At 73.7% G+C, this 56,378-nt stretch carries 53 protein-coding genes (2 of these 53 running past the window's edge); 25 read left to right on the top strand and 28 right to left on the bottom strand.

Translation table 11 applies throughout. The annotated features are described in order from the left end of the window. From H9624_RS06755 to H9624_RS06770, 4 genes are all read left to right on the top strand, one after another. Window positions 1–282, top strand: partial view of a Jag family protein gene (locus H9624_RS06755; protein WP_504740246.1) — the 3' portion only. The gene continues 273 nt to the left of window position 1, outside the view; only the last 282 of its 555 coding nucleotides appear in the window; its start codon lies off the left edge, out of view; its stop codon occupies window positions 280–282. 13 nt (window positions 283–295) lie between these two features. Next, window positions 296–946 carry a 16S rRNA (guanine(527)-N(7))-methyltransferase RsmG gene (gene rsmG, locus H9624_RS06760; RefSeq protein WP_251839126.1) on the top strand — a complete coding sequence of 217 codons (651 nt, stop codon included), beginning with the start codon at window positions 296–298 and terminating at the stop codon, window positions 944–946. A 2,204-nt stretch (window positions 947–3,150) separates the two neighbouring features. Then, complete coding sequence (locus tag H9624_RS06765) at window positions 3,151–4,188, top strand: ParA family protein (protein WP_307784937.1); 1,038 nt, start codon at window positions 3,151–3,153, stop codon at window positions 4,186–4,188. Then, the gene (locus tag H9624_RS06770; protein WP_251839127.1) at window positions 4,181–5,440 is read left to right on the top strand and encodes a ParB/RepB/Spo0J family partition protein; all 1,260 of its coding nucleotides are present in this window, start codon (window positions 4,181–4,183) and stop codon (window positions 5,438–5,440) included. Before H9624_RS06765 ends, H9624_RS06770 begins: the two co-directional genes overlap by 8 nt. A 45-nt stretch (window positions 5,441–5,485) precedes the next feature. Here the strand turns inward: H9624_RS06770 and H9624_RS06775 are convergent, their stop codons facing one another. From H9624_RS06775 to H9624_RS06805, 7 genes are all read right to left on the bottom strand, one after another. Then, window positions 5,486–6,463: a D-alanine--D-alanine ligase family protein gene (locus H9624_RS06775; protein WP_251839128.1), complete on the bottom strand. Its 978-nt coding sequence runs from the start codon at window positions 6,461–6,463 to the stop codon at window positions 5,486–5,488. Window positions 6,464–6,480: 17 nt separating this feature from the next. Beyond that, entirely contained in the window at window positions 6,481–7,815 is a 1,335-nt protein-coding gene (locus H9624_RS06780) for an aminotransferase-like domain-containing protein (protein ID WP_251839129.1), read from the bottom strand. 76 nt (window positions 7,816–7,891) lie between these two features. Continuing rightward, window positions 7,892–8,209, bottom strand: coding sequence for a thioredoxin (gene trxA / locus H9624_RS06785; RefSeq protein WP_251839283.1), 318 nt, complete (start codon window positions 8,207–8,209; stop codon window positions 7,892–7,894). A 17-nt stretch (window positions 8,210–8,226) separates the two neighbouring features. Next, window positions 8,227–9,231, bottom strand: a complete 1,005-nt coding sequence (trxB, locus tag H9624_RS06790) for a thioredoxin-disulfide reductase (protein WP_251839130.1) — start codon at window positions 9,229–9,231, stop codon at window positions 8,227–8,229. 66 nt (window positions 9,232–9,297) lie between these two features. Next, the gene (murJ, locus tag H9624_RS06795) at window positions 9,298–13,338 is read right to left on the bottom strand and encodes a murein biosynthesis integral membrane protein MurJ (protein WP_251839131.1); all 4,041 of its coding nucleotides are present in this window, start codon (window positions 13,336–13,338) and stop codon (window positions 9,298–9,300) included. Further along, complete coding sequence (locus tag H9624_RS06800; RefSeq protein ID WP_251839132.1) at window positions 13,335–15,521, bottom strand: DUF6049 family protein; 2,187 nt, start codon at window positions 15,519–15,521, stop codon at window positions 13,335–13,337. The genes murJ and H9624_RS06800 overlap by 4 nt, the downstream gene beginning before the upstream one ends. Beyond that, complete coding sequence (locus H9624_RS06805) at window positions 15,518–16,039, bottom strand: NUDIX hydrolase (RefSeq protein ID WP_110853897.1); 522 nt, start codon at window positions 16,037–16,039, stop codon at window positions 15,518–15,520. The genes H9624_RS06800 and H9624_RS06805 overlap by 4 nt, the downstream gene beginning before the upstream one ends. Before the next feature lie 138 nt (window positions 16,040–16,177). On the opposite strand from H9624_RS06805, the gene H9624_RS06810 reads away from it, so the two are divergent. Further along, window positions 16,178–17,629, top strand: a complete 1,452-nt coding sequence (locus tag H9624_RS06810) for a CCA tRNA nucleotidyltransferase (protein ID WP_251839133.1) — start codon at window positions 16,178–16,180, stop codon at window positions 17,627–17,629. A 213-nt stretch (window positions 17,630–17,842) separates the two neighbouring features. On the opposite strand, the gene H9624_RS06815 is transcribed toward H9624_RS06810, so the two are convergent. Beyond that, complete coding sequence (locus H9624_RS06815) at window positions 17,843–18,346, bottom strand: beta-class carbonic anhydrase (RefSeq protein ID WP_251839134.1); 504 nt, start codon at window positions 18,344–18,346, stop codon at window positions 17,843–17,845. Between the two features lie 44 nt (window positions 18,347–18,390). Next, window positions 18,391–19,710 carry an MFS transporter gene (locus H9624_RS06820; RefSeq protein WP_251839135.1) on the bottom strand — a complete coding sequence of 440 codons (1,320 nt, stop codon included), beginning with the start codon at window positions 19,708–19,710 and terminating at the stop codon, window positions 18,391–18,393. A 106-nt stretch (window positions 19,711–19,816) separates the two neighbouring features. Between H9624_RS06820 and H9624_RS06825 the strand changes: the two genes are divergently transcribed. The 3 genes from H9624_RS06825 to H9624_RS06835 all read left to right on the top strand — a co-directional run bounded on the left by H9624_RS06825 (window position 19,817) and on the right by H9624_RS06835 (window position 23,982). Further along, entirely contained in the window at window positions 19,817–20,440 is a 624-nt protein-coding gene (locus tag H9624_RS06825) for a PadR family transcriptional regulator (RefSeq protein ID WP_251839136.1), read from the top strand. Continuing rightward, window positions 20,437–21,516 (top strand): inositol-3-phosphate synthase, encoded by a 1,080-nt coding sequence (locus H9624_RS06830; protein WP_251839137.1) that lies wholly within the window; start codon window positions 20,437–20,439, stop codon window positions 21,514–21,516. The genes H9624_RS06825 and H9624_RS06830 overlap by 4 nt, the downstream gene beginning before the upstream one ends. Before the next feature lie 210 nt (window positions 21,517–21,726). After that, the gene (locus tag H9624_RS06835) at window positions 21,727–23,982 is read left to right on the top strand and encodes a transglycosylase domain-containing protein (protein ID WP_251839138.1); all 2,256 of its coding nucleotides are present in this window, start codon (window positions 21,727–21,729) and stop codon (window positions 23,980–23,982) included. Window positions 23,983–24,165: 183 nt separating this feature from the next. Here the strand turns inward: H9624_RS06835 and H9624_RS06840 are convergent, their stop codons facing one another. Then, on the bottom strand, window positions 24,166–25,197 hold the full coding sequence (locus tag H9624_RS06840; protein ID WP_251839139.1) for a threonine aldolase family protein: 1,032 nt from the start codon (window positions 25,195–25,197) through the stop codon (window positions 24,166–24,168). Window positions 25,198–25,378: 181 nt separating this feature from the next. On the opposite strand from H9624_RS06840, the gene rpsF reads away from it, so the two are divergent. From rpsF to rplI, 4 genes are read left to right on the top strand one after another with little or no spacing between them, the layout of a single operon-like run. Further along, window positions 25,379–25,669: a 30S ribosomal protein S6 gene (gene rpsF / locus H9624_RS06845; RefSeq protein ID WP_251839140.1), complete on the top strand. Its 291-nt coding sequence runs from the start codon at window positions 25,379–25,381 to the stop codon at window positions 25,667–25,669. 38 nt (window positions 25,670–25,707) lie between these two features. Further along, window positions 25,708–26,268 carry a single-stranded DNA-binding protein gene (locus H9624_RS06850; protein ID WP_251839141.1) on the top strand — a complete coding sequence of 187 codons (561 nt, stop codon included), beginning with the start codon at window positions 25,708–25,710 and terminating at the stop codon, window positions 26,266–26,268. A 52-nt stretch (window positions 26,269–26,320) separates the two neighbouring features. Further along, window positions 26,321–26,560, top strand: a complete 240-nt coding sequence (gene rpsR, locus H9624_RS06855; RefSeq protein WP_110853882.1) for a 30S ribosomal protein S18 — start codon at window positions 26,321–26,323, stop codon at window positions 26,558–26,560. A gap of 17 nt (window positions 26,561–26,577) precedes the next feature. Next, on the top strand, window positions 26,578–27,027 hold the full coding sequence (rplI, locus tag H9624_RS06860; protein ID WP_251839142.1) for a 50S ribosomal protein L9: 450 nt from the start codon (window positions 26,578–26,580) through the stop codon (window positions 27,025–27,027). Window positions 27,028–27,148: 121 nt separating this feature from the next. Here rplI and H9624_RS06865 read toward each other — a convergent pair whose 3' ends face one another. Then, window positions 27,149–28,495, bottom strand: a complete 1,347-nt coding sequence (locus H9624_RS06865) for an MATE family efflux transporter (RefSeq protein WP_251839143.1) — start codon at window positions 28,493–28,495, stop codon at window positions 27,149–27,151. A gap of 314 nt (window positions 28,496–28,809) precedes the next feature. Between H9624_RS06865 and dnaB the strand changes: the two genes are divergently transcribed. Then, window positions 28,810–30,177, top strand: a complete 1,368-nt coding sequence (dnaB, locus tag H9624_RS06870; protein ID WP_251839144.1) for a replicative DNA helicase — start codon at window positions 28,810–28,812, stop codon at window positions 30,175–30,177. Window positions 30,178–30,212: 35 nt separating this feature from the next. On the opposite strand, the gene H9624_RS06875 is transcribed toward dnaB, so the two are convergent. From H9624_RS06875 to H9624_RS06890, 4 genes are all read right to left on the bottom strand, one after another. Next, on the bottom strand, window positions 30,213–30,596 hold the full coding sequence (locus H9624_RS06875) for a hypothetical protein (protein ID WP_251839145.1): 384 nt from the start codon (window positions 30,594–30,596) through the stop codon (window positions 30,213–30,215). Between the two features lie 268 nt (window positions 30,597–30,864). Beyond that, the gene (locus H9624_RS06880) at window positions 30,865–31,578 is read right to left on the bottom strand and encodes a hemerythrin domain-containing protein (RefSeq protein ID WP_251839146.1); all 714 of its coding nucleotides are present in this window, start codon (window positions 31,576–31,578) and stop codon (window positions 30,865–30,867) included. Window positions 31,579–31,660: 82 nt separating this feature from the next. Beyond that, on the bottom strand, window positions 31,661–32,593 hold the full coding sequence (locus H9624_RS06885; protein WP_251839284.1) for an aldo/keto reductase: 933 nt from the start codon (window positions 32,591–32,593) through the stop codon (window positions 31,661–31,663). 89 nt (window positions 32,594–32,682) lie between these two features. Continuing rightward, complete coding sequence (locus H9624_RS06890; RefSeq protein WP_251839147.1) at window positions 32,683–34,047, bottom strand: cryptochrome/photolyase family protein; 1,365 nt, start codon at window positions 34,045–34,047, stop codon at window positions 32,683–32,685. A 124-nt stretch (window positions 34,048–34,171) separates the two neighbouring features. Between H9624_RS06890 and H9624_RS06895 the strand changes: the two genes are divergently transcribed. The 6 genes from H9624_RS06895 (at window position 34,172) to H9624_RS16460 (ending at window position 37,781) form a co-directional block, all read left to right on the top strand. After that, entirely contained in the window at window positions 34,172–34,969 is a 798-nt protein-coding gene (locus H9624_RS06895; protein WP_251839148.1) for a ferritin-like domain-containing protein, read from the top strand. Then, entirely contained in the window at window positions 34,966–35,829 is an 864-nt protein-coding gene (locus H9624_RS06900) for a hypothetical protein (protein ID WP_251839149.1), read from the top strand. Before H9624_RS06895 ends, H9624_RS06900 begins: the two co-directional genes overlap by 4 nt. Window positions 35,830–35,866: 37 nt before the next feature. Then, window positions 35,867–36,202, top strand: coding sequence for a 2-polyprenylphenol hydroxylase (locus H9624_RS06905; RefSeq protein WP_251839150.1), 336 nt, complete (start codon window positions 35,867–35,869; stop codon window positions 36,200–36,202). 49 nt (window positions 36,203–36,251) lie between these two features. After that, the gene (locus H9624_RS06910) at window positions 36,252–36,698 is read left to right on the top strand and encodes a PH domain-containing protein (protein ID WP_251839151.1); all 447 of its coding nucleotides are present in this window, start codon (window positions 36,252–36,254) and stop codon (window positions 36,696–36,698) included. A gap of 171 nt (window positions 36,699–36,869) precedes the next feature. Next, window positions 36,870–37,562: an NADPH-dependent F420 reductase gene (locus tag H9624_RS06915; protein ID WP_251839152.1), complete on the top strand. Its 693-nt coding sequence runs from the start codon at window positions 36,870–36,872 to the stop codon at window positions 37,560–37,562. A gap of 84 nt (window positions 37,563–37,646) precedes the next feature. Then, window positions 37,647–37,781, top strand: a complete 135-nt coding sequence (locus H9624_RS16460) for a hypothetical protein (protein ID WP_286010903.1) — start codon at window positions 37,647–37,649, stop codon at window positions 37,779–37,781. Window positions 37,782–37,785: 4 nt separating this feature from the next. On the opposite strand, the gene H9624_RS06920 is transcribed toward H9624_RS16460, so the two are convergent. Genes H9624_RS06920 through H9624_RS06935 form a run of 4 tightly spaced genes read right to left on the bottom strand, consistent with a single transcriptional unit; the run spans window position 37,786 to window position 41,153 of the window. Continuing rightward, window positions 37,786–38,190 (bottom strand): hypothetical protein, encoded by a 405-nt coding sequence (locus H9624_RS06920; protein ID WP_251839153.1) that lies wholly within the window; start codon window positions 38,188–38,190, stop codon window positions 37,786–37,788. A gap of 31 nt (window positions 38,191–38,221) precedes the next feature. Continuing rightward, a complete protein-coding gene (locus tag H9624_RS06925; RefSeq protein WP_251839154.1) occupies window positions 38,222–39,061 on the bottom strand; it encodes an ABC transporter ATP-binding protein in 840 nt (279 codons plus the stop codon). Further along, window positions 39,058–40,101, bottom strand: a complete 1,044-nt coding sequence (locus tag H9624_RS06930) for a FecCD family ABC transporter permease (protein WP_251839155.1) — start codon at window positions 40,099–40,101, stop codon at window positions 39,058–39,060. Before H9624_RS06930 ends, H9624_RS06925 begins: the two co-directional genes overlap by 4 nt. Window positions 40,102–40,103: 2 nt before the next feature. Beyond that, window positions 40,104–41,153 (bottom strand): FecCD family ABC transporter permease, encoded by a 1,050-nt coding sequence (locus tag H9624_RS06935; protein WP_251839156.1) that lies wholly within the window; start codon window positions 41,151–41,153, stop codon window positions 40,104–40,106. A gap of 67 nt (window positions 41,154–41,220) precedes the next feature. On the opposite strand from H9624_RS06935, the gene H9624_RS06940 reads away from it, so the two are divergent. Beyond that, window positions 41,221–42,222: an iron-siderophore ABC transporter substrate-binding protein gene (locus tag H9624_RS06940; RefSeq protein ID WP_286010904.1), complete on the top strand. Its 1,002-nt coding sequence runs from the start codon at window positions 41,221–41,223 to the stop codon at window positions 42,220–42,222. Beyond that, a complete protein-coding gene (locus H9624_RS06945) occupies window positions 42,219–43,046 on the top strand; it encodes a siderophore-interacting protein (RefSeq protein ID WP_251839158.1) in 828 nt (275 codons plus the stop codon). Before H9624_RS06940 ends, H9624_RS06945 begins: the two co-directional genes overlap by 4 nt. On the opposite strand, the gene H9624_RS06950 is transcribed toward H9624_RS06945, so the two are convergent. Then, entirely contained in the window at window positions 43,031–44,011 is a 981-nt protein-coding gene (locus tag H9624_RS06950; protein WP_251839159.1) for an NAD(P)/FAD-dependent oxidoreductase, read from the bottom strand. The genes H9624_RS06945 and H9624_RS06950 overlap by 16 nt on opposite strands. An 83-nt stretch (window positions 44,012–44,094) precedes the next feature. Here H9624_RS06950 and H9624_RS06955 point away from each other — a divergent pair, with 83 nt between their 5' ends. Further along, complete coding sequence (locus H9624_RS06955) at window positions 44,095–45,066, top strand: MsnO8 family LLM class oxidoreductase (protein ID WP_286010937.1); 972 nt, start codon at window positions 44,095–44,097, stop codon at window positions 45,064–45,066. A 72-nt stretch (window positions 45,067–45,138) separates the two neighbouring features. Here the strand turns inward: H9624_RS06955 and H9624_RS06960 are convergent, their stop codons facing one another. Both H9624_RS06960 and H9624_RS06965 read right to left on the bottom strand, forming a co-directional pair. Next, window positions 45,139–45,600 (bottom strand): SRPBCC family protein, encoded by a 462-nt coding sequence (locus H9624_RS06960; protein WP_251839161.1) that lies wholly within the window; start codon window positions 45,598–45,600, stop codon window positions 45,139–45,141. Window positions 45,601–45,674: 74 nt separating this feature from the next. Further along, a complete protein-coding gene (locus tag H9624_RS06965) occupies window positions 45,675–45,902 on the bottom strand; it encodes a LapA family protein (protein WP_251839162.1) in 228 nt (75 codons plus the stop codon). A 93-nt stretch (window positions 45,903–45,995) separates the two neighbouring features. Here H9624_RS06965 and H9624_RS06970 point away from each other — a divergent pair, with 93 nt between their 5' ends. The 3 genes from H9624_RS06970 to H9624_RS06980 all read left to right on the top strand — a co-directional run bounded on the left by H9624_RS06970 (window position 45,996) and on the right by H9624_RS06980 (window position 49,125). Next, window positions 45,996–47,192, top strand: a complete 1,197-nt coding sequence (locus H9624_RS06970) for an MFS transporter (protein WP_251839163.1) — start codon at window positions 45,996–45,998, stop codon at window positions 47,190–47,192. Window positions 47,193–47,254: 62 nt separating this feature from the next. After that, the gene (locus H9624_RS06975; protein WP_251839164.1) at window positions 47,255–48,166 is read left to right on the top strand and encodes a glycosyltransferase family 2 protein; all 912 of its coding nucleotides are present in this window, start codon (window positions 47,255–47,257) and stop codon (window positions 48,164–48,166) included. Then, window positions 48,163–49,125 carry a UDP-glucuronic acid decarboxylase family protein gene (locus H9624_RS06980; RefSeq protein ID WP_251839165.1) on the top strand — a complete coding sequence of 321 codons (963 nt, stop codon included), beginning with the start codon at window positions 48,163–48,165 and terminating at the stop codon, window positions 49,123–49,125. Before H9624_RS06975 ends, H9624_RS06980 begins: the two co-directional genes overlap by 4 nt. Window positions 49,126–49,132: 7 nt before the next feature. Here H9624_RS06980 and H9624_RS06985 read toward each other — a convergent pair whose 3' ends face one another. The 6 genes from H9624_RS06985 to H9624_RS07015 form a co-directional block, all read right to left on the bottom strand. After that, entirely contained in the window at window positions 49,133–49,657 is a 525-nt protein-coding gene (locus H9624_RS06985) for a methylated-DNA--[protein]-cysteine S-methyltransferase (protein ID WP_251839166.1), read from the bottom strand. After that, window positions 49,654–51,282: a DNA-3-methyladenine glycosylase 2 family protein gene (locus tag H9624_RS06990; RefSeq protein ID WP_251839167.1), complete on the bottom strand. Its 1,629-nt coding sequence runs from the start codon at window positions 51,280–51,282 to the stop codon at window positions 49,654–49,656. Before H9624_RS06990 ends, H9624_RS06985 begins: the two co-directional genes overlap by 4 nt. Window positions 51,283–51,425: 143 nt before the next feature. Then, on the bottom strand, window positions 51,426–52,391 hold the full coding sequence (locus tag H9624_RS06995) for a glycosyltransferase family 9 protein (protein ID WP_251839168.1): 966 nt from the start codon (window positions 52,389–52,391) through the stop codon (window positions 51,426–51,428). Continuing rightward, window positions 52,382–53,068 carry an SDR family NAD(P)-dependent oxidoreductase gene (locus H9624_RS07000; RefSeq protein ID WP_286010939.1) on the bottom strand — a complete coding sequence of 229 codons (687 nt, stop codon included), beginning with the start codon at window positions 53,066–53,068 and terminating at the stop codon, window positions 52,382–52,384. Before H9624_RS07000 ends, H9624_RS06995 begins: the two co-directional genes overlap by 10 nt. A 2-nt stretch (window positions 53,069–53,070) precedes the next feature. Then, entirely contained in the window at window positions 53,071–55,188 is a 2,118-nt protein-coding gene (locus H9624_RS16860; RefSeq protein ID WP_307784939.1) for a PfkB family carbohydrate kinase, read from the bottom strand. Next, window positions 55,185–56,378, bottom strand: the 3' portion of a protein-coding gene (locus H9624_RS07015) for a glycosyltransferase (RefSeq protein ID WP_251839170.1). Its footprint extends 33 nt past the window's final position; 1,194 of the gene's 1,227 nt are visible here — the last part of the coding sequence; the start codon falls outside the window, past its right edge; its stop codon occupies window positions 55,185–55,187. The genes H9624_RS16860 and H9624_RS07015 overlap by 4 nt, the downstream gene beginning before the upstream one ends.

A 56,378-nucleotide genomic window follows, 5' to 3' on the forward strand; every position in this document is an offset into this window, starting at 1 on the left:
GCGCTCCAGGAGCTGACCAGGCTCGCGGTCCAGGCGCGCACGGGCGAGCGCAGCCGGCTCATGCTCGACATCGCCGGCCACCGGCGTGGACGCCGCGCCGAGCTCACCGCCGTTGCCGAGGAAGCTATCACGAAGGTCAAGGCCGGGGCAGCGAAGGTGGCGCTCGAGCCGATGAACCCGTTCGAGCGCAAGGTCGTTCACGACGCCGTCGCTGCAGCGGGACTCGTCAGCGACTCCGAGGGCGTCGAGCCGAACCGGCACGTCGTCATCTCGCAGGTCTAATCGTCACCTGTAGATGAACGTTCCCGAGGGTGCTGCGCCTGTCGAGCCTGTCCCGGCTTCGGCGGCCGGTGTCTTCGGGGACGCGTGGCCACAGGTTGAGCAGTTCGCGGCGATGCTCGTCGCCGAAGGCGAGCTCCGCGGGCTGATCGGACCGAGAGAGCTCCCCAGGCTGTGGACTCGGCACCTGCTCAACTCGAGCCCGGTCGCCCCGTTCGTGGACGCAGGTGTGCGGTTCGCCGACATCGGATCCGGGGCCGGCTTCCCTGGAGTCGTCGTCGCGATCATGCGACCCGATCTCGATGTGCACCTCATCGAGCCGATGGAGCGGCGCACCACCTGGCTCGAGGACGTCGCGCGCGAGCTGTCGCTCAGCAACGTCTCGGTCGTGCGCGCACGCGCTGAAGAGCTCCACGGCACGGCGAGCTACGACGCTGTGAGTGCGCGGGCTGTCGCGGCTCTCAAGAAGCTCGTCCCGTGGGCGGCACCGCTCATCGCGCCCGGCGGTCGGCTCGTGGCACTGAAGGGCGAGCGTGCTGCGCTGGAGGTAACCGAGGCGGAGAAGGTGTTGCGCAAGCACAAGCTCACCGACACCTCCGTTCACGAGGTTCTGGTGCCGGGGACCGACGAGCCGACGAGAGTCGTGACGGCACAGCGCGTACGCTGAGCTGCGTCGAAGCGGCTGGGGGTTGGCAGCGGCACGGCGCGCTGTAGCGGCGGGCCGACCCGTCCGCTCGTTCGTCGAGCGTTTCACGTGGAACCACGCAGTCCTCGTTGTGTCAGGTGTCTACGCCAGCGCGCTCTGGGCGGCTTCGCGGCTACGGAGGCGCGCTTCGGGACGACCTGCGAGCCGCAGTCGGCGCGCCGTTGCGATTGCCCAGTGCTGGCTGTTCTGTTTCACGTGAAACAGAGCGAGGACAACCGTGACGGGGCGCTATCCCGGCGGCGGGTAGGCGCCCCTACCGAGGTCCCGCACTTCAAGTGGCGCTCTTAACAGGGGATCTGACGCCGCCTTCGACGTTGTGCGCGTAGGTGCTCGCTTTGAGGCGGTCGTCCATAGCGACACGAAGGCTGGCGGCCCGCGGGACCGAAGGCGAGCACGAAATGGGTCCCTAGTGTGGAACTCCGGAGATGACGCGACGTGCTGCCCTGGAGACGCTCGCAAGTCGGCCCAGACGTGGCGGTGGCCGTCCGTTTCCGTCTTTCTGACCACTACACCGGCTTCAGCGAGCGTGGGCGAAGCGCGGTTTCACGTGAAACCGCCCCTCGCGGAACCGACGCGATACGCATGCCGAACTGACCTCGACCGCGCGTGGTGAGCGGCTCCAAGCGGTGGAGCACTTGATCCGCGACGCAGCGAGCGACGGCCTTCGCGCGCGTACGAGCGCCACGATTCTCTCCGGGTCGGCTGCGCAAAGGGCAGGAGCCGAGGGACCGATCAGGATGGTTCATCCGGCCAGACGGCGAACGCTGCTGTTAGAGCACCAGGCGCCTCCGCAGCCGTGCAACGGTGCGGCGCGGGCCATCCCTGCTGCTACACTACCCGCCCGGCAGCGGCCCCTCCAGCAGGATGAGCTCACCGCCCGACGCATGCCAAATCGTCGCTCGGGGCGCCCGCAGCGGTTGTCGATACGCGCATCGCTCTCGCTCTTGTGAGGCGCCAGGGGCTCAACCAATTCGCCGTCGTCTCTGTGTGCAGCCCATCCTGCCTGTGCGTGCGATTTGGCTCGGCTCAGCGTGGATCTGTGGGCTACGTCGGTGGCGTTCAACCGGAGGTTCGAGCGCGGGCCTCAACTCGTGGCCGGTGTTTCACGTGGAACGCAACTGCCTATGAGGAGGAGCGGTCTACCTGGAGAGGCGCCCATTCGGGTCCCAGTGTGTCCAGTGCCGCCTGCGTTCTCCCAGCAAGAATCCAATGGTGCGACTCGAGGGGACGCTGTGCGCTCGAGGCCGCGCAGGCAGTATGGGTCTTACAGAGGACGGTCGTTTCCTGGATTGTTGTTTCACGGGCATCGACTCGCCGACCTCGGCAGTATGAACTCACGCAGAAGGACGCCGGCCGCCCTGAGCTTCGGAGACTCCCAATGTTCGTTTCACGTGAAACCACCCCTCTACCTAACTCGGGGCGTCCCCTAGGAGGGCGCGGTCGGCTCCAGGGACGGTCCGCCCATGCCGTTGTTTCACGTGAAACGGTGCGGCTCTGAGGTTCAAAGGCTCTGCAGAGGGATCGGGCACACCACTCGCGCCACGTCGAGATCCGGGCGGGCCACGCCGAGCCCTGTGACGGTTCCGCGTAACGCTCTTGCGGTCGGATTCACGTGACACGCTCGCGGTCGGACGGACCGCTCGTGGAGAGGGCCGTCCCACTCAGGGCCTGACATGCAGACGCTGCACACCCGGCCGGGAGTCGGCGTCGCTTTGCTCCTGTCCGTGCTCGTTTCCGAACACTGAGACGCAATAGCGGTCGCATGGAACTCTAAGGAGGTTCTCGCCAGCCTCCCCGCTCACCAGAGGCCTTGAGCTCTCGGGGACCGCGATCGCCGTGGCGGGCACCAAGGAAGGCGGTTCAACGCGAGTGCGGTGTGATCCCGCCAAGCTCGGGCAGGGCCGTCCACAGTCGCCGCGAGCGCGTTGCTGCGGCGGGCCGGCTGGGTCGCACAGCCCGGCAATCACAGGCCGATACTTGGCCGCCGTGTTTCACGTGGAACACGCCACCTGCGCCGCGACCAGCGGGCACGAGGACGCGTAGGCCCGCCCGTTTCACGTGAAACTGACACCGCTATCCACAGCGGCGCGAGTCGGTGCACCGAGTCCCCGCCGCCGCGGGATAGGCTACGAACAGGCGCAACAACTGCGATTCGAGGGGTACGTGTGACGGAGTCGGACGACACGACCGCCATGGCAAACGGTGCCGTGACGAGCGATCAGCAAGACCACGCAACACGCAGCCTGCTTGGAGGGCTGGGCCACTTCGACGACTCCACCCCGCTGGCTGCACAGCTTGCTGAGGACGCACGGAGGCGGATTGCGCTCGAGGGGAAGACCTTCCCCCGCCCCCGCGAGACGCGCATCCTCACCGTGGCGAACCAGAAGGGCGGAGTCGGGAAGACGACGACGACCGTGAATCTCGCCGCGGCACTGGCGACGGGCGGCCTGCAGGTCCTTGTCATCGACAACGACCCCCAGGGCAACGCGTCGACGGCCTTGGGCATCGACCACCACGCGGGGACACCGTCGACCTATGACGTGCTCATCGACGACGTGCCGTTCTCCGAGGTCGTCCAGCCCTGTCCCGATGTCGAGGGCCTCTTCTGCGCGCCCGCCACGATCGACCTCTCCGGTGCAGAGATCGAGCTCGTCTCCATGGTCGCGCGCGAGAACCGTCTACGGAACGCGATCACGGCTCTCCTGGCGAGCCAGACCGACGAGGAGCGGTACGACTACGTCTTCATCGACTGCCCGCCAAGCCTCGGACTCCTCACGGTCAACGCTTTCGTTGCTGCGCGTGAAGTGCTCATCCCGATCCAGTCGGAGTACTACGCGCTCGAGGGGCTGAGCCAGCTGCTGCGCAACATCGAGCTGATCCGCGGACACCTCAACCCTACGCTACATGTGTCGACGATCTTGCTCACGATGTTCGACAAGCGCACCAACCTGTCGCGACAGGTCGCGGACGAGGTCCACACGCACTTCCCCGAGCAGACCCTCGAGGTCTCGATCCCCAGGTCGGTGAGGATCTCCGAAGCCCCGTCCTACGGGCAGACGGTCCTCACCTATGACCCTGGCTCGACCGGCGCCCTCGCCTACCGGGCGGCCGCGCAGGAGATCGCGTCGCGCGCCGAGACCGCGAGCACCACCCCATCAGCACAGCCCAGCGGGGCGCACCGTACGGAGGATGTCCATGAGTGAGAAGCGACGCGGCCTGGGCAAGGGTCTCGGTGCGCTGATTCCGAACGCGCCCACGGAGGGCCGGCCGGTGGACGTCTTCTTCCCCGACCAGCGCACCGAGCGTGGCCCCAGGTCGGCCCAGGCGACCGCGCCCGCAGCCGCACGCGAGTCCCAGGAGGCCGCGACTCCCTCGGCGCCTACCCGCAAGGCAGGTCCCACCGGCGCGACGTCCACGAAGACGGCTCCCAAGTCACGCAAGCGCGCCTCGATCCCCAAGGACACGGTCACCCCCCGTCGCAAGGCGACCGCCGACTCCCCCAGCGCCGCCACGCCCGCCCCGGCGGCCCCGCCCGAGCCTGAGGCCCAGCCCGTCGTTCGTGAGGAGCCGGTGGCGCCCGCCGAGGCGACGACCGAGGACTCGCTCGTCCCGGTCCCTGGTGCCACCTTCGCCGAGATCACGGTCGACGACGTCGTCGCCAACCGGCGGCAGCCGCGGCAGGTCTTCGACGAGGACGAGCTCGAGGAGCTCGCGGCGTCGATCCGCGAGGTGGGCGTGCTCCAGCCCATCGTCGTGCGCGCCCTTCCCGAGGGCGAGGAGGCACGCTACGAGCTCATCATGGGCGAGCGGCGCTGGCGCGCGTCCCAGCTCGCCGGGAACGCGACCGTCCCGGCCATCATCCGCGAGGTCGAGGACGACGACCTCCTGCGTGACGCCCTCCTCGAGAACCTCCACCGCGCGCAGCTCAACCCCCTCGAGGAGGCTGCTGCCTACCAGCAGCTGCTCGAGGACTTCTCCTGCACCCACGAGGAGCTCGCCTCCCGGATCGCCCGCTCACGGCCGCAGATCTCCAACACGCTGCGCCTGCTCAAGCTGCCCCCGCTCGTCCAGCGGAGGGTGGCTGCCGGGATCCTCACGGCCGGCCACGCCCGTGCCCTCCTGGGCCTGTCCGACCCCGCCGCCATGGAGCGGCTGGCCCAGCGCATCGTCGCCGAGGGGCTGAGCGTCCGGACCACCGAGGAGATCGTCGCCCTCGGTGACGAGCCGACGGCACCGGAGATGCGCCGTCGGCCGCGGGCCGGCGCCTACACCGCCGAGCTCAACGAGATCGCCACGCGCCTGGCGGACCGCTTCGACACCCGGGTCAAGATCGGGATGGGCCAGCGCAAGGGCAAGATCAACATCGAGTTCGCCAGCATCGAGGACCTCAACCGCATCCTCGACGTGCTCGCCCCGTCCGTGGAGCGACCGCGGCTCGACGACGCCGCCTCCTGAGCCGGTGCCGCGTCCCCTCCCAGGCCGGGAGGGGACCCGGCGGTGTCAGGAACGCGCAGCCGCGGCGCGGACGAGCTCGACGAGGAGCTCGGTGAAGCTCGGCCCGCCCTGAGCGGCCCAGGCCTGCGCCGCCTGGGGGTAGAGCGAGGTCTCCGTCATCCCCGGGGCGACGTTCATGTCGAGGAACCAGGGCGTGCCCTCGGCGTCGACGACGAGGTCGGTCCGGGACAGGTCACGCAGCCCGAGCGCCCGGTGGGCGGCCACAGCGGCGTCACAGGCCGCCTGCGTGGTCGCCGCGTCCAGACGCGCGGGGACGAAGTACTCGGTACGCCCGGCGTTGTAGCGGGCGTCGTAGTCGTAGGGACCGTCGGTGACGATCTCGACCGGCGGCAGCGCCACCGGTCCGTCCGCCGTCTCGACGACGGACACCGCCACCTCCGTCCCCACGACAGCCCGCTCGACGAGCGCGGAGTTGCCGTAGGAGAAGCAGGCGACCATGGCGTCGGGCAGGTCCTCGGCCCGCTCGACGACGGTGACACCCAGCGCGGAGCCGCCGTCCTCCGGCTTGACCACGAGCGGCAGCCCGAGCCCGGCGAGGGCTGTGGACAGCACGGGGGCGGAGCCGATCTCGTGGAACAGTCCGCGGGGCAGGGTGACGAACGCGGGCGTGGCGACGCCGGCGGCCGCGACGATCGCCTTGGCGACCGGCTTGCGGGAGGCCAGCCGGCACGGGCCGGACGTGCTGCCCACGTAGGGGATGTCGAGGAGCTCGAGCAGCCCGCGGATGGAGCCGTCCTCCCCGGTGGAGCCGTGGACGAGCGGGAGGACGACGTCGGGGCGGTTCTCGCGCAGGTGGGGCAGCAGCTCGGCGTCGAGGTCCCGCACCTCCACGGTGAGGCCGGCGTCCCGCAGGAGCTGGGCCACGCGGCGTCCCGAGCGCAGCGACACGTCGCGCTCGTGGGACAGGCCGCCGGCGAGGACGAGGACTCGCAGGTCTGCAGGCACGGTCTCGGCAGTGGTCATGGTGGCTCCGCTCTGTGTCAGGCCTGGTCGGGGCTCGGGGTGTCGACGAGGTGCTCGCCCTGGGCACGGGTCCCGGCCGTCCCGAACATCTCGGTGAGCTCGAGCTCGGCCCGCACCACGCCAGCCAGGCGTCGCACACCCTCACGGATGCGCTCCGGCGTCGGGTAGCAGAAGGACAGGCGCATGTGGTCCGAGCCCTGGCCGTCGGCGTAGAACGCGGTCCCGGACACGTAGGCGACGAGGTTGGTGACGGCGCGGGGCAGCATCGCCTTGGCGTCCAGACCCGGCGGCAGGGTCACCCACGTGTAGAAGCCGCCGGCGGGGACGGTCCAGCGGGCCTCGGGCAGGTACTCCGTGAGCGCCGACATCATCGCGTCGCGGCGGGTGCGGTACTCCTCGCGGAACTGCTTGACCTGCCCGTACCAGTCGTAGCCCTCGAGGTAGGAGGTGATCGACAGCTGGCTGAAGCGCGACGGGGACAGGATGGCCGCCTCGCTGGCCAGCACGAGCTTCTCGCGGACCGCGTGCGGCGCAGCCGCCCACCCCACCCGGTAACCCGGGGCGAAGGTCTTGGAGAAGGAGCCGAGGTACACGACGCCGTCGGGGTTGTAGCTCTTGAGCGAGGGCAGCGGGTCGCCGTCGAAGCCGAGCAGGCCGTAGGGGTTGTCCTCGAGGATGAGGACGCCGTGACGGCGGCAGATCTCCACGACCTGCGGGCGCCGCTCCTCCGTGAGCGTGACACCGGCGGGGTTGTGGAAGTTCGGGACCGTGTAGAGCATCTTGACGCGGCGTCCCTCGGCGGCCAGGCGCCGCAGGGTCGACTCCAGCTCCTCGGGGACGAGCCCGTGCTCGTCCATCGGGACGTGGACGATGTCGGCCTGGTAGGCGCGGAAGACGCCCAGTGCCCCGACGTAGCTCGGTGCCTCGGCGACGACGACGTCACCCGGGTCGATGAAGACCTCGGTCACGAGGTCCAGCGCCTGCTGCGACCCGGTGGTGACGACGACGTCGTCCGGGTGGGCGTGGACGTGGTCGTAGCGCATGACCTCGACGATCTGCTCACGCATGGCGACCTCGCCCTGGCCGCTGCCGTACTGCAGCGCCTCCGGCCCGCGGTCACGGAGCAGCTTGGCCGTCATGTCGGCGAGGAAGTCGATCGGCAGCCCGGAGATGTTCGGCATCCCCCCGGCCAGCGAGACGACCTCGGGGCGGCTGGCGACGGCGAAGAGCGCCCGGATCTCCGAGGAACGCATCCCGTGGGCGCGCTCGGCGTAGGAGTCGAACCACGGGTCCAGCCGTGTTCCGGCGGCCTCACGGCCTCCGCCGGGGGTCCGGGGCTCGGGGTTCGTCATGTGGGTGCCTCCTCCTGCGCGCTCGTCGACGCGTGTGCCAGGCTACGCCGCCCGCGGGGCGCTTCGGCGCACCCGCTCAGGGAACGAGCGTGGCGAGCTGGGCCGCGAGGGCCGGCTTGGGCCGTGCCCCGACCATCGAGGACACCGGCTCACCGTCCCGGAAGAGGATCATGGTGGGCAGCGAGACGATGCCGTAGGCCTGCATGGTGTCGGGGTTCTCGTCGACGTCCAGGGCGACGACGCGCAGCCGGTCCCCGTACTCGACGGCGAGCTCGGAGAGCACCGGCGCGAGCTTGAGGCAGGGCTGGCACCACGACGCCCAGAAGTCGACGAGCACGGGTCCGGAGGCGCCCAGCACCTCGGTGGCGAAGGTGTCGTCGGTCACCTGCGCCACCGAGGAGGAGGACGGCCTCACAGCGAGACGGCGCCCTGCGGGGTCTGGGACGCGTCGGTGGCCGGCTCGGCGGCCTCGCCCAGGGCGGCGAGGTAGCGCTCGGCGTCCAGGGCCGCGGCGCAGCCGGTCCCGGCGGCGGTGATGGCCTGGCGGTAGGTGTGGTCCACGGCGTCGCCGCAGGCGAAGACGCCGGGGACGTTCGTGGCGGTGGAGGGGGAGGTGACGACGATGTAGCCGCTGTCGTCGAGCTCCACCTGGCCGACGAGCATGTCGGTGCGCGGGACGTGGCCGATCGCGACGAACAGGCCGGTCGCGTCCAGCGGCCGCTCCTCGCCGGTGACGGTGTCGCGCAGGGTGAGACCGGTGACCTTGTCGGTGCCGTGGATGGCGGTGATCTCGCTGTTCCACGCGAACTCGATCTTCGGGTTCGACATCGCGCGGTCGGCCATGATCTTCGAGGCGCGCAGCTCGTCACGGCGGTGCACGACGGTGACCTTGGAGGCGAACTTCGTGAGGAAGGTGGCCTCCTCCATCGCGGAGTCCCCACCGCCGGCGACGACGATGTGCTGGTCGCGGAAGAAGAAGCCGTCGCAGGTGGCGCAGTAGGAGACGCCGCGCCCGCCGAGGGTCTTCTCCCCCTCCAGGCCGAGCTCCTTGTAGGCCGAGCCGTTGGCGAGGATGACCGCGCGGGCCCGGTAGGTGTCGCCCTCGGCCGTCGTCACGGTCTTGACCTCACCGGTGAGGTCGACGGAGGTGGCGTCGTCGTAGATGACCGTGGCGCCGAACTTCTCGGCCTGGGTCTGCATCTTGTCCATGAGCTCGGGGCCCATGACGCCCTCGGGGAAGCCGGGGAAGTTCTCGACCTCGGTTGTGTTCATCAGTGCGCCACCGGCGGTGACGGCTCCGGCGATGACGACGGGCGCGAGGTTCGCGCGGGCGGCGTAGATCGCGGCGGTGTAGCCGGCGGGGCCGGAACCGACGATGACGACCTCGTGGAGGGTGGTCGGGGTGGTGCTCGTCATGGGAGTCCTTCGTCGCTCGGGGGTGCTGCTCGGGTCAAGGCGCGGAGGCCCGGATTTGTTCCGGGCTCACTCGACGGTGAGCTCGGCGAGCTCGATGCGGTTGCGGCCGTCGGAGTCGGCCACGGGCAGGGACGTGAACCACAGGACGATGCTGTCCGTCTCGACCGGCTCGTCGAAGGCGAACGTCGTGTCCGGGCCCATCTCGCCGGAGGCGAGGACCTCGCCCTCGGTCGGCTCGTCGGGGCTGGTGGCGCGGATCTCGACGTTGCCGCCCTCGCCCATGAGGTCCATGGTGACCGAGGAGACGAGGGTGGCCTCCTCGAGCTCGACGTGCAGACCGATCCCGGACTTCATCCCGTACTGGGGGTCGACGTAGGAGCGGGAGCGCCAGTAGGTGTCGGCGTCGCCGTCGAGCGCCTGCGGGGTGAGCTCGGGGTTCTCCGCGCCGTCACCCTCGGGGTCGAGCGGGGCCAGGGAGGCGACGGCGGGCGGCTCGGGCGGGGTCGTCTCCTCCGGTGCCGCGGAGGTCTCGGGCTCCGCGGCGGGCTCGGACTCCTCCGGGCTGGCCGGGGCCTCGGTGGTGGCAGCGGGCGGGGCGACGTAGTCCTCCGGCTCGGCGACGAGGGTGCGGAAGGCGATGATCGCGCCGATGAGGAGCGCAACCAGGGCGACGGCGAGGACGATCGGCGTCGGGTCGAGGCGTCGCTCGCGGAAGGGGACGGGGGCGCCCGGCTCACGCTCCGGCTCCTCGGCGACGACCGACTCCCACGAGCGGTCCTGAGCCGGCTGCTCCGGTGCCTCCGTGACGCGCTCGGGGCGCTGCGGGTCGGCCGGGACGCGGCCGTGCTCGAGGGCGGCGCGCACGTCCGCCTCACGGGTCTTCGCGAGCTCCTCCTCGGCGCGGGCCTCGCGCTCGGCGGCGCGTGCCGCGGCGGCGGCGGAGACCTTCCCGGCACCGGCGGACACGCGCCGGCGCACGGCGTCCACGCCCTTGCGGGTGCTGTCCGCGACGGTCGCTGCCGCCCCGCCGACGCCCGCGCCGATGGCGGCGGTGACGACCGAGCCGCGCGGGTGGCGGGCGGCGTGGGGGGCGGCGGCGTCGTCGTCCTCGGGGGCGACGACGGCGGTGAAGTCCGCGGGGGCGCCGGCCCCGCTCGGCACGGGGCGCGGCTGCCAGTCCGTGGTGTCCAGGGCCGGCTGGCGGGCCTGGTCGGGGGTGTCGGCGACGACGTCGTCGAAGGAGGGCTGCGTGGGCGCCAGCTCGACGGCCGGCTCGGCGGCGGCGGCCGGGGCGGCGGGCTCGAGGTCGGCGGCCGGCTCGGCCTCGTCGGTGGGCTCGACGGCGGGCGCCTCGTCCACGAGGGCCGGCTCGGGCACCTCCGCGGCGGGCTCCAGCTCCTCCTCCGGCGCCGGCGTGGGCACGGCGGGCGCGGGGGGCACGACGGGCGAGGAGGGCAGTGCCGTGGCGGAGGGCGCGGCGGCGGCCGCGGCGGCCCCCACCCCGGCGCCCGCACCGAGGGAGCCGGCGAGCGGCCACACCGGGTGGTCGCTGGTCAGCGCCTCGACGTTGATGTCGCGCCACGGCGCGAGCTCGCGAATGAGCTCGCTCGGGGTCCGCGGGCCCTCGCCCGCGAAGGTCCGGGTGCACAGCGCGTCGAGGTCCGCGGGGACGTCGTCGCGCAGGCTGCTCGGCGCCACCGGGACGCCGCCCACGAGCGGCGCGGGCGGGACCTGACGGGCCAGCTCGGGTCCGCCGTCGGGCTCGGGCCAGGTGCCGGTGAGGGCGAGGTAGAGCAGCCGGACCAGGCCGAGGGTGTCGACGCGGGCGGCGGAGAGGGGGTCGTGGTCGACGCCGAGGTAGGCCGCGGCCACGCCGAGGCCACCGAGGCGGACCTGGCCGTCGGCGGTGACGTGGACGGCGGAGGGCAGGAGGACGAGGTGGTGGACCCCGCGGCGCCGGGCGGCCTCGAGGGCGCTGGCGACCTCCCCGACGACGGCGCGGGCCTGCTCGGGCGCCATCGGCCCGCTCGTGGCGAGCTCGGCGAGCGAGGGCCCGTTGGCGACGTCGGTGACGACGAAGGCGTGGCCCTCGTGGGCGCCGACGTCGAGCACCCGCTCGAGGCGGGGGTCGTCGACGAGGGCGGCGCGCCGTGCGGCGTCGAGGGTCTCGGCGGAGGCGCCGGTGGTCGAGGGCAGGACGAGCGCACGGACCTCGCGCTCGAGGATCTCGTCGCGCCCGTGCCACAGCGCCGTGGCGGGCAGCACGGGCGTGGTCTCCCGGTCGAGGAGGTAGCGCCCGGACAGGAGAGTGCCCTGGTCCAGCGTCGGTGCGGTGCCCGGTGCGTGCTCGTCCAGCGTCCTGCTCCCTCTGTCCGGTCCCGGTCCCGGGCCCCTGTCGTCGCGCCCCATCGTACGTGCGGGTGCCCCGCCGGCCCCTGCCCAGCCGCGCAGCCCCGGCACGCGTCCCGCAACCTTCCGCAGCACCCGGAGGGCGGGGTCGAGGATGACGTCGAGCTCGGAGACCTTGAGCAGGCGCAGGAGGAGGAGGTAGCCCACCCCCATGACCGTCCCGACGAGAGCCACCTTGAGCAGCGACTGGAACGCCCGCGCGATGTCGGCCTGCGCCGTCGAGACGGGCCCGATGAGGTGGAGGAGCAGCCACCCGAGCAGGAGCGGGGGCGTGGCGGCGAGGACGATCCGCAGGTGGCTGCGCAGCACCCGCCCGCCGTCGAGGCTCGGCAGCTTGAGCCGCAGCGCGAGGTAGGCGATGACCGAGCCGACGACGTTGGAGGCCGCCGTGGCGACCGCGGCACCCACGAGCCACCACTCCGGGGGCAGCAGCATCGACAGGAGGCTGCCGACGATGACGAGCGCGGTGAGCGGGACCTGCAGCTTGAAGAGGGACTTCGTGTCCTCGAAGGCGTAGTAGACGCGCTGGATCATCGTGAAGGCGCCGAGCGCCGCGATGCCGCCGAGGAGGGCGACGACGACACGGGCGATGCCCTCTGCCTCCGGGATCGTCGTCGTCGGGTAGGCGGCCTGGACGAGCGGGAGGGCGAGGACGGCGAGGGCGCCCCCCGCGAAGACCGTGAACACCGCGATCGTCCGCAGCCCGAGGGACAGGTCGTCGCGGACCTTGGCGGTGTCACCGGAGGCGGCGTAGCCGGAGACGCGGGTGAACAGCGCCGTGACGAGCGAGACGGTGATGAGCGACTGCGGCAGCAGGTAGAGGAAGTTCGCGTTGTCCCAGGCCGCGTTGCCGGGGGCGAAGCCCTCCCCGCGATCGGCCGCGGCCGCCGCGAGGTTGGAGATCGCGATGAAGCCGAGCTGGGCGACGAGGAGGCTGGCGAAGGCCCAGGTCGCGACCTTGCTCGCCCGGCCCAGGCCCGAGCCTCGCAGCCCCCACCGCGGGCGGAAGCGGAAGCCGGAGCGGTACAGCGGCACGATGAGGATGAGGGCCTGGAGGGCGACGCCGAGCGTCGCGGTCCCGCCGATGACGCCGATGCGCAGGCCGCTCCAGGCCGCGGGGTCCTCGTGGGCGCCCGTGGCGCGGCCGCCGAAGATGACGATGTAGGCGACGAGGCCGATGAGCGCGATGACGTTGTTGAGGGCCGGCGCCCACATGTAGGGCCCGAAGTTGCCGCGTGCGTTGAGCACCTGCCCCAGCAGCGTGTACATGCCGTAGAAGAAGAGCTGCGGCACGCACCACAGGGCGAAGGCGACGGCGATGTCGAACCACGCCGGGTCCAGCTCGGAGGCGTAGATGGTGACGAGGACGCCCGCGCCAGCCGTGAGGAGGATCGTGAGCCCGAGCAGGGCGGCGCCGGCGATGGTGAGGAGCCGGTTGACGTACTCGTCGCCGCCGTCGCGCTGCTTCATCGCGCGGACGATCTGCGGGACGAGGATCGCGTTGAGGACACCGCCCGCGACGAGCATGTAGACGACGTTCGGGAGCTTGTTCGCCACCGAGAAGGAGTTCGCGGCGCCGGTGAGGCCGATCGCGCCGATGAGGGCGATGTTGCGCAGCAGCCCGAGCACCCGCGAGACGAGCGTGCCGGTGAACATGACCGCTGCCGACCCGGCCAGGCCGCGACGTTCCTCGCTCACGTGGTGGTCTCCTCCGGAAGGGGTTCGGACTCACCGAGCCGTCCACGGCGGCGCGCACGGCGCACCGTCCGCACGAGCCCGGCGACGAGCATGATGACGAGCAGGCCGGCGGCGACGGCGGTGCCCACGGTCTCCCAGTCGGCGCGCACACGCACCTGGATCTCGGTGGGCTCGTCGATGGGCGCGCCGTCGGGGGCCGCGAGGACGACGTCGACGACGACGTCGCCGCTGCCGACGGCGTGGACGGGCACCTGCGCCGTCGCCGACTGCTGGGCCGGGATCTCGAGGGTGACCTCGTCGTCGGCGACGAGCCGCGGGTCGCGCGGGCTGAGCCGCACGACGACGGTCGCCGGCCGCGACATCTCGTTGGTGACGGCGACGGGGATGTGGGCCGTGTCGTTGATGAGGTTGAGGGTGCTGCCGGGCCGGGCGGCGACGAGGCCGCGGCGCACCTCGGAGGCCTCCTCGGCGGCGGCGACGAGGTCGGCGCGGGTGGCCGGCAGCTCCCGCCACGCCGCCGAGGTGACCTCGAGCAGCGAGGTGCGGACCGGGTCGACGAGTGCGTCCGGCTCCTCGAGCACCCCGGCGAAGGCAGTGGTCTGCGTGAGGACGTCGGACACGCGCGCGAGCTCGCCGGCGCCGACCTCACCGTCCTCGACGACCGTCTCGGGGAGGTTCTCGCGCTCGACCTCCGGGGCCTCGCGCCCGAGCATTTCCGAGAGCCCCACCCGCTCCAGCCACGGGGCCTGGGCCAGGGCGGTGAGCTGGTCGGCGAGGAGCGCGGGGTCCCCGGTGAAGTCGCGGGGCACGGTGAGGAGGAGGTCGCGGCGGTCCGCCGGGCGCTCGCGGGTGACGACCGCGGTCTCGGCGAGGAGGTACTGGCGCGCGGTGACGGGGTCGAGCTCCACGGGAGCCTGCTCCGGGTCCACGGGCAGCAGCGTCCCGGAGAGCAGCGCGGATAGGCGCTCGTCGGTGAGGACGGCGGGCAGCGTCGTGCCGTCGACGGCGACGTCGGCCCGTGCGGACGGGGTGTAGGTGAGCTGGGAGGTGAGCGCCAGGCCGCTGCTCGGCAGCACGACGGCGGCCGCGCCGGCCTCGGAGAGGGCGGTGACGGTGTCGGCGTCGGGCGTCCGCGCCGCGGGCCACGCCAGGCCCGTCCCGGCGCTCAGCCCGACGTCCTCGAGCGCGGTGTCACGCGCGGCCGTCACGTCGTCGAGGAGGTCGGTGCGGCCCGCGTGGGTGAGCGCGGCGGCGTCGGCGTCCGCCCACAGGAGGGCGTGGACGGCGCGGCCGGGGGCGTCGGCGAAGTCGCCGACGGTGGTGCGCAGGACCGTCTTCGGCGCGGTCGCGGGGGTCGTGGGCTCCTCCGTGGCCTCCTCGTCGGCCGGCTCACCGGCCGTGAGGTCGACGACGGCGGGCACGTCGACGAGGAGGGAGGGGTCGACGGCGAGGTCGACGGCCGGGCGGTCCAGCGCGTCGAGGAGCGGCTCGAGACGCTCGGCGGCGACGACGTCCAGGCGGGTGCCGGTCTCCTGCGCGGCGGCACGCTCCGGCGCGGTGGGGGTAGCCGCGGCGAGGACGGCGAGCGGCATCGTCTCGACCTCGATGTCCGGCCACCACAGGAGGAAGCTGCGGACGGCGGGGAAGTCGGAGAGGACGGGGGCGTCGGCGTCGTGCGCGGTGACCTCGAGGCCGCGCGGCCCCCAGCCGCTGTGGGTCGCGGCAAAGGGCACGGCGTCCGCGGGGACGGTGAGGGTGAAGTCGACCGTCGCACCGGCCGGCACGGGGTCCTCGAGCCGCTCGGCGTGGAGGAGCGTCGTGGCCGACAGGGACGTCGGGTCGAGCCACCGCTCGAGCAGGGAGCGGCTGATCGGGGCGCTCTGCTGGGCGCGCAGGCGCAGCTCGGGCACGGCGATCTCCGTGCTCGTGCCGTTGACGATGCTGCCGCGCACGACGAGGTCCTCGCCGGGGCGGAGGACCGCCGGGCTGATGCCGGTGAGGGTGACGCTGACCTCGGAGGTGGCGACGCCCGTCGTCGGGTCCTCGGTCGCGGGGACGGGGGTGTCGTCCGGGCCGGGGGTCGTGCTCGCGGTGGCGGTGGGCACGAGGCAGAGGAGGGCCGCGAGCACGAGGAGCACGACGGCTCGCGGGCCGGCCCCGGACGTTGTCCAGGTGATGTTCATGCGCGTCCGGCCAGCACGTCCCTCGCGGTGGCGACCACGCGCCGCTCGTTCGGGTAGGCGAGGCGCGAGGCCACCTCGGTGAGGCTGACCCACGCGACGTCCTCCGCCTCGCAGTCGGGGTCGTTCTCGATCGTCAGCTCCCCGCCCGTGGCCTCGAGGAGGTAGTGGTGGACGACCTTGTGGACGCGGCGGTCGTCGCCGGAGAACCAGTAGTCGATGGTCGCGAGGTGGCGCAGCACCCGCCCGGTGATGCCGGTCTCCTCCGCGATCTCGCGCACGGCCGCCTCCTCGGGGGTCTCCTCGCCCTCGAGGTGCCCCTTGGGCAGGCACCACTCCAGGCGCCCGCCCCGGTTGCGGCGAGCGATGACGGCGGTGAACGCCTGCCGGTCCTCCACCCGCACGACGAGGCCGCCCGCCGACGTCTCGTCCACCACCGGCAGCAGCGTCGACCGGGGCGGCGCGGCGCGCGGACGCGGCGGCGCAGGGACGCGCCGACGCGGCGAAGGGACGGCGGACATGAGGTCACCATAATCAACTGACCTGGGCGATGCGGCCGTCCCGCGCACGACGGCGCGACATCCGGGCCCCCAGGACGTGACGGACGCCCGCCCCGGCGGCGTGGCCCCGGGCGCCGTCGGCGTGGCAGGCTGTGGCAAGTGCCGCCCGCCAACGACTCGACGTCCTCGCTCGCCCGCACGGCTGCCGCCGCGCTGACCGCGCTGCCGCCCGCCGTGCTCGACCTGGGCTCCGTCTTCGCCGACGCCGGGCACGAGCTCGCGCTCGTCGGCGGCCCCGTCCGCGACGCCTTCCTCGGCACGGTGAGCCACGACCTCGACTTCGCGACCTCCGCCCGCCCCGACGACACCGAGCGGATCCTCGCGCGCTGGGCGGACGCCCACTGGGACGTGGGCAAGGAGTTCGGGACGATCGGCGCCCGCAAGGGGGACGTCGTCGTCGAGGTGACGACCTACCGGACCGAGGCCTACGAGGCGGACTCCCGCAAGCCCGTCGTCGAGTACGGCGACACCCTCGAGGGCGACCTCACCCGCCGCGACTTCACCGTCAACGCGATGGCCGTGACACTGCCCTCCCTCACCTTCGTCGACCCGCACGGCGGGCTGGAGGACCTCGAGGCCGGGGTGCTGCGCACGCCGGTCGACCCCGAGCAGTCCTTCGACGACGACCCGCTACGCATCATGCGGGCCGTGCGCTTCACCGCCCAGCTGGGCTTCGACGTCGAGGCCGGGACGATGGCGGCGATGTCCGCGATGGCCGACCGCCTCGCGATCGTCTCCCCCGAGCGGGTCAACGGCGAGCTGCAGCGCATGCTCCTGTCCGAGCGGCCCCGCCGCGGCCTCGAGCTCATGGTCTACACGGGTGTCGCGGCGGTCGTGCTGCCCGAGCTCGACGAGCTCCAGCGCACCGTCGACGAGCACCGCCGCCACAAGGACGTCTACGAGCACACGCTCGTCGTCCTCGACCAGGCCGTCGAGCTGGAGACCGGCCCCGACGGCGCCGTGCCCGCCCCCGACCTCGTCCTGCGCCTGGCCGCGGTGCTCCACGACATCGGCAAGCCGGCGACGCGGCGCTTCGAGCCCGGCGGCGGGGTGAGCTTCCACCACCACGAGCTCGTCGGTGCCCGGATGGCCGCCAAGCGGCTCAAGGCGCTGCGCTTCGACAAGCAGACGATCAAGGACGTCTCGCGGCTCGTCGAGCTCCACCTGCGCTTCCACGGCTACGGCGAGAGCCAGTGGACCGACTCCGCCGTGCGCCGCTACGTCACCGACGCCGGCCCGCTCCTCGAGCGGCTCCACCGCCTCACCCGCGCCGACTGCACGACCCGCAACCGTCGCAAGGCCCTGCGCCTCGCGGCGGCCTACGACGACCTCGAGGAGCGCATCGCGGCGCTCGCGGAGGAGGAGGAGCTCGCGCGGATCCGCCCGGACCTCGACGGCGAGCAGATCATGGAGATCCTCGGCGTGCGCCCGGGCCCGGTGGTGGGCCGGGCCTACCGGTTCCTCCTCGACCTGCGCATGGAGCGCGGCCCGCTCGGGGAGGACGCCGCCCGTGAGGCTCTCCTCGCCTGGTGGGCCGCCAACCAGGACTGACGGCACGCCGACCCCCGCTGGCCCCCCTCCGGCGGCGGAGGCGGCGGGGACACCCCCTCCCCTCCCGCCGACAGCTGACTTGTTACTCCCGGCGGCACCGTCCGCTGGGTAACAACTCAGCTGTCGGCGGCGGAGGGAGCGGGGAGGCGGCGGAGGGAGCGGGGAGGCGGGGACGGGGCGGGGAGGCGGGGACGGGGGCGGGGACCGCGGCGGTCAGTCGACGGGCTCGAGGAGACCGGTGTCGACGTCGTAGAGGAAGCCGCCGACGGCGACGGTGTCCGGGATGAGCGGGTGGGAGCGCACCTTGGCGACCTCCGCCCGGATCGACTGGACCTGGTCGGTGATGACGCCGAGGGACATCCACGTCGCGTCCTGCCCCTGGAGGCGGCCGATCTCGGCCTGCAGCTCCTCCTCCGAGCGGGAGGCCATCGCGCAGCGGGTGTGGTGGACGACGAGCACCCGGTCGACATTGAGAAGGTTCGTCCCGAGGACGAGCGCGACGAGCACCTGGTCGGTGACGCGGCCACCGGGGTTGCGCAGGATCTTCGCGTCGCCCGGCACGAGGCCGATCATCCCGAGCGGGTCGATCCGCGAGTCCATGCAGGTGACGACGGCGACGCCCGCCCGGGCGACGCCGTCGAAACCCGCGAGCGAGAAGTCGTCGGCGTAGCGGGCGTTCGCGGCGAGGAGGTCGGCAAAGGGGTCGGCAGAGCTCATGGGGTGCGACGCTACTCCGCCATGCGGTCCTGTCGCCGCCCGGCTCAGGTCGCGGACCCGTCCCGCTCGCTCGCGTGGACCGGGCGCGGAGCGTCGGCGAGCCGGTGGGTCCCCGCGCTGTAGCCGAGCGAGACGGCGAGGTAGACGACGGCGAGGACGGCGAAGACGACGCGGGACCAGCCGGTGTCCGGCAGCGCCCAGGCGCCGAGCGCGGCGGCCGCGACGAAGGCCGCGTTGTACAGGACGTCGTAGAGCGAGAAGGCGCGGCCGCGGTAGTCGTCGTGGGTGTCGCGGTGGACGACCGTGTCGACCGCGATCTTCGCGCCCTGGACGCTCAGGCCGAGGAGCACCGCCGAGACGGCGACGACGACGAGCTCCGGGGTGGTGACGAGCAGCGCCTGGCTCAGGCCCCCGATCGCGAGGCACACGACGATCCACCGCGAGGGCGACATCCGCTCGTGTGCGAGCGGCGTGAGGACGATGGCGAGGCCGTTGCCGGCGAAGGAGATGCCGCCGAGGAGCGCGAAGGTGGCCAGCCCGGCTCCGGCGTCGGCCGGGTCGGACAGGAGGTTGCGGGAGATGAGGATGAGCGCGATGAAGTTGACGCCGTAGAGGAAGCGGTGGAGCGCCATGACGCCCAGCCCCAGGCCCGGGGTGCCGCGGCGGACGAGGTAGCGCGCGCCGTCGGCGAGGTCCGAGACGGTCTGCCGGATCGCCACGGCGACGCCGGTGCGGGGCCGGACGGTGGGGCCGAGCTCGCCCCGGCGCAGCCGCAGGGCGAGGGCCGACGCGGCGGCGAAGAGGAGCGCCGCGGCGACGAGCGCGGCGGAGTTCTTCGCGGCGGTGGGCACGAGCAGCCCGGTGACGAACCCGATGCCACCACCGGCGACGGCGGACACGGCGCCCAGGGTGGGCGTCAGCGTGTTGGCCATGAGGAGCTGCTCGCGCGGGACGACGCGCGGGAGGCCCGCCGAGAGCGCCGCGAGGAGGAAGCGGTTGACGCCGAGGGTGACGAGGGCGAGGACGTAGACGACCACGGACACGCCCGCGGTCCCGATGAGGACGGCGAGGAGGAGGGCGAGCACCACACGCACGGCGTTGCCGACGAGCAGCACCTGACGGCGGCTCCACCGGTCGAGCAGCGGCCCGGCGAAGGGGCCCACCACGGTGAAGGGCAGGAGGAGGACCGCGAAGGCGGCCGCGACGCCCGAGGCGGTGGCCATGTTGGCGGGGTTGAAGAAGAACAGGGTGGCCAGGCCCACCTGGAACATGCCGTCACCGCACTGGGAGACGAGCCGGACGGCGAAGAGCTTCCGGAAGCCGGGGTGGACGGCGAGGGTGCGCAGGTCGGCGGGGATGCTCACCGGTGCAGGCTATCCCGCGGCCGACCGGCCTCCCGAGTGCGCTACGCTCGGCGAGATATATCGGTGCGATACATCGCGGCGACCGGTCAGAGGGGGAGGAGAGCGCATGAGCACCCGTGCGGAGGTCCTCGAGCTCGCGATCCTCGGCCAGCTCGGCAGCGCGCCCATGCACGGCTACGAGCTGCGCCGGCAGCTGAGTGCGCAGCTCGGCGCCTTCCGCACCCTGTCCTACGGCTCCCTCTACCCCGCGCTGCGCCGCCTCACCGAGGCCGGCCTCATCGCCGAGGCGCCCACCGGCTCCCTGCCCCACCCGCTCGCCGGGCGCCGGGGCCGCATCGTCTACGAGCTCACCGCTGCGGGCCGGGAACGCCTGGCCGCGACCCTCGCGACGGCGGACCCCGCCGCGTGGGAGGACGAGGCCTTCGACGTCCGCTTCACCCTCTTCGCCACCACCGACGCGCGCACCCGCCTGCGGATCCTCGAGGGGCGCCACGCGCGGATGGTCGAGCGGCTGTCCCTGCTGCGCGAGTCCACCCAGCGCACCCGCGACCGGATGGACGCCTACACCGCCGAGCTCGCCCGGCACGGCCTGGAGCAGGTCGAGCGCGAGGTCGAGTGGCTGGAGAACCTCATCGACACCGAACGGGGCACCCCCGGTGCCCTCGACCTCCGATCACCCGGACCCGCGGGCGACCCGCCCGCACCCCCCACCCACAAGGAGCAAGAATGAGTTCAATCCGCGTAGCCATCGTGGGCGTCGGCAACTGTGCGTCCTCCCTGGTCCAGGGCGTGCGCTTCTACGCCGACGCCGACCCGGAGACCACCGTCCCCGGCCTCATGCACGTGACCTTCGGGGACTACCACGTGCGTGACGTCGAGTTCGTCGCCGCCTTCGACGTCGACGCGAAGAAGGTCGGCCTCGACCTCGCCGAGGCGATCAACGCGAGTGAGAACAACACCATCAAGCTCTGCGACGTCCCGGCCACCGGGGTCACGGTCCAGCGCGGCCACACCCTCGACGGCCTGGGCAAGTACTACCAGGAGATGGTCGACGAGTCCGACGCGGAGCCGGTCGACGTCGTCGCCGCCCTCAAGGACGCCCAGGTCGACGTCCTCGTCTGCTACCTGCCGGTGGGCTCGGAGGAGGCCGCCCGCTTCTACGCGCAGTGCGCCCTCGACGCCGGCGTCGCCTTCGTCAACGCCCTGCCCGTCTTCATCGCCGGCACCAAGGAGTGGGCCGACAAGTTCACGGCCGCGGGCGTGCCGATCGTCGGTGACGACATCAAGTCCCAGGTGGGCGCCACCATCACCCACCGCGTGCTCGCCAAGCTCTTCGAGGACCGTGGTGTGCGCCTGGAGCGCACCTACCAGCTCAACGTCGGCGGCAACATGGACTTCAAGAACATGCTCGAGCGCGACCGCCTCGAGTCCAAGAAGATCTCCAAGACGCAGGCCGTCACCTCGAACATGACGGGCGAGCTCAGCGCCCGCAACGTCCACATCGGCCCCAGCGACTACGTCCAGTGGCTCGACGACCGCAAGTGGGCCTACGTCCGTCTCGAGGGCAAGGCCTTCGGCGAGGTGCCGCTCAACCTCGAGTACAAGCTCGAGGTGTGGGACTCCCCGAACTCCGCGGGCATCATCATCGACGCGATCCGCGCCGCGAAGATCGCCCTGGACCGTGGCATCGGCGGCCCGCTCCTGTCCGCCTCGAGCTACTTCATGAAGTCCCCGCCGGAGCAGCGGAACGACGACACGGCGCGCGCCGACGTCGAGGCCTTCATCGCGGGCCAGCTCGAGCGCTGACCCCGCGACGACGAGGACGCACCACCCGACCGGGAGGTGCGTCCTCGTCGCGTGTGAGGGGCTTCGTCGAGACCCGCGGAGAGTCTGGGCGGATCGTGTGAAAGGCACCCTGGACGAGCGCACCGTCCCGGGGTGCGGCAGGGTCGGTACCGCATACTTGGGGGTCGCCGGGCACACATGCCCGGCACACCGCAGCCGAGGAGGAGACGCGTGGCGGCCACAAAGGAGCCGGGACGCCGGAGCAGCGCCACGACGAAGGGCCGCAAGCGCCGCTTCGACTACCCACGCTCGGGCAAGGGGCCGATCCGGCGCTGGCTGCCGAGCTGGCGGGTGGTGCTGGGCGCCGTCGTGACGGGCGTCGCGATCGTCGTCGGCGTCTTCGCCGCCGCCTACGTCACGACCGAGATCCCCGAGCCGGGCGACTTCTCCCAGGCGCAGGGCACGCACGTCTACTTCGCCGACGACGAGACGGAGATGGGCAGCTTCGCGGAGTACAACCGCGAGATCATCGACCCGAGCACGCTGCCCGCCCACGTGGGCAACGCCGTCGTCGCCTCGGAGGACCGGCGCTTCTACGAGAACGTCGGCATCGACCCGATCGCCATCGGCCGCGCGCTCGTCAACAACCTGCGCGGCAACCCGACCCAGGGCGGGTCGACGCTGACCCAGCAGTACGTCGAGCGCTACTACATCGGCACGACGACGAGCTACGTCGGCAAGTTCCGTGAGGCGATCCTCGCGCTCAAGATCGACCGCGAGCTGTCCAAGGACGAGATCCTCGGCGACTACCTCAACACCATCTACTTCGGTCGCAACGCCTACGGCATCGAGACCGCGGCGCAGGCCTACTTCGACAAGCCGGCCGCCGAGCTCACCCTCTCCGAGTCCGCGCTGCTCGCCGGGGTGATCCCCGCGCCGAGCGCGTGGGACCCGGCCATCGACCCGGAGCGCGCCGAGGAGCGGTGGGCACGCACCCTGGAGTTCATGGTCCGCGACGGCTGGATCACCCAGGAGGAGGCCGACGAGCAGACCTTCCCCGAGACGGTCGAGCACGTGCGCTCCGACACCTACGCCGGGCCCAACGGCTACCTCCTCGACATGGCCCGCCGCGAGCTGGTCAACAAGGCCGGCCTCACGGACGAGGAGATCGACACCCTCGGCCTGCGGGTGACGACGACGATCGACCCGCAGGCCCAGGAGGCGGCGGTCGAGGTCGTGGACGCGCTGCCGGAGGACCGCCCCGACGGCAACCGGGTGGCGCTCGTGTCGATCGACCCCGGGTCCGGGCAGATCGTCGCGCTCTACGGCGGGCCGGACTTCGTGTCCCAGCCGCGCAACGCCGCCACGCAGGACGTGGCCCAGGCGGGCTCGACCTTCAAGCCGTTCACGCTCGTCGCCGCCCTCGAGGACGGCATCCCCCTGAGCCAGACCTACCCGAGCTACACGCCGATGGAGATCGAGGGCTTCGAGAAGCCGGTCAACAACTACGACGACTTCGACCGTGGCTACATCGACCTCGTCGAGGCGACCGAGCAGTCCGTCAACACGACCTACTCGCTCCTCAACATGGAGGTCGGCCCGGAGCGGTCGGTCGAGGCCGCCGTCGCCGCGGGCCTCCCGGAGGACACGGCCGGCCTCGAGCCCGTCCCCTCCAACGTCCTCGGCCCGGCGTCCCCGCACCCGATCGACGTCGCCCGCGCCTACGCGACCTTCGCCGCGCAGGGGGTGCGGCACAACCCGTACATCGTCGCCGAGGTGACCGACGCGGACGGCAACGTCATCTACGCCGGCACCTCCAACGGCACGGAGGTCTTCGAGCCGGACGTCATGGCCGAGGCGACCTACGCGATGACCTCGGTGATCAACGAGGGCACCGGCGTGCGCGCCAACGACCTCGGCCGGCCCGCGGCGGGCAAGACCGGCACCTCGAACGAGGGCCGCTCGGCGTGGTTCGCCGGCTTCACCCCGCAGCTGGCCACCGTCGTGGCGATGTACCAGGTGGGCGAGGACGGGACCGAGGAGTCCCTCACGCCCTTCGGGGAGTACGCGTCGATCACCGGCTCGACCTACCCGACGACGATGTGGCGCGACTTCATGGCCACGGTCCTCGAGGGCGAACCGGTGGAGGAGTTCCCCGAGCGCCCGGCCCCGCCGGAGCCGACGTACGTGCCGCCGCCGCCCGCCCCCGAGCCGGAGTTCGAGCCGGAGCCCGAGGAGACGGAGGAGCCGACGACCGAGGAGCCGACCGAGGAGCCGACGACGGAGGAGCCGACGACCGAGGAGCCGGAGCCCGAGCCGGAGCCGACGACGGAGGAGCCGACCGAGGAGCCCACCGAGGAGCCGACCCAGGAACCGACGGCACCATCCACGCCCCGGCCGCCCGGGGGTGGGGGCGACGGCGACACCGGCGGCCAGCCCGGCCGCCCCGGCGGCGGTCAGGGCGGTCAGCGCCCACCGGGCGGCTGATCCGGACGCACGCACGCACGAGAGCACAGCTCCTTCCGGGGCTGTGCTCTCGGCGTCTCCGGGGCCGGCCGCGCGCGGGCGCGTGCGGTGTCGCCACCGGGGCCGTGAGAGGCGGGCGCCAGGCCGTGGGCCGTGCGCCACGTTCCGGGCGGGGCGCTTCGTGGCACGCTCCCTGGCGCAGCGTCAGCCCAGGATGCGCACCAAGCCGCTGACGAGAGCCTGGACGTCCTCCTCGGTGGTGTCGAAGGAGCACACCGCCCGCAGCACGCCCGCGGGCCGGTCCCACGCGAGCACCGGGAGCTGCGCCGTGACCGCTCCGACCGCCGCCGGCGGCACCGGCAGGAACACGGCGTTGGCCTCCACCGGGTGGACCGGCTCGAGGCCGAGCTCCGAGCGCAGCAGCGCGGCGAGGTGGTCGGCGGCGTCGTTGGCGTGCTGCGCCGTCGTGCGCCACAGCTCGTCGGTGAGCAGCGCGAGGAGCTGCGCGGAGACGAAGCGCATCTTCGAGGCCAGCTGGGTGGAGGCCTTGCGCAGCCGGGCGACCGGCTCCACGAGCGCCGGGTCGAGCACGACGATCGCGTCCCCGAACAGCGCCCCGTTCTTCGTCGCGCCGAACGAGACGACGTCCACGCCATGCGCCGTCGTGAGCGCGGCGAGGGAGGTGCCGAGCCGGGCGGCCGCGTTGGCCAGGCGGGCGCCGTCGACGTGGACGGAGGCGCCGTGGCCGTGCGCGGCCGCGACGAGGCCGGCGAGCTCCTCGGGCCGGTAGACCGTGCCGAGCTCGGTGCTCTGGGTGAGGGACAGGGCGGCGGGGCGGGCGTGGTGGACGCTGCCGTCGTCGGCGGCGAGGACTGCGGCGACGTCCGCGACGTCGACCTTCCCGTCCGGCGCCGGGAGCGTGCGCACGGCGGCGCCGGCGACGAGCTGGGGAGCGGTCGACTCGTCCGTGGCGAGGTGGGCGTGCTCGGAGGTGAGGACGGCGTCCCACTTCTGCAGCATCGCCCCGAGCGCGACGACGTTGGCGCCCGTCCCGTTGAAGACCGGCAGGATCGTCGCGTCGGGGCCGAAGACCTCCCGCGCGCGGGCGTCGAGGGCCGCGGTGACGGGGTCGGCGCCGTAGGACGGCGCGTGGCCCTCGGCGGCCGCGGCGAGGGCGGCGAGAACGGCCGGGTGGGCGCCGGAGGCGTTGTCGGAGGTGAAGCCGCGCGTGGTCATGGGCGCCATTGTGCGCCCGAAGGTGATGTGGATGACGCTCCGGGAGCACGTCGTCGTACGTTAGAGTGGTGCGTTGGCCGCGGCCGGTGCGTACCTGCGTACCCGTCCGTAGCCGCAATCGCATCACCCTCCTGTCACGGACCGTCCGTGACCGCCAAGTCCAGAGGAGGTGGGTATAAGCATGCGCCAGTACGAGCTGATGATCATCCTCGACCCGGAGGTCGACGAGCGCACCGTCGCCCCGTCGCTCGACAAGCTGCTCTCGGTCATCACGACCGGTGGGGGCCAGGTCGACAAGGTCGACATCTGGGGTAAGCGTCGTCTTGCCTACGAGATCAACAAGCGTTCCGAGGGCATCTACGCCGTCGTCAACATGACGGCGACGCCGGAGCTCGCCCAGGAGCTCGACCGCCAGCTCGGGCTCAACGAGTCCGTCCTGCGCACCAAGCTCATCCGTCCGGACGCTCACTGAGCATCCCGACCACCCCCTGACCCCTAGAGGAGACCGACATGGCAGGCGAGACCGTCATCACCGTGGTGGGCAACCTCACGGCTGACCCCGAGCTGCGCTTCACCCCCTCCGGTGCGGCCGTCGCGAGCTTCACCGTGGCCTCGACGCCGCGGACGTTCGACCGGCAGTCCAACGAGTGGAAGGACGGCGAGACGCTGTTCATGCGCTGCTCGGTGTGGCGGGAGGCGGCGGAGAACGTCGCCGAGTCGCTCGCCAAGGGCAACCGCGTCATCGTCCAGGGGCGCCTCGTCCAGCGGTCCTTCGAGACCCGTGAGGGCGAGAAGCGCACCGTCGTCGAGATGCAGGTCGACGAGGTCGCTCCGTCCCTCCGCTACGCCACGGCCAAGGTCACGCGCACGCAGCGCGGTGGCGGCGGCGGGGGCGGCTTCGGCGGCGGTGGCGGCGGCGGCCAGCAGGGTGGCGGTTTCGGTGGCCAGCAGAGCGGTGGCTTCGGTGGCGGCCAGCAGGGCGGCGGCTTCGGCCAGCCGGCCGGCGGCCAGGCCGACGACCCGTGGGCCACGGGTGGGTCGAGCTCGTTCGGTGACGAGCCCCCCTTCTGATCAGACGTACAGCGTGGCGTGAGCCGCGCATGAAGAACCCAAGGAGCACATCATGGCGAAGCCCGTACTTCGCAAGCCCGGCAAGAAGAAGGCCAACCCGCTGAAGTCGGCCAAGGTCGAGGGCATCGACTACAAGGACACCGCGCTGCTGCGCAAGTTCATCTCCGACCGCGGGAAGATCCGTGCGCGTCGAGTGACCGGTGTGTCCGTCCAGGAGCAGCGCGCCATCGCCAAGGCAGTCAAGAACGCCCGCGAGATGGCCCTGCTGCCCTACGCGAGCTCCGCTCGCTGACCTAAGGGAGACACACAATGGCCAAGCTCATTCTCACCCACGAGGTCACCGGCCTCGGCGAGGCAGGCGACGTCGTCGAGGTCAAGGACGGCTACGCCCGCAACTACCTCGTTCCCCGTGGCCTGGCGACCGCCTGGACCAAGGGCGCGCAGAAGCAGATCGACCAGATCCGCAAGGCCCGCAAGGCCCGCGAGATCTCCACGGTCGAGGACGCCCGCGCGGCGCGCGACTCGCTGCAGTCCAAGCCGGTCGTCGTCGCCGTGCGCGCCGGCTCCGGCGGCCGCCTGTTCGGCTCCGTGACCACCGGCGAGATCGCCGACGCGGTCAAGGCTGCCGGCGGTCCGGCGATCGACAAGCGCAAGATCGAGGTCACCAACCCGATCAAGTCGCTCGGCGAGCACCGTGTGCAGGTTCGCCTGCACGCCGACGTCCAGGCCAACCTCACGGTCCAGGTCGTCGAGGCCTGACCAGGCCCTAGCCGTACTCGAGGCGCCGGCCGGTGGGAGACCGCCGGCCGGCGCCTCGCGCGTTCCCGGCTGCCGGGCTCAGGTGTGGGGTCCGCGTCCTCTGAGGTCCACAAGGCCACACCTAGGCTGCGCCGAGGACCATCCACCTCTCGCCGCGGGCGCGCAGCCCCGTGGTGAGCGCGCGGGCGGCCATGAAGCCCCCCGCGAAGGCCGCCCACAGCCAGGCCAGGCCCACGCCGTCGTGCGGCGCCCAGGCCCACACGGCCGCGAGCAGTGGGACGTAGACGACGAGCGTGACGACGCCGGCCCACGCGAGGAAGGTGCCGTCGCCCGCCCCGATGAGCACGCCGTCGAGCACGAACACCCACCCGGCCATCGGCATGAGCAGTCCGGTGACGACGAGCGCGACGGCCGCGGCCGAGCGGACCTGCGGGTCGGTGGTGAAGAGGGTGGTGATCCACCAGCCGCCGCCGGCGATGACGACGCCGATGACGGCGCCCGCGCCGACCCCCCACTGCAGCGTGCGGCGCAGCACGGCACGGACCCGGGAGGTGTCGCCCGCGCCGAGCCCCTGACCGACCATCGCCTGCGCGGCGATGGCGAGGGCGTCCATGGCGAAGGCCGCGAGCCCCCACAGCGAGTTGACGACCTGGTGGGCGGCGAGCGGCACGGCCCCCAGGGCGGTCGCGGTGACGACGGTGAGGAGGATGGCCACGCGCAGGCTCACGGTGCGCACGAGCAGCGGTGTCCCGGCGCGTGCGTTGGCCCAGATCCCCGCTGCTCGAGGGCGCAGGGAGACGGACAGGCCGCGGGCGCCGCGGAGGACGACGACGGCGAGGGCGAGTGCCATGAGCGTCTGGGCGATCGCCGTGCCGAGCCCGGACCCGGCCACGCCCATGTCGAGGCCGTAGATGAACACGGCGTTGAGGGCGACGTTGACGGCGGCCCCCGCCGTGGCGACGACGAGCGGCGTGCGCGTGTCGAGGAGGCCGCGCAGGGTGCCGGTGGCCGCGAGGACGACGAGCATGCCGGGCAGCCCGCCGGCCGAGTACTGCAGGTAGGCGACGGCGTGGGGCGTGACGGCGTCCCCCGCGCCGAGGGCACTGACGATCCACGGCGCACCGGCGCCGAGGAGCGCCGCGGTGAGGACGCCGAGGCCCAGGGCGAGCCACATGCCGTCGACGCCGGCCGTGACGGCGCCCGCCCGGTCACCCGCACCGATGCGGCGGGCGGTGGCCGCCGTGGTGGCGTAGGCGAGGAAGACGAAGACGCCGACGGTGGAGACGAGGAGGGTGGAGGACAGGGACAGGCCCGCGAGCTCGGCGGTGCCGAGGCGGCCGACCATGACGGAGTCGACGAGGACGAAGAGCGGCTCGGCGACGAGCGCCCCGAGGGCGGGGACGGCCAGGGAGAGGATCTGCCGGTCGAGGGATCGCCCACTGTCCCCAGCGCGCCGTGGGTTGTCCACCAATGTGCCGACCAATTTCCTTCCACACTGTGTGCACGAGCCGACCCGCGCGATTCCGGGAGTTCGGGAGAGTTGCACGGGTGTTATCCACATGATTGTCCACCGCCTGTGCACGGAGGGGCCAGCCCTATCCACCATCTGTCCCCAGGGTTGTCCACACCCGTGGATGGATCCGTGCGCCTGTGCACCGTACGGTGCACGGGCAGGTCATCGCGCGCGTGGCGCACCTCTCGGGTGCGCCGCCGGCCCGTCTGGGTCGACGCGGACCGGGGCATGTCAGTGGTCCGCGATAGACCAGGAGCAGGAGGGTGACGATGACTGATCTGGACGACCGGGTCCTCGAGTCCGGACGGGGTGGGCGCGAGCTCTACGACCGCACGCCGCCGCAGGACCTCGCCGCGGAGCAGAGCGTGCTCGGCGGCATGCTCCTGTCCAAGGACGCCATCGCCGACGTCGTCGAGGAGCTGCGGGGACCGGACTTCTACCGGCCCGCGCACGAGCTCGTCTACGACGCGATCATCGACCTCTACGGCCGCGGTGAGCCGGCCGACGCCGTCACCGTGGCCGCCGAGCTCGGGCGGCGCGGCGAGCTGGGCCGGGTGGGCGGCGCCGCCTACCTCCACACCCTCATCGCCTCGGTGCCCACCGCGGCCAACGCCGGCTACTACGCCCGGCTCGTGCGCGACCAGGCGGTGCTCCGGCGTCTCGTCGAGGCGGGCACCCGCATCGCCCAGCTCGGCTACGCGACCGACGGCGGGGACGTCGACGAGCTCGTCAACTCCGCCCAGGCGGAGGTCTACGCCGTCACCGAGCAGCGCACGAGCGAGGACTACGTCCCGCTGCGCGACACGATCAACCTCACGATGGAGGAGATCGAGAACGCCGCCAACCGCGGGGAGGGCATGGTCGGTGTCCCGACCGGGTTCAACGACCTCGACACGCTCACGAACGGCCTGCACGGCGGCCAGATGATCATCATCGCTGCCCGGCCGGCCATTGGAAAAAGTACGCTGTCGCTGGACATGTGCCGCTCGGCGTCGATCAAGCACGGGCTCACCTCGGTGATCTTCTCCCTCGAGATGGGCCGCACCGAGCTGACCATGCGTCTGCTGTCCGCGGAGGCCGGGGTGCCGCTGCAGAACATGCGCAAGGGCACCATGCGCGACGAGGACTGGACCAAGGTGGCCGCGGCGATGAGCCGGGTGTCCGAGGCGCCGCTGTTCATCGACGACAGCCCGAACATGTCGCTCATGGAGATCCGCGCCAAGGCGCGGCGCCTCAAGCAGCGCCACGACCTGCGCCTCATCGTCGTCGACTACCTCCAGCTCATGTCCTCCGGCAAGCGGGTGGAGTCCCGGCAGCAGGAGGTCTCGGAGTTCTCCCGTGCGCTCAAGCTCCTCGCCAAGGAGCTCGAGGTGCCGGTCATCGCCGTCGCCCAGCTCAACCGTGGCCCCGAGCAGCGCACCGACAAGAAGCCGGCGATGAGCGACCTCCGCGAGTCCGGCTCCCTTGAGCAGGACGCGGACATGGTCATGCTCCTCCACCGCGAGGACGCCTACGACAAGGAGACCCGCCCGGGCGAGGCCGACATCATCGTGGCCAAGCACCGTAACGGTCCCACCGACACGATCACCGTGGCGTTCCAGGGCCACTACTCGCGGTTCCACGACATGGCGCACTAGGGGGCGTCCGGCCCTGACGAGGACCGGATCGGTGGTCAGCCCGCAGTGCCACACTCGTGGCCCGGTGGCATGAGCGTGATCGACCAGGTGAGGTCGACCGACCCTTCTCGGCCTCCTTCGTCGAGGTAGGTGACGTTCGGAGCGGAGACCGGAGACGGCTTCGTCGAGTCCAGGCGCAGCACCATCACCAGGAGGTCGGTGGCGCCTGACTCGATCGTGCGTGAGCCCTCGTCCACGGGCATCTGGTCGCCCCTGAGGACGCCGCCCTCCCACTCCAGGGGGAACATCGCCCACTCCACCACCTCCACGCTCGGTGTCCCGAAGTCGATCCGCTGGACCTCGACGGGAGCGTCCGACACGTTGGACAGCTGTTCCCAGCCGATCGTCGCGAGGCCCTCGGTGTCGGTGACGGCGCACACCTCACCCGTACCACCATCGGACGTGGTCAGGGCGCTGGACGCCCCCAGTGAGCACGCGGTCGACATCAGGGCGAGGCAGGACGCCAGGAGCAGCACCGCGGAGCGGCCAGGGGCGGACCGTGGCCCGGCGGGTGCCGAGGAGGGACGCCTCCATCTGCGCATGAGTGGTCATCCCCGTGTCGTGCGGTCACGCCCTCGTGGCCGTCGTGGGGGCAACATAGCGAGCGCGGAGCCGCGGGCACAACGACGCCGGGCGGCGGGGAACCGCTCACGCGCGCCGGGTGGAGGGGTCCTCCCCGATCCGCAGGAGCGGGATGCGCTCGATCCAGCCGGCGCCGCGGGCGAGCCCGCGGTCCGCGCCGCGCAGTGCTCCCGCCGCTGCCGCCGGTCCGTGGCGCCGCGCGACGTCGAGCAGGTCGCGCAGCCGGTCCACCACGGTGAGCGGGAGGGCGGCCAGGACGTTGCCGGGCGGGCGGCGCGCCACGACCGGGTGGGCGCGCGTCGGGGCGGTGCGCCGGACGAGCTCCCAGTACACGCCCAACCGGCGCAGCGTGCGCCGGTCGGTGACGGCCTGCAGCCGCGGCAGCAGCTCGTCCTCCTCGTCCCGGACGTCCTCTCGGAGCACCGCGGTCAGCCGGTCGAGCAACGGCCCACGTGCGGGGTCGTCCAGGTCGAGCTGCTCGAGGCGGGTGACGAGCTCGTTGACCTCCTGGTGCTCCTGCTCGACCTCGAGGGTGAGCGCGTGCCCGTCGGGCAGGCTCCGGCGCATGACCGGCCAGAGCACCGACTCCTCGGCGAAGGCGTGGGGGAAGACGAGGCGGTAGATCCGTGTGAGCACGGCCGCCTGGGCCTCCCCGGCCGACCCGTTCAGCTCGTGGAGGAGGCGGTCGAGCGTGATGTGGTCCTTCTTCTGCCGGGCGAGGACGCTGATCGCCCCACCCAGCTCGGCGACGTCCTGGTCGGCGACGGATCGGTACGCCACGTCGGTCCCCCTGCTCGGTCGGTGGTTCCGGGCTCACATGCTCGACCCGCTCCCGCCCGGCCGCAACGGGAGCGTCGCGGTGTCAGGGAACGGCGTGCCCAGCGGCGCGGACCAGGCCGTACCACTCGGCCCGTGTGAGCGGGATGTCGGACCCGGCGCTCGCGGCCGTGACGCGTTCCGGCGTCGTCGTCCCCAGGACCACCTGCATGCCGGCGGGGTGCCGCGTGATCCACGCCGTCGCGATCGCGAGGGGCGTGACGTCGTAGCGTGCCGCGAGGCGGTCGAGCTCGGCGTTCAGCTCGGGGTGGTCCTCCGCCCCGAGGAAGACGCCGCTGCCGTCGCGCTTCTGGAACGGCGACCACGCCTGGACGGTGATGCCGTGGATGCGGCAGTAGTCGAGGACCCCGCCGCCGTCGCGGACGACGGCGCCGTCCACCGTCATGTTGGCGGCCAGGCCCTGGGTGACGATCGCGGAGTGCGAGAGGGACAACTGGAGCTGGTTCGCGACGATCGGCTGACACACGGCCGTGCGGAGGAGATCGATCTGGCGGGGCGTGTGGTTGGAGACCCCGAACGCGCGGACCTTGCCGGACCGCTCGAGCTCGTCGAAGGCGCGGGCCACCTCCTCCGGCTCGACGAGCGCGTCGGGACGGTGGATGAGCAGGACGTCGACGTAGTCGGTGCGCAGCGCCCGCAGGGAGCCCTCCACCGAGGAGACGATGTGGTCGTAGGAGGAGTCGTAGGACCCCTCCGCGGGCACGATGCCGGTCTTCGTCTGGAGGATGACCTCCGCGCGCTCCGACGGGCTCAGGTCGAGCGCCGAGCCGAACCGGTCCTCGCAGGCGTGCATCTGCCCGCCGTAGATGTCGGCGTGGTCGAAGAAGGTGACGCCGGAGTCGCGGGCGGCGCGGTAGAGGCTGCGGATCTCGTCGTCGGACTTGTCGCGGATACGCATCATCCCGGCGACGACGTTGGGGACGAGGGTGTCGGTCGGTCCCAGGGGCACGCTGCGCATCGTCACGGTGTCCTTTCCTCTGCCCTCACGGGCGGTGTCGGCGTCGGGGCCACGCTACGGGCTGCACGTGGATCTCGCGTGGGGTCATGTCACCTGCCGGAGCGGCTGCCCTTGGCCTCCTCGTAGCGGCGCAGCGCCTCGACCCGCTCCGCGGCGTGGTCGACGATGCGCTCGGGATAGCCGTGGGCAAGGCCGTCCGGCACGGTCCACGGCTGGTGCGCCGCCCGGCCCTGGACGTGGGCCAGCTCCGGCACGTAGCGGCGGACGTACGCGCCGTCGGGGTCGAAGCGCTCCCCCTGGGTGACGGGGTTGAAGACGCGGAAGTACGGGGCGGGGTCGGTGCCCGTCCCCGCCACCCACTGCCAGCCGTGGTTGTTGGAGGCGATGTCGCCGTCGCGCAGGTGCTCGAGGAAGTACCGCGCCCCGTGGCCCCACCACACGTGCAGGTCCTTGACGAGGAAGCTCGCGACGACCATCCGCACCCGGTTGTGCATCCACCCCTCGGCGAGCAGCTGCCGCATGCCCGCGTCGACGAAGGGGAAGCCCGTCCGCCCCTCCTGCCAGGCCCGCACGTGGTCCGCGGCCTCGCCGTCGACGTCCGCGTACGCCATGCCGCGCAGGTCCTCGCGCAGGTCCGACCAGGCGGACTCCGGCCGGTGCCACAGGACGTCGGCGTAGAACTCGCGCCAGCACAGCTCGGTGACGAAACGCTGCGCGCCGTCCGTGCGCCCGGCCGGGTGCGCGGCGATGTCGGCGAGCATCGTGCGCGGGTGGATGGTGCCGTACTTGAGGTGCACGGACATCTGGGAGGTGACGTCGAGGTCGGGCCGGTCGCGGCCGTCGCCGTATCCCTCGAGGTCCTCCTCGAGGAACTCCTCCCAGCGGGCGTGTGCCGACGTCTCGCCGCAGCTGACGTCCGACCCCGCGCCCCAGGGGAGGGGTGAGGACTCGACGCCGCGGTGCCAGCGCAGGCCGTCGGGCAGCGGCGCGGGCCGTGGCCAGCCGTGCTCCCGCCAGGCGCGGGAGAACGGGGTGAAGACCTGGAAGGATCCGCCGTCGGCCTTGCGCACGAGCCCCGGCCCGACGGCGTAGGGGGTGCCGGTCGCGACGAGCGGCACCTCGCCCAGGGCGCGGTCGGTCCGCTCGTCGCGTTCGCGGCCGTACGGGGTGGTCTCCCGGCTGACGTGGACGCTGCCGGCGCCGACCTCGCGCACGAGCCGGGGGATCTCCTCCTCCGGCCGTCCGACGCGGACGACGACGGCGCCGTCGTAGGACTCGTCGAGCTCGGTCAGGGCGGCGGCGAGGTGGGCGAGGCGCACCGTCCCCGCCGACGCGAGGAGCGCAGGGTCCGCGACGAACACGGGCAGCACCTCCCCGCCCGCCTCGTGGGCGGCGAGCAGGGCCGGCAGGTCGTGCAGGCGCAGGTCGCGGCGCAGCCACAGCAGAGCGGTCATGGGCGCCATCATCCGGTGCGGCCCGCGGTGACGCCCGCTGGTGTGCCGACCCATCCGCCGGGTGACCGGCTCCGAACCACGGGCGTGGTGGCACCGGCCGCCCGACCGACCGGAGGGAGAGGCCATGGCCTTCGACATCGACCGTTACGCCCGCGAGTCACAAGCCCTGCGCTGGGAGGACCTCGACCTGGACGCCTTCCGGCGGGACCCCCTCCCGCCCGAGACCCTCCGGGTGCTGCGGTACATGTGCGACGTCGAGTTCCACACGGTGTGCTACCTCCGCGACATGCTCGTGACCCCCTCACGTCGCGACGGGGAGGTGAGCACCTTCATGACGATCTGGAACCGGGAGGAGTTCTGGCACGGGGAGGCCCTGTCCCGCGTGCTCGCGCTCCACGGGATCACCATCGAGTTCGACGAGGTGAAGGCGCGGCGGATCAAGGTCGGCTGGCGTGACCGGCTCGCGCCCGTGCGGCAGTCGGTGCTGTCGAACATCGTCGGCAAGGACTTCATCGCGGTCCACATGACCTGGGGCGCCCTCAACGAGTGGTCCACCGCGGCGGGGTACAAGCGCCTTGCCGCTCTCACCCCCCACCCCGTGCTCGAGACGCTGCTGCGCCGCATCGCCGCGCAGGAGAGCAAGCACATCGCGTTCTACACGACGCAGGCCCGGGCGAGGCTCGAGGGCAACGTCAAGGCCCAGCGCCTCGTGCGGCTGGCGCTGCGGACGGCGTGGGAGCCCGTCGGGTCGGGCATCTCACGTGAGGAGGACGTCGACTTCGTCCTCTCCCACCTGTTCTCGGGCCCGGACGGCCGCAAGGAGGTCGAGGCCATCGACCGGCACCTCTCCCGGCTGCCCGGCCTGGACGGGCTGCGTCTGGTGTCGGACGCTGTCGACGCACGCGGGAGGGTGGCGGCATGAGCGCGTTCGACGTGCGGGCGTACACGCGGGACCCGCTCGACCTGCGCGAGTCGGGGACGCCCGGCCCGTCCGGGCTCCGGCCGGCCGCCCTCGACGCCGTCGCCTACCTCTGGTCGGTCGAGGGGGCCGCCCTCGACCGGGTCCGTGACGTCCTCGTGACGCCGACCCACGCCGACGCCCGGGTCACCGCCTTCCTCATCACGTGGACCTTCGAGCAGCACGCCCTCACCGAGCGCCTGGCCGGCGTGCTCGCGGTCAACGGGCGCGCCGTCCAGCCGCCGCCGGACTCGCGGCAGGGCCGCGCGCGACGAGTGTGGGACGAGCGGGTGGCCCCGACGGTCGGAGCCGTGCGCAGCAACCTTCTCGGCGCGGACGTCACGAGCGCGCACCTGTCGGCCGGCTGGCTCGACGCGGCGACGACCGGCCTGCTCCACGGTCGTCTCGCCGAGCTCGATCCTCGGCTCGCGGAGCTGTCGCGGCTGGTTCACGCACTCAAGGCGCGCCATCTGGAGTTCTTCGCCGCGGAGCTCGACTGGCGGCTGAGCATCGGCCCGTCGTCCTCGGCCGCGCTGGGCCGCCCCGGGGCGGCCCGCCGCGTCGGCTCGGTGTCCGGCGCGCGCCGGCACGGGCGGCGTGCCGCTGCGGCCTGGCGGTGGCCGGGGACCCGGTACGTGAACCCGGGACCTGCCGGCGAGGTCGCCCGACAGCTCCTCGGCCGGCACGGGGGGATCGAGGTGGTGCGGGCCCTGGACGCGAGCTTTGCCGCGTTCCCCGGCCTCGGCAGGTCCCACCCGATCGAGGCTGGGCTGCGCGCCCTGCTCGGCGGAAGCCGCCGCGCGCCCGAGCCGGCGGGTGTCTAGGGTGCTGAGGACTGGCGGGTGGTGCAAGGAGGCGACCATGACGGGATCGCGGGCGGCTCCGCGGAGCGCCGAGGGCGACTCCTCGACCGACGACGAGCGCTGGCTCGTCCTCGACGGGCGCCGGTGGCGGCGGCAGGACCCCAGCCTCCCGCCGGAGGTCGCCGAGCGGCTGCTGTCCCACCTCGGCCGTGGCCGCTCCGGCGTCCGGGCGCTGAGGAAGGCCGGCCAGGACCCGGCCCCTGCCCGGGAGCGCGTCGGCCTCGCCAAGCACGGCCTGGGCGAGCGCGGCACCCCGTGGTGGGAGCAGGACGACGACGAGCGGCGTCGGCGCTGGCTGACGGCCCTCGCCCGGCTCGACGAGCTCGACGACTGAGCCGGTCGAGCGGCGGACACGGTGCGGGACAGCCTGGCAGGCTGCGGGCATGGCGAGCGACCCGCGCGAGGAGCGGCCCCGCGTCCTCCTGCGCCAGGAGGTGCGGCGCTGGGAGGGAGTGATGCTGGCGGTGCTGGTGGTCGCCGCGTTCGCCGTCGTGTGGTGGGTCGTGACCAGGCACCGGTCGGGCAGCCTCCTGCCGATGCTGCCGAGCACCGCCTTCTTCGCGGTCTTCGTCCTCACGCTCCTGCGGCCCAAACGGGTCGAGCTGCGCGACACCGAGCTCGTGCTGCGCTCCGCCGTGCGCACTCGGCGCATCCCGTACGAGGAGATCATTGCCGTCAGGGGCGACATCCCCAGCCGGATCGACTGGAGCACCCGCCTCTCAATCGAGCTGCGTGACGGCCGTAGCGTGGCGGTGCCCTCCACCCGCGAGCCGCTCACCCTCGTCCACGAGCTCATCGCCGAGCGGATCGGTCAGCAGCCCACTGGCTGACCGCGCCACCCGGTGCGTGTCGCTGTCCTGCGCACAGGTCCGCGACACTCGGTCGCCACGCCGGGACACCTGACGAACAGGCGGCACTCGCGGCGACCTGTGCGCAGATCCGCGTCACCGGTGCGGGGCGGGTCCGGGAATGCCGGCGCCGCCGATCCGGTTGCAGCGCCCATGACAACGATCGGACTCATCGGCAGTGGACACATCGGCAGCGCCCTCGCGCGTCTCGCGGTCGCCGCGGGGCACGAGGTGGTGCTGAGCAACAGCCGCGGGCCGGAGACGCTCTCCGACCTCGTCGCGGAGCTCGGCCCGCTCGCCCGGGCGGCGACGGCGGAGGAGGCGGCCGCGGCCGGCGAGATCGTCGTCGTGACGGTCCCGTTCACCGCCTACCGGAAGGTGCCGGTCGAGCCGCTGCGCGGCAAGGTCGTCATCGACACCAACAACTACTACCACGAGCGAGACGGCCACATCCCCGAGCTCGACGACGAGTCGACGACGGTGAGCGAGATGCTCCAGGAGCACCTGCCCGGGTCGAAGGTCGTCAAGGCCTTCAACAACATCAACTTCGCCCACCTCGCCGAGCTCCCTCGTCCCGCCGGCAGCCCCGAGCGCTCCGCCATCCCGATCGCCGGGGACGACGCCGCCGCCAAGGAGCAGGTGACCGCGTTCATCGACTCGATCGGCTACGACGTCGTCGACGCCGGGCCGCTCGCCGAGGGCTGGCGCTACCAGCGGGACACCGCCGCCTACGGGACGGTCTACGTGACCCCCGGGACCACCTACCCCGACTGGACCGCGCAGCCCGCGCCGGTCGCCGTCGTCGAGGAGGCGCTCGCCGCCGCGCGGCGCTACGGGGACATGTAGCCCCCACTCCTCACATCCCGTCCGGTCCGGCCGATGGTCTGGACATACCGGCAGACCGCCGGCGGACCGGACGGAGGTGGCGGCGTGACCACAACGGTGGACCAGCAGGCCCCGGCGCAGCGCCCCAGCTCGTGGCGGGACAAGGTCTTCGCGCAGTACGAGACCGACCAGGCGCGGCTCCGTGTGCTCCTCGCGGAGGACGCGGAGGAGCACCTGTAGGACCTCAGCGGGCGCCGAGCAGCTCCTCGAGGGTCGCGACCCGCACCTCCTGGGCGGCCTGCCGCGCCACCTCCTCGTCGAGCGTGACGAAGGCGTCGGCCTGCAGCCGGGTGAGCGCGACGTACTCCGCCGTGCCCGTGTCCTCCCACGACATCCGCTCGGCCACGTCCCACGCCGCCCGCAGCAGCACCCGGTCGCCCAGCACGCGGATCCGCAGGCTGCGGACGTGGTCGAAGCACGCCTGCGCCTCCTCGCGGCTCACCTGCCCCGAGCGGGTGCAGCGGTACAGGAGCGAGAGCAGCTCCGAGCGCAGGAGCGTCGGCGCCACCAGCTGCGCCCCCTTGCCCGGCCGGACCGCCCCGAGGCCGAGCTCGAGCGCGACATCGGCACCGATGACGTAACGCGGCATGGCACTCCCACTCCCTCCACGGAAGTGCCCGCTATTTCACCGTATCCGGCGCCTTCCCGCCACCCGGGCCGCGGTCCCAGTCGCCCGTCGCGGGGACGACGAGCGGCGTGTGCGAGACGGGGTCGTCGATGACGACGCAGGGCAGGCCGAAGACCTCCCGGACGAGCTCCGCCGTCATGATCGACGACGGCGCACCGCTCGCCACCACCTCCCCGTCCTTCATGACGACGAGGTGCGTCGCGTAGCGCGCCGCGTGGTTGAGGTCGTGGAGGACGGCGACGATCGTGCGTCCCTGCCGGTGGAGCTGGGTGAACAGGTCGAGGAGCTCGATCTGGTGGGCGATGTCGAGGAAGGTCGTCGGCTCGTCGAGGAGGAGGATCTCCGCCTGCTGCGCCAGGGCCATCGCCACCCACACCCGCTGCCGCTGCCCGCCGGAGAGCTCGGCGACGAGACGGTCGGCCAGCGAGTCGGTGCCGGTCGCCTCCAGGGCCTGCCACACGGCGTCGTCGTCCTCCGCCGTCCACTGCCGCACGAGCCGCTGGTGCGGGAAGCGGCCGCGGGAGACGAGGTCGGCGACGGTGATGCCGTCCGGGGCCTCGCTGCTCTGCGGCAGCAGCCCGACGACGCGGGCCACCTCCTTGGACCTGTACTCCCCGAGCGCGCGGCCGTCGAGCACGACCTCCCCGGCCCGGGGCCGCAGGACGCGCGCCAGGGCCCGCAGCAGGGTCGACTTCCCGCACGCGTTGGGCCCGATGATCGCGGTGAACGACCCGTCGGGGACGGCGACCGAGAGGTCGGTGGAGACGGTCCGCCGCTCGTAGGCGAGGGTGAGGTCGCGGGCGGCGAGCCGCGCGCCGGGAAGGTCGGTCACCGTCGTCGCACCTCGATCATGAGCAGGGCCAGGAGGTAGATGCCGCCGCCCACCACCGTGACGATCCCGACCGGGACGCCACCGCCGGGCAGGGCGTGCTGGGCGACGACGTCGGCCCCCAGCATGACGAACGAGCCGGTCACGGCCGCCGGGAGGAGGGGCAGGCCGGCGCTGCCGGTGAGGCGGCGCGCGATCTGCGGCGCGGCGAGCGCGACGAAGGCGATGGGGCCGGCGGTGGCCGTGACGACGGCGGTGAGCGCCACGCCGCCGAGGACGAGCAGCAGCCGCGCCGGCTCCACGCGCAGGCCGTGGGCGCGGGCGGCGTCGTCGCCGAGCTCGAGCTGGCGCAGGGAGGGGGCGAGCAGCCCGAGCGGCGTGAGCAGCGCGAGGGCGAGGAGGGCCGGGACCAGCTCGTCCCAGCCGACGAGCGAGATCGACCCGGCGCCCCAGATCGCCGCCGCCATCGCCACCTCGGTCTCGGCCCGCAGCAGGAGGTAGGTGTTGACGGCGTGCAGCGCCGCCGTCACGGCGATACCGACGATGATGAGCCGGAAGCCGAGGATCCCGCCGCGGTAGGCGAGGAGGTAGACGACGACGGCGGTGGCCAGCCCGCCCAGCAGCGCACCGATCGTCGTGGACAGGGCGGCGGTGCCCGCGACCGTGAGCACGACGAGCGCGCCGGTGTAGGAGCCGGTGACGAAGCCGATGATGTCGGGGGAGCCGAGCGGGTTGCGGGTGAGGGACTGGAAGATCGCCCCCGAGACGCCGAGCGCCCCGCCGAAGACGACGGCGGTGAGCACCCGCGGCAGACGCCACTCGACGACGATCTCGTGCGCGAAACCGGCACCCGGCTCGAGCGCCGCCCGCACCACCTCGACCGGTGAGAGCGGGTAGTCGCCCAGCCCGAGGGCGAGCAGCGCGAGGAGGACCGTGACCCCGGCGAGCACGGCGGTGACGGCGACCTGGCGGCGCGGCACCCGGCGGGCGCTGCCGGGCAGCCCCACGGTCCGCGCGCGGTGCTCCGCCCGTGGCGTGGACACGCTCACAGCCCGCTCACCCCGCGGCGGCGCACGAGCGCGATGAGCACCGGGGCGCCGAGCACGGCCGTGACGATCCCGGCGGGCAGCTCCCCGGGCAGCAGGACGACGCGCCCGACGACGTCGGCGGACAGCAGGAGGATCGGGGCGAGGACCATCGTGTAGGCCATGATCCACCGCTGGTCCGGGCCTGCGATCCACCGCGCCACGTGCGGGACCATGAGGCCGATGAAGGCGATCGGCCCGGCGATCGCCGTCGCCCCGCCCGCCAGCACGGTGATGACGAGGACCGACAGCACCCGCACGAGCGGCAGCCGCGCCCCGAGCGCGCGCGCGAGGTCCTCCCCGAGTGCGACGGCGTTGAGGGAGGGGGCCAGCGCGAGGGCGAGGACGAGGGCGGCCACGAGGAACGGGGCCAGCGCGGTGAGCGCCGTCGCGTCGCGCCCCGCGAGGGAGCCGGACTCCCAGGCCCGCATCGCCTGGAAGCTCGCCGGGTCCGCGAGCACCATCGCCGAGGTGATGCCGCTCAGCACCGCCCCCAGCGCGACGCCGGCGAGCGTGAGCGTCACCGGGCGGGCACCGGTCCGCAGCGAGGAGCCGACGGCGTAGACGAGGACCGCCGCCGCGAAGGCACCGCCGAAGGCGAACCACAGGTAGCCCCACACGCTCGTCACGCCGAGCACCCCGACGGCGATCGCGACGGCGAAGGCCGCGCCGGCGTTGACGCCGAGGATGCCCGGGTCGGCGAGCGGGTTGCGGGTGAGGGCCTGGATGAGCGCCCCGGCCACCCCGAGCGCGGCACCGGCGGCGAGCGCGATCGCGGTGCGCGGCAGCCGCCCGTCGAGGACGACGGTCGCCTCGACCGGGTCCGGGTTGGTGCCGAGCAGCGCGCCGAGGACGTCAGCGGGAGCGATGGCCCGCGAGCCGATGGCCATGCTCGCCACGAGAGCCAGCAGGAGGACCGCGAGGGCGGCGAGCAGCCACAGGGCGCGGGTGCGTCCGCGCCGGGCCCGACCGGGGCCCTGCACTGCCGGGCTCTTGACCAAGGTCCGCACGAGTACTTAGGTTAGCCTCACCTACGTGCCCGGTGGACCACCGGGCGACTTCCTCCGAGAGGCCACCATGCCCCGACGCCGTCCTGCCGCGCGACTCGTGACCGCGACGCTCCTTCTGTCCCTCACCCTCGCCGCGTGCGGGGACGACGGCGGCTCGCAGGAGCCGGAGGACCAGGCGCCGGCGACGACGGACGGCGCCTTCCCCGTCGTCGTCGAGACGACGTTCGGGGACGTCACCGTGGAGGAGGAGCCGGAGCGGGTCGTCGCGCTCGGCTGGGGCGACGCCGAGACGGCGCTGGCCCTGGGCGTGCAGCCGGTCGGCGCCTCGGACTGGCTCGGCTTCGGCGGGGAGGGCGTAGGCCCGTGGGCGCAGGGCCTGTACGACGAGGCCCCGGAGATCATCGAGACCATGGAGCCCTCCTTCGAGGCGATCGCCGCCCTCGAGCCGGACCTCATCCTCGACGTCAAGAGCTCGGGCGACCAGGCCCGGTACGACCGCCTCGCCTCGATCGCGCCGACGATCGGCGTGCCCGAGGGCGGTGAGAGCTACCTCACGACCACCGAGCAGCAGCTCGAGATGATCGCCGCGGCGCTCGGCCAGCAGGAGGGGGGCGAGCAGCTCCTCACCGACCTCGAGGACACCTTCGCCCAGGCCCGCGCCGACCACCCGGACTGGGAGGGGCTCACCGCCACCGCGGCCACCCTCACGAGCGAGGGCTGGGGCGCCTACGTCGAGGGCAGCGAGCGGGTGGACTTCCTCGAGAAGCTCGGCTTCGTGCAGAACCCGCAGATCGCGGAGATGGAGCCGGACGCGTCGGGCTTCTCCGTCTCCCTGTCGGCCGAGCGCCTCGACGCCCTCGACGCCGACCTCGTCGTCGCCTTCCCCATCTTCATCGAGACGAGCGAGATCACCGAGGACCCGATGTTCCAGCAGCTCCCCGCCGTCGCGGACGGCCGCGCCCTCGTCATCGACGGGGACCTCGCCTCGGCCTACTCCCTCGGCACGGTCCTGTCCCAGCAGTACGCGGTCGAGCAGATCGTGCCCATGCTCGAGGAGGCACTGTCGTGACCCAGGTCCTGCAGCGCACCAAGGCCGTCAAGCCGGCCGGTGCCCGCTCCACCTACGCCCGCGTCGTGCGTACCGAGCGGGTGAGCCCGAGCTTCGTGCGGGTCGTCCTCACCGGCGCCGACGACACCCTGGCCCGCACCTTCGTCCCCATGGGCTACGACCAGTGGTTCCGGCTCTTCCTCGCCGCCCCCGGCCGTGACCTCCCGGTCCTGCCCGACGGCGGACCCGAGGGCTGGTACAGCCGCTGGATGGAGCTGGACCCCGAGGACCGCGGCTCGGTGCGCAACTACACCGTCCGCGCGGCCCGCCCGCTCACGGACGGTGGCTGGGAGATCGACGTCGACTTCGTCGTCCACACCGACCCCGCCACCGGCGAGGTCGCCGGCGTCGCGGCAGCCTGGGCGCTCGGCGCCCGCCCCGGCGACGTCGTCGGGATGCTCGACCAGGGCACCTTCTACGCGACCGGGCCGGTGGCCGGCAAGGCCGTCGTCGTCGTCGACGAGAGCGGGCTGCCCGCCGCCGAGGGGATCGCCCGCTCGCTGCCGGTGGACGAGCACGCCGTGTTCCTCATCGAGGTCGCCCACCCTGAGGACCGTCGCCCGCTCCCGAGCTTCGCCAGCACCCGGGTGCGGTGGGCCGTGCGCGAGCCCGGCGCCGCACCCGGGGACGCGGCGCTCGCGCTGCTCCACGAGGAGCGGCTGGAGCCGACCGACTACGTCTACGCCGTCGGCGAGACCGCGCTCGCGCTGGGTGCCCGCGCGTGGGCGCAGCGCGCCGGGGTGCCCAAGGCGCAGGTCGACTTCTGCGCCTACTGGCGGCGCTGAGCCGGCTCGAGCAGCCCCGCCGCGGCGTGGGCGTCGGCGAGCGCGAGCTCGCCGTTGATGCCGATCGCCGCCCGTGAGCCCAGCTCGGCCGCGCCGAGCACCTGGCAGGACAGGTCGACGACGTTCCCCGCCGCCCACACGCCCGGCACCGAGGTGCGGCCCTCGTCGTCGGTCTCCAGCGCCGTGCCCATGTCGCTCGTCACCGTCCGCGCCCCGAGCCCCTCCAGGGCGGCGCTGTTGAGCCGGAAGCGGGGGGCGACGAAGACCGCCCCGCACGCCACGCGCGTGCCGTCGTCGAGAACGACGGCGCTGGTGCCGTCCTCCCCGGTGACCAGCTCCCGTGCCCGCCCGGGCACCACCCGCACGCCGCGGGCGGCGAGCAACCGGGCGCCGTCGTCGTCCACGGGGCCGGCGTCGTGGGTGACGACGGTGACGTCCTGCGACCACTGCCGCAGCAGCAGCGCCTGGTTGACCGCGCCCTCCGTGCTGCCCGCGAGGACGACGAGCGGCCGGTCACGCACCTCGTAGCCGTGGCAGTAGGGACAGTGGAGGACCTCGGACCCCCACCGCTCGGCCAGGCCGGCGACGTCGGGCAGCTCGTCGACGATCCCGCTCGCCACGACCACCCGGCGCGCCCGGAGGCGCCGGCCACCGGCCAGCTCCACCCGGAGCGTCGGCTCCGCGGCGTCCTCGACGACGACGGCGATCGCCTCGTCCGCGACGATCTCCACCCCGTAGCCGCTCACCTCACGGCGGGCGACGGCGAGGAAGTCGCCCGGCGCGGTGCCGTCGCGGGTGAGGAACCCGTGGAGGGCCGCGGAGCAGGCGTTGCGCGGGCTGCCCGCGTCCACGACCGTGACGGAGCGGCGGGCGCGGCCCAGGACGAGGGCGGCGGACAGACCCGCCGGTCCCGCGCCGATGACGACGACGTCGCGGGACTCGGGAGCGGTGGAGGCATCATCCATCCCCATACTGTGCGGCCCGTCGCGGCGGGCGGCATCCCGCGACGGGGGCGGCCGGCCGTCCTAACCTCGATGGAGTGACCCGCCTGCGCCTCTCCCTCCTCGACCGCTCCCGAACCCGCGCCGGTGAGGAGCACGCGGCGGCGCTCCGGGCCACGGTGGGGCGGGCGCAGCGGGCCGAGGAGCTGGGCTACCACCGGTTCTGGGTGGCCGAGCACCACGCGGTGCCCGGGATCGCGAGCGGTGCCCCGGCCGTCCTGGCGGCGGCGGTGGCGGCCGCGACGAGCCGCATCCGGGTGGGCTCGGGCGGTGTCATGCTGCCCAACCACCGGCCGATCGTCGTCGCCGAGCAGTTCGCCGTGCTCGAGGCGCTGCACCCGGGGCGCATCGACCTCGGGGTGGGGCGGTCCCTGGGCTTCACGGCGCCCGTCCGGGAGGCGCTCGGTACCACGCGGTACGCGCCGGAGGCCTTCGCGGCGGACCTCGCGGCCCTGCGGGACTTCCTCACCGGGCACGGGCCGGTGACTGCGATGCCGGTCGTCACGGACCCGCCGCCCGTCCTCGTCCTCGCCACCGGCAGCGGACTGGAGGTCGCGGCGCGGGCCGGGCTGCCCGTCGTCGTCGGCGGACCGGCCCTGTCCGCGGACGACGGCGCGATCGCCCGCTACCGGCGCGAGTTCCGGCCCACCGAGGCCTGCCCGGAGCCCTACGTCGTCATCAGCCTCGAGGTCATGGTCGCCCGGACGACGACCCACGCGCGTGACCTCCTGCTCCCCGAGGCGTGGGCGATGGCGGAGTCGCGGACCACCGGGGCCTTCCCGCCGCTGGAGCCCGTCGAGGCGGTGCGGCGACGGCAGCCGACGGACAAGCAGCGCGCCACCATCGCGGGCTTCCTGTCCTCGGCGCTGTACGGCACGCCCACCGCCGTCGGGGTGTCGCTCGCGGCGCTCGCCGAGCGGACCGGGGCCGACGAGGTCATGGTCTCGACGTCCACCTACGACCGCGAGGAGCTCGCCCACGCCGATGCCGCGCTCACCGAGGCGGTGAACGCGGCGTAGCTCCCGGCCCCATGCGCCGACAGCCGGATTCCTCCCGGAGGAATCCGGCTGTCGGCGATAGGGGGCAGGGGGTTAGCTGGGGTTCTCGACGTCGCCGCGCCAGGCGCCGCTCTCGACGCCGCGGGACTCGATGAACTCCTTGAAGCGGGCGGCGTCCGCCTTGACCTGACGGGTGTCGAAGCCGAGAGCGGAGCCGACCTTCTCCTTGGCGTCGGACGGCTCCCAGTCGATCTGGATCATCACGCGCGTGGTCGTGTCGCTGAGCCGGTGGAAGGTGACGACACCGGCCTGCTTGACGTCGCCGCCCACGCTGCGCCACGCGATCCGCTCGTCCGGGTGCTGCTCGGTGATCTCGGTGTTGAACTCGCGCCGCTGACCACCCACGGTCGTCACCCACCGGTTGAGGGTGTCGGTCACCTGGGTGATCGACTCGACGCCCTCCATGAACTGGGGGAAGGACTCGAACTGGGTCCACTGGTTGTAGGCGGTGCTCACGGGAACGTCGACGTCGATCGACTCTTGTACCTGGCTCATCTCGTCCTCCTGGAGGTCGGTGACGGTGGGCGTCCTGCCTATCAGCGGCCGGGCCGGCCTGCCACCGGACGGCGTCAGCGGCGGGCGCGGCGACGGCGCACGAGGGCGCCCACGGCCCAGCCGACGAGGAAGATGAGGAGCAGCACCAGCCACATCGGTGCCCCGACGCTGAGCCAGAACAGCTCGATGCGCACCTCCCTGCGGTTCTGCACGACGAAGGCGATCGCCAGCACGGCCAGGGCCAGGCCCACCCACGTCGAGGGCTCCACGCGCCCGGTCCGGCCGGTCTCGGTGCTCCGCATGGTGGGTCCTTCCGCTCGGCGACAGTCCCACTGTGCCCGGTGCCGCACGGCCGGGCGAGCGGGGAGACGCGGCGGCGCGGTTAGCTTGCGGGGATGTCCCCCTTCCCTTCCGTGCAGCCCCCGTCACCGGCCCCGCGCGGGACCGTGAGCGGCTCGGTGTGGCGTGCGCCGGGGATGCCGCTGCTCGTCGCGATGACCGTCCTCGCCTTCTCCGGCTACGCCGCCCTGCTGCCCGTCGCCCCGCTGTGGGCGGTCCAGGGCGGGGCGGGCTCCGTCGGGGCGGGGCTGGTCAACGGCGTCCTCATGCTCTTCACGGTCCTCACCCAGCTCGTCGTGCCCACCGCGCTGCGGCGCCTGGGCTGGGCGCCGGTGCTCGTGGCCGGCATGCTGCTGCTCGGGCTGCCGTCGGCGGCGCTCGGGCTCAGCGACGGCCTGCTGCCGGTGCTCGTGATCTCCGCGGTGCGCGGGCTCGGCTTCGGCGTCGTCACAGTGACGGGCAGCGCGATCGTCGCCGAGCTCGTCGAGCCCGAGCGGCGGGGCGCGGCCATCGGCGCCTACGGGCTGGCGATCGCCGGACCGCAGGTGCTCCTCCTGTCCGCCGGGCCGTGGGTCGTCGAGCAGCTCGGCTACGGCCTGGTCTTCGCGCTCGGGGTGCTGCCCGCGCTCGGTGTGGTGCCCGCCGTCCTCCTCTCACGGCGGCTCGAGCACGTCCCGGAGGCGACGGAGCGTGCGCCCTACCTGCGGCTGCTGCGCCCGATGGCCCTCCTCCTCGCCGTCACGCTCGCCGGCGGCGCGCTCATCACCTTCATGGCCCAGATGAGCAGCAGCGCCGCCCTCAGCACCGTGGCGCTGCTCCTCCTCACCGTGGCGGCCGCCGTGGCGCGCTGGCGGGTGGGCGCCCTGGCCGACCGGTTCGGACCCCGGCCCTTCCTGTGGCCCCTCGTCCTCCTCACGGGCGCGGGCATGGCGGTGGTCGCCTGGGCCGTGCGCGACCCGCAGGCCACCGCCGTCGTCGCGCTCCTCCTGGGCGCCGCCCTCGTCGGGACCAGCTACGGCGGCCTGCAGAACCTCACGCTCGTCCTGTCCTTCCGCGCGGTGAGCCGCCCGCACTACGGCTCGGCCAGCGCGGTGTGGAACATCGGCTTCGACGCCGGGACGGGACTGGGCGCCGTCGTCGTCGGGATGGTGGCCGCGGGCAGCTCGTTCACCACGGCCATGCTCGTCGCGGCAGGCGTCTCCCTCCTCACCCTGCCCCTGGCGCTGCTGCGCCGCGGCCCCGGGGAGGGCTGAGCCGCTCGGCGTGCGTGCCTCCCTCACCCGCCCCATGCTGAGGGACGTCGAGAGGAGAAGGCGTGACGCAGGCCACCACGGGGCGTGAGGTCGAGGACGAGCGCGTGAGCGTCGTCGTCGTGAGCCGGAACCGACGCGAGGAGCTGCTGCGGTCCCTCGCCCGGCACCGCGCCCCGGTCGTCTACGTCGACAACGCCTCCACCGACGGCAGCGCCGACGCCGTCAGCGAGCGCTTCCCGGACGTCGAGGTCGTCCGCCTGGCCCGCAACGCCGGCGCCTACGGGCGCACCCTCGGCGTACGGCGCGCCCGGACGCCCGTCGTCGCCTTCGCCGACGACGACTCGTGGTGGGCGCCCGGGGCACTCGCGACCGCGGCCGCGCACTTCGCCGCGCACCCGCGGCTCGGGCTCGTCCAGGCACGCATCCTCGTCGGGCCCGAGGAGCGGCTCGACCCGACCTGCGCGGAGATGGCCGCCTCGCCGCTGCCCGGTGACCCGGAGGTGCCGGGTGCCCCGCTCCTCGGCTTCATCGCCTGCGGTGCGGTCGTGCGGGTGGAGGCCTTCTGCGAGGCCGGCGGCTTCGACGACGTCGTGCGCTTCCCCGGCGAGGAGGAGCGCCTCGCCCTCGACCTCGCCGACCACGGCTGGCACCTCAGCTACCTCGACGACGTCGTCGCCCACCACCACCCCTCGCCCGTCCGCGGCCCGGCCGACGCCCGCCGTCGTGCGCTCGCCCGCTCCGCGGTCCTCACCGGCGCGATGCGGCTGCCCCGGCGGGACGCGCTCACCCGGGTCCGGCGGACGGTGGCGGCCGGCGCCGTCCAGCGGGCCGGGGCGAGGGACGCGCTCGCGGACCTCCCGGCCGCGCTGCGCCGTCGTCGCCCGGTGTCGGACCGGGTGGCCGCGCAGGCGGCGATGCTCCGCCGTACACCCGTGCCGACCAGACCAGGACACCGAGACGGAGGACAGCGATGAGGGCAGTGCAGCGCAGCGGCCGTGCGGTCGTGACCGGAGGGGCGGGGTTCCTCGGCAGCCACCTGTGCGAGGCCCTGCTCGACGACGGCTGGCAGGTCGTGGCGCTGGACAACTTCCTCACCGGCGCCCCGGGGAACGTCGCCCACCTGGCGCAGCGGCCCGGCTTCGAGCTCGTCCACTGCGACGTCACCGAGAACATGCACGTGCGCGGCGACGTCGACCTCGTCCTCCACTTCGCCTCGCCCGCCTCGCCCGTGGACTACCTCGAGCTGCCCATCGAGACGCTGCGCGTGGGGTCCGTGGGCACCGAGCGGGCGTTGCGGCTGGCGCGGGACAAGGGGGCCCGGTTCGTCCAGGCCTCGACCTCGGAGGTCTACGGCGACCCGCAGGTCCACCCGCAGCCGGAGACCTACTGGGGGCACGTCAACCCGATCGGTCCGCGCGGGGTCTACGACGAGGCCAAGCGCTACGCCGAGGCCCTCGTCACCGCCTACCGCGGCGCCCACGGCGTGGACACCGGGATCGTGCGGATCTTCAACACCTACGGGCCGCGGATGCGCCCCTACGACGGACGCGCCATCCCCACCTTCATCCGCCAGGGCCTCGCCGGCGAGCCGCTCACCGTGGCCGGGGACGGCAGCCAGACCCGCTCGGTCTGCTACGTCGACGACCTCGTCACCGGGATCCTCGCCCTCGCCCGCAGCGGCCACCCCGGGCCGGTCAACATCGGCAACCCGCACGAGCGCACGGTGCTCGAGATCGCCGAGGCGGTCGTCGCCGCCACGGGCGGACGCTCACGCATCGAGTTCGTCGAGCGGCCGGTCGACGACCCCGAGGTGCGGCGTCCCGACACGACGCTGGCCCGGACCGAGCTGGGCTGGGAGCCGCGGGTCTCGTGGGAGGAGGGCCTGCAGCGCACCGTCGACTGGTTCGCCGCCGCCCTCGCCAGGTCGGCGTGAGCCCGGGTCAGAAGAGCGTCGGCCCGGCCGGGAGGAACCCCTCGCGCTCGAGCAGGCGTGCCTTGACCGCCAGCCCGTAGCGGAAGCCGCCCAGGCTGCCGTCCGAGCGCAGCACGCGGTGGCACGGGACGAACAGGGCGGCGGCGTTCGCCGCGCACGCTGCGGCGGCCGCGCGGACCGCCGCCGGACGCCCCGCCCGTGCCGCGTACTCGGTGTAGGTGATCCGCTCACCCGCGGTGACCGTGCGCAGCACCTCCCATGCGTGGCCCTGGAAGCTGCCCGACCGCTGACGGACCGCCACCCGGCCCGGGGCCGCGAGGTCGCCGTCGTAGTAGGCGACGACGGCGGTGAGCGCCTGGTCCAGCGCGTCACCGTCCGCGCGGTCGGGTGCCGACCGCAGCGAGGGGTGCACGAGCGGGAGCAGGGAGGCGACGTCGTCGGTCCACCCGGAGGCGAGGACGCTGTCGGCGTCGGCGAGCACGGTGAAGGCGCCGTCGGGGGTGGCCACGGTCCCCCAGCGGGCGGCGCTCATCGCGACCCTCCGGCGCGGGCGGCGCCCGCCGCCTGCCACAGGTGCAGGGCGGCGTAGGAGCGCCACGGGGCCCAGCTGCCGGCGCGCTCGGCGAGGACCCGGTGCGCGGCCGGCGCCGGGAGGCCCTCCTCGAGCACGCCCAGGGCGCGCGCCCCGGCGACGAGGGCGACGTCCCCGGTGAGCCAGGAGTCCGGGTCCCCGAGCACGCGCATGGCGACGTAGGCGGCGGTCCACGGACCGATCCCGGGCAGGGAGAGCAGCTGCGCCCGCAGGACGTCGGAGGCGGCCCCGACGTGGAGGTCGAGCCGCCCGTCGGCGAGCGCGCGGGCGGCGGTGAGCACCGCCGTCACGGACCGGGCCGGCAGTCGCAGCGGCCGGTCCGGGTCGGGTGGCGCACCCGGGACGGGGGCGGGCACGTGCCGGGCGATCTGCGCCGGGGTGGGGAACACCCGGTCGAGACCCGGCACGGCGGAGGCGTAGGGGGAGCCCGCCACGGCGGTGAGGCGGCTGAGGTGCGTGCGCGCGGCGGCGACGGAGATCTGCTGCCCGACGAGTGCCCGGACGAGGAGCTCGCCGGGGTCCGCCGCGCCCGGCACCCGGACCCCCGGCGTCCTCTCGACGAGCGGGGCGAGCGCGGGGTCGGTGGACAGGGCCGCGTCGACGGCCACCGGGTCGGCGTCGAGGTCGAGCATCCGGCGCACCCGCGCGACGGCGGTGGCGATGTCCGCGAGGGAGGTGAGCTCGAGCCTCGCCCGCAGCTCCCGTCCCTCGGGCGTGGCCACGAGCTCGACGGCGCCCGGCCCGTGGGGCAGCGTGAGCGTGCGGGCGTAGCGCACCGGTCCGTCGTCGGGCACCTCGGCCACCTCCACGCCGGTGACGGCGCGGGCGGCGAGGAAGCGGAACACCCCGCGGGCGTCGAAGGGCAGCCGCACCGGCAGGTCGACCTCCAGCCGGACCGGCGCCGTCGCGCCTCCTCCGCTCGCGGCCCGCGGCGGGCCGGGGGCGCCGGCCCGCGCTCGCAGGTCCCGCGGGGTGGTGGCGAACACCTCGCGCACCGTGTCGTTGAACTGGCGCAGGGACGCGAAGCCCGCCGCGAACGCGACGTCCGCGATCGGCAGGTCGCTGCCGACGAGCAGCGCGCGCGCCGTCTGGGCCCGCCGCGCCCGGGCGAGCGCCAGCGGGGCCGCGCCGAGCTCCGTGACGAGGAGCCGGTGGACGTGGCGCGGGGTGTACCCCAGCCGCGCCGCGAGCCCGTCGACGCCCTCGCGGTCGACGACGCCGTCGGAGATGAGCCGCATGGCCCGGCCGGTGACGTCCCGGCGCAGGTCCCACTCGGGCGTGCCGGGCGCCGCCTCGGGCAGGCAGCGCTTGCACGCGCGGAAGCCGGCCGCGTGGGCGGCCGCCGAGGTGAGGTAGAAGGTGACGTTCTCCGGCCGTGGCGTGCGCGCCGGGCACGAGGGCCGGCAGTAGATGCCGGTGGAGGACACGGCCGTGAAGAACTGGCCGTCGAACCTCCTGTCGCGGGCGGCGATCGCCCGGTAGCGCTCCGCGAACAGCGGGTCGCCCGCCGCGCACGCCGGGCGCGCCTGCCGCGCGGTGCGCGAGCGGTCACCGGTGAGTGTCATGGGTCCAGTACAGCCCCTCGCGCCGAGCCCGTCTGGCGGTTTTCGGACCTGGCGGGTGGCCGTGCCGGCGGCGCGTGCGACCTCCCCGGTTCTCCTCACCACGCCCCGCTGCGAGGGGGGAGGTCGGAGGAAGACCGGGGAGGTCAGTGGGAGGGCTGGAGGGCCAGGAGACCGGACGTCGCGGCCGCCACCTCGTCGACCGTGATCGCGGCGAGGGCCGGGTCGACCTCCGCGGCGTGCGGGTCGCCCGTGCCGTCGCCGTGCCACAGGACGACGTGCCGCTCGGTGTCGAGGGCCGGGCCCCACGTCGTCGGCGGGGTGGGGCCGAAGAGGAGTACCGAGGGCGTGCCGACGCCCGTCGCGACGTGTGCGACCCCCGTGTCACCGCACACGAGCAGACGGGCGCCGGCCACGAGGGCGGCCAGGCCCGGGACGTCGTGTTCGCCGGCCACCGACCGGCCGACGTCGCCGGCCACCTCCGCGCACAGCCCCGCCTCCCCGGCCGAGCCGGTGACGAGCACCCGGTGCCCGTCAGCGCTCAGCCGCCGGGCCAGCTCGCGCCAGCGCTCCACCGGCCAGCGGCGCGACCCGGAGGCCGCACCGGGGTGGAGGAGGACGGCGTCCGCGACGCCCTCCGCCGGCTCGACGGGCAGGCGCAGGTCCTCCGGCCCGCACTCGCCGCCCGCGGCGGTGAGCAGGCGGCACCAGCGCGCCACCTCGTGCTCGTCCGCACGGAACTCCGGTGCGACGTCGCCGGCGGAGGCGGGATGCCCGGCCTCCGGGCTGGCGAAGGCGACGAGCCGGGACGGGCCCGTGACCGCGAGCAGCCGGTGGCTCTGCGGCCCACGGCCGTGGAGGTTGACGGCCACGTGCCCGCCGGCCCCGCCCACGGCCAGCGGCTCGTCCAGCCCCACGGTGGGGACGACGGCGTCGACCAGCCCCAGCCGGACGAACCACCCGCCGATCCCCTCGGGACCGGCAAGCACCACCCGCCGGCCCGGCCACGCCCGGCGCACCCCGCGCAGCGCCGCGACCCCGGTGAGCGCGTCACCGAGGCCGAGCGCCCGCAGGACGAGGACGTCGCCGGGCCCGAGACCGGCTAGGGCCACGACGGCTCGCCGGAGGCCATGACGAGCATCTCCCGGATCTCGCTGCCCACCGGCTGCTGCAGCGCCATGAGGACGGCGCCGGCGGTGTGGGCCGGGTCGTTGAGGTCCTGGTCAGGGCCGGGCTTGAAGCGCTCGTCGCGGCCGTCGAAGAAAGCCGTGCGCATGCCGCCGGGCACGAGGCAGGTGACGCCCACCCGCCCGGCGTACTCGGCGGCCAATGCCTGGGAGAAGCCGCGGATCGCGAACTTCGAGGCGGAGTAGGCCGTCGCGGCGTCGGCGCCCTTGAGGCCGAGCGTGGAGGAGACGGTGACGACCGTCCCGCGGCTCTCCTCGAGGTGGGGCAGGGCGGCGCGCACGACGGCGACCGTCCCGAGGAGGTTGACGTCGATGACCCGCCGCCAGTCCACGGGGTCGATGTCGAGGATCGGCCCGCACGCGTCGGTTCCCGCCGCCGTGACGACCGCCGTCGGCGGCCCTACCTGCTCGACGAGCGAGGCGACCGCCGCGGTCGCCGCGTCCCAGTCGCTGAGGTCCGCCACGACGTGCGGCACGTCGACCGACGGCGCGACCCGGTCGATGACGGCCGGGCGCCCGCCCGCCGCCCTCACCGCCTCGACGACGGCGGCCCCCAGGCCGCCGGCCCCTCCGGTGACGTAGACAGTTCCGACCTCGCGCAGCTTCACCCTGCTCCTCCCGTTGACCGTGCGTGCTCCGCGGCCTGGGCGGCCTGCTCGGAGCGGCTGATGATGGATGTCGTCGACCGGCCGCCCAGGTAGGGCAGCAGGACGACCCGGCCGCCGTGCGCCTGCACGACCTCCGTCTCCGGCAGCGGCCTGCCGCCGTAGTCCCCGCCCTTGGCCCAGATGTCGGGCCGCAGGTGGGTGAGCGTGCCGCGCGGGTCGTCGGCGTCGAGGACGACGACGGCGTCCACGCAGTCCAGCGCCTCGAGCACCTTGGCGCGGTCGGCCGCGGGCACGACCGGTCTGCCCGGTCCCTTGAGGCGAGTGACCGACGCGTCGGAGTTCATGAGGACGACGAGGCGGTCACCGAGCCGGCGCGCCGCCTGCAGCGTCGCGACGTGGCCGGCGTGGACGATGTCGAAGCAGCCGCCGGTCGCGACGACCGTCGCCCCGTCCCCGCGCAGCCGGGTGGCCAGCTCGCGCAGGGCGTGCGGCTCGGCCTTGAGGACGCCGCCGCGCTCGGTGGGCGCCTCGGGGGCGGGCTCGCCGGTGGGCCGGCGGCGGCCGCGGAAGCCCTCGGCCCCGCCCGCCGCCACCCAGGCCGAGGCGTCCGCGACGGCGGACTCGACCGCCTCGGAGAGCAGCGCGCCGGACGCCAGGGCGCTGGCGGCGCTCGCGGCGAAGCGGTCGCCCGCACCGCAGGGGTCGCCCCCGTGGGTGGCGACGGCGGGGACGTAGCTCGTCTCGTCGTCGTGCGCGGCGAGGAAGGCGCCGTCGGGGCCGGCCGTCACGCACACCCCCCGGGCCTGCCACGTGGTGCGCAGCGCGGCGGCGGCGACGTCGGCGGGCGCGTCGGGGCGCTCGACGGCGGCGCGGGCCTCGCTGAGGTTGGGGGTGACGAGGGCCGCGCCGGGCACCGGGGCGCCGCCACGCGGGTGGGGGTCCCACACGAGCCGGGTGCGGCAGGCGGCGTCCGCGAGCAGTTGCCGCAGCCCGGGGTGGCGGGTGGTGCCGGCGCCGTAGTCGGAGACGAGGACGGCGTCGGCGCTCGCGAGCACCCGGGCCACCTCCTCGAGCGGGAGGTCGTCGCCGGGGCTGCCGGGGCCGCCGTCGTCGACGCGGACGAGGGACTGGCCGCCGCTGCGGATGCGGGTCTTGCGGCGGGTGGCGCCCTCGTGGGGCAGGCGCAGGACCGTGAGGTGCTCCTCGAGCTCGGTGACGAGCCGGTCACCGTGCTCGTCGTCGGCGATGGGCGCGACGAGGGTGACGCGGCCGGTGCACAGGAGCGCCGCGAGGCCCGCGCCACCCGGGCTGTGGCGGGTGGTGCTCACGTCGAGAACCGGGACGGGGGCGTCGGGGGACAGGCGCGTGACCTCGCCGTCGACGTCCGCGTCGAGGACGACGTCCCCGACGACGACGACGTGCGGCGCGGAGGAATCCGGCTGTCGGCGAATGGGGGTCGCGAGCCATTCGCGCGAAGGCGCCTCCCCCTCCCGCCGAGAGCTGGAATTCTCCGGACCCACGTCGCGAGAGCCGGATTCCTCCCCCACCCCGAGGTGGCGGTCGAGGGCGGCGCAGAGGGCGTGGATGGCGACGAGGTGGCCCTCCTGGACGGCCGCCGTCGAGGGGGCGTCGACGCACAGCGCGTCGTCGCACAGCTCGGCGAGCGGGTTGGGGACGGGGCCGGTGAGTCCCCAGACGGTGAGTCCGAGCTCGCGGGCGCGCTCGGCGGCGCGCAGCACGTTGGGGCTCTTGCCGGAGGTCGACAGGAGGACGAGGACGTCGCCGGGGCGTCCGTGGCCCTCGACCTGCCGGGCGAACATCTCCTCGGCGCCGTAGTCGTTGACGATCGCGCTCACGCTCGAGGACTCCGAGCACAGCGAGATCGCCGAGAAGGAGCGGCGGTCGTGGAGGAAGCGGCCGACGAGCTCGGAGGTGAGGTGCTGCGCCTCCGCGGCGCTGCCGCCGTTGCCCGCCGCGAGCAGGCGCGCGCCGCCGGGCAGCCGCTCGGCGAGCTCGGCGGCCCACTGCTCCACGGTGCCGGCGTGGTCCTGGAGGAAGGTGAGGGCGGTCTCGAGCTCGGCCCGGTGCTCGTCGATCCAGTCCTGGGCGCTCATGCGGTCGCCGCCTTCCGTGGTGTCGTAGTGCGGGCGGTGCGGACCTCGGCGTAGGCAGCCTCGGTCGCCGCCGCCACCCGCTCCCAGCTGAAGCGCTCCTCTGCGCGGGCGCGGGCGGCCTCGCCGTAGCGGGCCCGCAGGTCCGGGTCGACGAGGAGGCGGGTGATCGCCGCGGCGAGCGCGTCGGGGTCGCGCGGGGGGACGAGGGCACCGGTGCGGCCGTCCTCGACGGAGTCGAGCAGCCCGCCGACGGCGCTGCCCACGAGCGGGCGCCCGCAGGCGGCCGCCTCGAGCGGCACGATCCCGAAGGGCTCGTACCAGGGTGTCGCGACGACGATGTCCGCCGAGCGGATGAGCGCCGGCACCTCGGTGCGTGACGCGGAGCCGACGAAACGCACCCGGTCGGAGACCCCGAGCTCCTCGGCGAGGGCGTGCAGGCGCCGGGCCTCGGGGTCGGTGCGGATCTGGGACTGATCCGGACCGCCGGCGACGAGCAGCTCGACGTCGGGCAGCAGCGGCAGCGCGGCGACGACCGTCTCCACGCCCTTGCGCTCGACGAGCCGCCCGAGCGAGAGCAGCCGGAAGGGCTGGTCGCCGCGCGAGGGGTGGACCTCGCCGTCGGGGCTGAAGAGCTGGACGTCCACCCCGCACGGCACGACGCGCACCCGTGACCGGTCGACGCCCATCGCCTCGAGCTCGGCGACCTCGTCGCTGCACGTCGCGACGACGAGGTCCGCCTCGGTGGCCACCCGGGTCTCGGCCTCCACCCGGCCCGCGGGGCTGGTGTCCTTGGCCCCCTGGTGGCGGCGCTTGACGGTGCCGAGGGCGTGGAAGGTGTGGACGACCGGCACGGGCACCTGCTCGGCCGCCTCGAGGGCGGCCAGCCCGGACATCCAGAAGTGGGAGTGGACGACGTCGGGCCGCTCCCCGTCCGCCCAGCGGCGAGCCAGCCACCGGCCGAGCTCGGGCATGTAGGGCAGCAGGTGGTCCTTGGGCAGCACGCGCGCCGGACCGGCGGGGACGTGGACCACCCGCACCCCGGGCAGCATCTCCACATGCTCGGGCAGCTCGGGGTCGTCCCGGCGGGTGTAGACGGCGACGTCGTGTCCCCGCCGGGCGAGCGCGGCCGCGAGGGCGGCCACGTGGACGTTCTGCCCGCCGGCGTCCTCACCGCCGAGCGCCGCCAGCGG

The organism is Oceanitalea stevensii, from assembly GCF_014837105.1.
Lineage (GTDB): Bacteria > Actinomycetota > Actinomycetes > Actinomycetales > Actinomycetaceae > Oceanitalea > Oceanitalea stevensii.

Bases quoted from the DNA above. Each gene is read 5' to 3' on its own strand.
- H9624_RS06990 (WP_251839167.1), bottom strand. From the start codon at position 51,282: ATGACACTCACCGGTGACCGCTCGCGCACCGCGCGGCAGGCGCGCCCG.
- H9624_RS06890 (WP_251839147.1), bottom strand. From the start codon at position 34,047: ATGACCGCTCTGCTGTGGCTGCGCCGCGACCTGCGCCTGCACGACCTG.
- H9624_RS06780 (WP_251839129.1), bottom strand. From the start codon at position 7,815: ATGACGAACCCCGAGCCCCGGACCCCCGGCGGAGGCCGTGAGGCCGCC.
- H9624_RS06895 (WP_251839148.1), top strand. From the start codon at position 34,172: ATGGCCTTCGACATCGACCGTTACGCCCGCGAGTCACAAGCCCTGCGC.
- H9624_RS06800 (WP_251839132.1), bottom strand. From the start codon at position 15,521: ATGAACATCACCTGGACAACGTCCGGGGCCGGCCCGCGAGCCGTCGTG.
- H9624_RS06920 (WP_251839153.1), bottom strand. From the start codon at position 38,190: ATGCCGCGTTACGTCATCGGTGCCGATGTCGCGCTCGAGCTCGGCCTC.
- rsmG (WP_251839126.1), top strand. From the start codon at position 296: ATGAACGTTCCCGAGGGTGCTGCGCCTGTCGAGCCTGTCCCGGCTTCG.
- H9624_RS06885 (WP_251839284.1), bottom strand. From the start codon at position 32,593: ATGCGCAGCGTGCCCCTGGGACCGACCGACACCCTCGTCCCCAACGTC.
- H9624_RS06770 (WP_251839127.1), top strand. From the start codon at position 4,181: ATGAGTGAGAAGCGACGCGGCCTGGGCAAGGGTCTCGGTGCGCTGATT.
- H9624_RS06950 (WP_251839159.1), bottom strand. From the start codon at position 44,011: ATGGATGATGCCTCCACCGCTCCCGAGTCCCGCGACGTCGTCGTCATC.
- H9624_RS06840 (WP_251839139.1), bottom strand. From the start codon at position 25,197: ATGACCACGCGCGGCTTCACCTCCGACAACGCCTCCGGCGCCCACCCG.
- H9624_RS06805 (WP_110853897.1), bottom strand. From the start codon at position 16,039: ATGTCCGCCGTCCCTTCGCCGCGTCGGCGCGTCCCTGCGCCGCCGCGT.
- H9624_RS06830 (WP_251839137.1), top strand. From the start codon at position 20,437: ATGAGTTCAATCCGCGTAGCCATCGTGGGCGTCGGCAACTGTGCGTCC.
- rplI (WP_251839142.1), top strand. From the start codon at position 26,578: ATGGCCAAGCTCATTCTCACCCACGAGGTCACCGGCCTCGGCGAGGCA.
- H9624_RS06965 (WP_251839162.1), bottom strand. From the start codon at position 45,902: ATGCGGAGCACCGAGACCGGCCGGACCGGGCGCGTGGAGCCCTCGACG.
- dnaB (WP_251839144.1), top strand. From the start codon at position 28,810: ATGACTGATCTGGACGACCGGGTCCTCGAGTCCGGACGGGGTGGGCGC.
- H9624_RS06915 (WP_251839152.1), top strand. From the start codon at position 36,870: ATGACAACGATCGGACTCATCGGCAGTGGACACATCGGCAGCGCCCTC.
- rpsR (WP_110853882.1), top strand. From the start codon at position 26,321: ATGGCGAAGCCCGTACTTCGCAAGCCCGGCAAGAAGAAGGCCAACCCG.
- H9624_RS06900 (WP_251839149.1), top strand. From the start codon at position 34,966: ATGAGCGCGTTCGACGTGCGGGCGTACACGCGGGACCCGCTCGACCTG.
- rpsF (WP_251839140.1), top strand. From the start codon at position 25,379: ATGCGCCAGTACGAGCTGATGATCATCCTCGACCCGGAGGTCGACGAG.
- H9624_RS06970 (WP_251839163.1), top strand. From the start codon at position 45,996: ATGTCCCCCTTCCCTTCCGTGCAGCCCCCGTCACCGGCCCCGCGCGGG.
- H9624_RS06985 (WP_251839166.1), bottom strand. From the start codon at position 49,657: ATGAGCGCCGCCCGCTGGGGGACCGTGGCCACCCCCGACGGCGCCTTC.
- H9624_RS06775 (WP_251839128.1), bottom strand. From the start codon at position 6,463: ATGACCACTGCCGAGACCGTGCCTGCAGACCTGCGAGTCCTCGTCCTC.
- H9624_RS06960 (WP_251839161.1), bottom strand. From the start codon at position 45,600: ATGAGCCAGGTACAAGAGTCGATCGACGTCGACGTTCCCGTGAGCACC.
- H9624_RS16860 (WP_307784939.1), bottom strand. From the start codon at position 55,188: ATGAGCGCCCAGGACTGGATCGACGAGCACCGGGCCGAGCTCGAGACC.
- H9624_RS06850 (WP_251839141.1), top strand. From the start codon at position 25,708: ATGGCAGGCGAGACCGTCATCACCGTGGTGGGCAACCTCACGGCTGAC.
- H9624_RS06940 (WP_286010904.1), top strand. From the start codon at position 41,221: ATGCCCCGACGCCGTCCTGCCGCGCGACTCGTGACCGCGACGCTCCTT.
- H9624_RS06910 (WP_251839151.1), top strand. From the start codon at position 36,252: ATGGCGAGCGACCCGCGCGAGGAGCGGCCCCGCGTCCTCCTGCGCCAG.
- H9624_RS06980 (WP_251839165.1), top strand. From the start codon at position 48,163: ATGAGGGCAGTGCAGCGCAGCGGCCGTGCGGTCGTGACCGGAGGGGCG.
- trxB (WP_251839130.1), bottom strand. From the start codon at position 9,231: ATGACGAGCACCACCCCGACCACCCTCCACGAGGTCGTCATCGTCGGT.
- H9624_RS06825 (WP_251839136.1), top strand. From the start codon at position 19,817: ATGAGCACCCGTGCGGAGGTCCTCGAGCTCGCGATCCTCGGCCAGCTC.
- H9624_RS06905 (WP_251839150.1), top strand. From the start codon at position 35,867: ATGACGGGATCGCGGGCGGCTCCGCGGAGCGCCGAGGGCGACTCCTCG.
- H9624_RS06815 (WP_251839134.1), bottom strand. From the start codon at position 18,346: ATGAGCTCTGCCGACCCCTTTGCCGACCTCCTCGCCGCGAACGCCCGC.